Genomic DNA, 57671 nt, shown 5'->3' with positions numbered 1-57671 from the left:
CCTTGACACAGGGCGCTCCGAGTGACGCCTTCCCCCGCTGCTAACGAAATCCGGCTTTCTCCGTCTTCCCGAGGCAACCCGCAATAAACCGGCCTTCGGAAGGAAGTCCATGTCGCGGAGATCATTGTTCGTCGCGTTGACCACGGTCAGCGCCTTGCTCACCCCGGCCGCGGTGGCGGCCGCGGCGCCGCCCGGGGTCGATCCGGCCACCGTCGACCTCACGCTCTCCGCCGGGCAGAGCAGCACCGTCACCAAGCACGTCACCACCTCGGCCGTCCCCCCGAACCCCGACCTCGTCCTGCTCGCCGACACCACCGGCAGCATGAGCGGCGCCATCACCAACGTCCGCACGAACGCCGGTGCCATCACCGGGGACGTGCTCGCCGCGCAGCCGACCGCCCAGTTCGGCGTCGCGGAGTACAAGGACTTCACCGACTCCGTGCCGTTCAAGGTCAACCAGGGCATCACCGGCGACACCGCCGCGGTGCAGGCCGGGATCAACCAGTGGGCTGCCTCCGGCGGTGGCGACCTGCCGGAAGCCGACCTCAACGCGCTCTACGAGCTGGCCTCCGGCGCGGTCACCTTCCGCCCGGACGGCACCCGCATCATCGCCTGGTTCGGCGACGCGCCGTCGCACGACCCCAGCGGCGGGCACACCCTGGCCCAGACCATCGACGCGCTCAAGGCGGCGAACATCCGCGTGGTCGCGGTCAACGTCGGCGCGCTCGACGCCGACGGCCAGGCGAGCGCGATCGCCACGGCCACCGGCGGCGTGCTGCTGAACAACGTGCCGTCGAACCAGGTGTCGCAGGCCATCCTCGACGGCATCAAGTCCATCGAGGTCACGGTGACGCCGAAGGTCACCACCTGCGACCCGCAGCTGACGCTCACCAACACCCCGGCGAGCGTCAAGGTGCCCAGCGGGGACGTCGCGACGTTCACCGAGAAGGTCGCCGCCGCGGCCGACGCCGCACCCGGCACCTACCACTGCACGGTCGACTACCTGGTCGACGGCATGTCCCGCGGGTTCGTCGAGACGACGACCGTGCGCGTGCTCGGCCTGAGCATCAACGACGTCACGGTGAACGAGGGCTCCGGCGGCGCGCCGGTGCCGGCCACCTTCACCGTGTCGCTGCTCGGCGGCGCCAGCCCGAACCCGGTGTCGGTGCACTACGCCACCGCGAACGGCACGGCGACCGCACCGGCCGACTACCAGGCCGCCAGCGGTGACGTGACCTTCGCCCCCGGCGAAACGACCAAGCCGGTGACCGTCCTGGTCAACCCGGACACCGTCGACGAGCCGGACGAGACGTTCACCGTCACCCTGTCGGCGCCGTCCGGCGCCGGGCTGATCGACCCGACCGGCGTCGGCACGATCGTCGACGACGACCGCGACGGCGTCTTCTCCTGCACCGGCACCGCCGCGAACGTCATCGGCATCACCGCGGCCGTGGCGAACCCGGCGAACCTGCCCTGCGCCGACGACAGCCAGACCGTCCTCGACGCGACGCTCAACGCGGGCCTGATCAAGGTGCAGACCCACGCGCTGACGGCCTCGACCGACCTGGCCCCCGACAACCAGTCGGCGGCCCCGGCGGCCGGTGACCACGCGCAGGCGTCGGCCAAGATCGACAAGACCGTGATCAGCACGGTCGGGCTGACCATCGAGCTGGGCGTGATCCAGTCCCAGGCGGCGGCGACCTGCCAGCCGGCTCCGGGCGGCCTCGCCCCGGCGCTGACCGGCAGCTCGAGCGTGGCGTCGCTGAAGATCAACGGCGTCCCGGTCACCGTCGGCTCGGCCCCGGTGACCATCGCGCTGGTCATCGGCTCGCTGAAGCTGAACGGCCAGACCATCGCGAACGGCGTCGTGAAGCAGCAGGCCGTGGCGCTGGAAACCCCGCTGGCGAAGATCGTGCTGGCGGAGTCCCAGGCCGACGTGCACGGCACCGCCGCGCACCCGGCGGGCAACCCCTGCACGCGGTAGTCCGGTGAACCACCCGGGGCGGGCGGCTTCCGCCCGCCCCGGGCTCACAGCTCGTGGGCGGTCGTGTCGTCGGTGGTGACCAGCAGCGCGCTCCAGGCCGCGGCCGGGCTGATGTTGAGCAGCACCGCACGGCCGTCGAACTCCCCGGTTTCCCGGGCGCTCGAGAGGTTGAAGAACACGTCGTTGGGCCCGAGGTGGCCGTAGCGGGCCAGGTTGCCGAAGCACGCTTTCGCGATCGGGCGGCCGATCGCCTCCGACCAGTTCCGGAACGCCGCCGTGGACAGGTTCTGGGTGAGGCAGCACGGGACGTCGGCGGGGCTCAGGCCGTTGCGGCCGAGCAGGCGGGTCACCAGCGCCCGCAGCCGGTTGCGGGTCTCCACGGCCAGCCGGAACGAGTAGACCGCCGGGTCGGTGCACTCCTCCCGCCAGCGCGCGAACTCCTCGTCGCGGTATTCGACGCGGAACAGGTCCGCGTAGGCGCCGTTCGTCTCCAGCAGGATGTCCCGGATCCGGAGACTTCCCTGTCGGCGCAACAGAAGCGCGCCGCCGCTGTCGCCGTTGACGGTGACGGGGTGGCGGTAGCGCCCTGGCGTCGCGGGTTTGCTCCCGTGCAGCACGAGCACGTTCGCCAGGTCCGGGTCGGCGCGCAGCAACCCGCTCGCGGCGAGCAGCGCCGGGGTGAGGGACGCGCAGCCGAGGCCGCCGACCGAAAACGCCATCGCCCGCCCGGCGCCGAGCATCGCCTGCAGCCGGGTGGCTTCCGAGCTGACCAGCGTCCGCGGGGCCCGCGGCTCCACGGTCAGGACGACGTCGACGTCGCCGGCGTCGAGGCCCGCGGTGGCCAGCGCCCGCCGGCCGGCCCGGACGGCCAGGTCGGCCGCGGTGAGCGTGTCGGCGGCGGCCACGCGGTCGATGCCCAGTGCGGCGCAGGTCGCGCGCTCGGCGTCGGACAGCGTGCCCAGCTCCGGCAGGTCGGCGACGGCCAGGGACGTCTCCGGCAGGTACCAGGCCGAAGCGGCGAGCGCGATCACGCGAGTTCGGTGAAGGCGCCGAGGATCTCGTCGGCGAGCGCGTCCAGCCGCTCCTGGCCGACGCCACCGGCCACGGCCAGCCGCAGCGCGCCGTCGCGCACCGCACTCGTGACGACCAGCGGGAACCAGGACGCGACCGCGCGCTTGAGGTTCACCGACAGGTCCCAGCGGGTCCGCAGCAGGCGGACGCCGGAGTCGAAGGCCGACGTGTCGCTCGGGCCGTGCAGCACCAGGACCTCCGGTTCGGGCAGAGCGCGCAGCCGCGCGGTGCCCGGCGAGTCCGGCGAGAGGTGGCGCAGCATGCCGTAGCCGACGCCGTCGTTCGGCACCGACCGCGCGCGGTCGGTGATCTCCGGCAGGCAGTCCCGGGCCGCGGTGCCCGGCTCGACCGGCAGCACCAGCGGGTGCAGGGTGGTGAACCAGCCCACCGACGGGCCGCGCCCGGCCAGCCGGAACGGGTTGGGGGTGGCCTCCCCTTCGGTCATCACGAAGGCGCTCGGCGCGTCCTGCCACCGGGCCAGGCCGCAGGACACCGCGCACAGCGCCGCCTCGCGGCCCTGCGCGCCCCCGGCGGACAGCAGCGTCGCGACCGCGGGGTCGGCCAAGGTCCGGGCGGTGATGCCGTCGCCGGGCGAGCCGCCGATGGTCCCGGCGGCGGCGCCGGCCCGCAGCGTCGCCGTCCAGTAGGTCAGCTCCGCCGCGAGGTCGTCCGAAGCGGCCATCGCCCGCAGGTGCTCGGCCCATTCCCGCCACCGCGGCGGCCGCGGCGCCGGCACCGGCGTGCGACCCGCCGCGAGGTCGGCGAGCAGCACGTCCAGGTCGTCGAGAACGACCACTGTGGACATGTTGTCGAAGACGAAGTGGTTGACCAGCAACACGAGCAGGCCGCCGCGGGCGCGGCCGCGGTCGTAGTGGCGGACGCGGAACAGCGGCCCGCGCGCGGGGTCCATCTCGGCCTTCATCGCCAGGCAGTCGTCGGCGACGATCCCGAGTTCCTCGTCGGTGCTCAGCGGCGGGAGCACCATGGTGTCGAACACGTCCGCCGCGGTGACGTCGGCGACCTCGAGCCGGGCGCCCAGCGCGTTGCGCCGCACCCGGTAGCGCAGCGGTTCGTGCAGGGTCAGCAGGTGCCCGATCGCCGTCCGGATCGCGGCCGCGCCGATCCCGGGCGTGGTTTCCACCGTGTGCACGTCGACGAAGTCCCCGACGTCGTCCGGCATCCGGTGCAGGAAGCTGAGCATGATCGGGGTGGGCGGGATCGGGGTGGGCGGGATCACCTGGAGCGGCTCGGGCGCGGCGGCGGAGATCGGCGCTCCGGAGGGCACGGGGGCCGGGCCGTCGACGACGGCGGCGCGGGCCAGCTCGCCGAGCGTGCGGCACTGTAGCAGCTGCTGCGGGGTGAAGTGGACGCCGTCCTTCGCCGCCCGCGCGGCCACCCGGACCCCGAGGACCGAATCGCCGCCGAGGTCGAAGAAGTTGTCCTTCGGCGAGACCGGGCCGCCGGTCAGCAGGTCCGCGCAGATCGCGGCGAGGACCCGTTCGGCGTGGGTGACGGGGTCACTGTCCACGGGCGAAGGTGCGGTCATGGCGGGCTCCCGGTGGCGGGTGGCGGGGACCGGCTCGCCGTCGACGGCCGGCAATGCATCGAGCGGGCAGCCGGGTTCGCGCAGCACGGCGTCGAGCAGGCCGGGCAGCAGGCGGGCGAGCGCCGCCGCCGTTTCCCGGTCGAACAGGGCGGTCGCGTACTCGAAGTAGCCGTCCATCGGCCCGTCCTGCTGGTCGATGACGCCGACCGTCAGGTCGAACTTCGCGGTGCCCGGCGCGATCCCGGCGACCGTGCCGCCGTCGGAGAAGCGCGAGCAGCCGAGGCCGCCCAGCTCGGCGGTGTCCTGCGGGACGTTCTGGTAGGTGTAGGCGACGTCGAACAGCGGCTGGCGGCCGGGCTCGCGCGGCCCGCACACCGCCGAGACGATCTTCTCCAGCGGGATCTCCTCGTGGTCGAGGACCTGCGCGACGGTGTCCGCGCAGCGCCGGACCAGGTCGGTGAACGACAGCGATCCCTCGACCCGGGTGCGGAACGGCGGCAGGTTGTTGAAGTACCCCATGAGGTCGTGCGTCGCCGGGTGGGTCCGGCCTGAGGTGGCGACCCCGACGACGACGTCGGTGAACCCGGCCCAGCGGTGCAGCAGGGTGTCGACCAGGGCGAGCATCGTGACGAACGTCGTCACGCCGTGTTCGCGGCTGAACTTCCGGGCGGCTTCGGCCGCCGGTTCGGCCACGGTGAACTCCACGAGGTCGCCGTCGAAGGTCTGAGCCGCCGGGCGAGGCCGGTCCAGTGGCAGCTGCGCGGTGGGCGGCCCGGCCAGCGCGGCGCGCCAGAACCGCAGGCCGCGCTCGAGGGTCTCCCCCGTCAGCCGCTTCCGCTGCCAGGCCGCGAAATCGGCGAACTGGAAGGGCAGCTCCGGCAGGTCCGGCGCCCGGCCGGCCAGCCGCGCCTGGTACAGCTCGGTGAAGTCGCGGAAGAAGATCGTCGGCGACCAGCCGTCGAAGACGATGTGGTGGTAGGTCCACAACAGGACGTGGTCGTCTTCGGCCAGGCGCACCAGGGTGATCCGGACCAGCGGGCCGGTGGCCAGGTCGAACGGGCGGACGGCTTCCTCGTCGGCCAGCCGATGCGCCGCCGCGTTCCGCTCCGCTTCGGGCAGCGTGCTCAGGTCGTGCACGACGAGCCGGGGCCCGGGTTCGGCGAGCCGGGTGAAGGGAACGCCGTCCTCGTCGGGGATGCAGGTGCGCAGCACCTCGTGCCGGGCGAGCAGGTCGTGCACCGCGCCGGTGAGCGCGGCTTCGTCGAGGGGGCCGGACAGCCGCAGGTCGTGCGGGATGTTGTAGAGCGCGCTGCCGGGGTTCAGCCGGTCCAGGTACCACAGCTGTTCCTGGCCCGCCGAGAGCGGCAGCGGGCCGCCGCGCGGCAGCACCGTGATGGCGGGGATGTCCCCGGACGGCCCGCGCTCGGCCCGCACCGCCTCGATGCGGGCGGCGAAGGCCCGCACGGTCGTGTGGCCGTACAGGTCGGCGAAGGTCAGCTCGACACCGAAGTCGCGTTCCATCGTCCGCAGCGCGGTGATCGCCGCGATCGACGTCCCGCCGAGGGCGAAGTAGTCCGATGCCCCGGTGAGCTCGTCCTCGCCCAGCGCGCGGGCCCACACGTCGGCGACCCGGCGCTCGGTGTCCATATCGGACACGACGGCGGGTGGTGGTGCCGGGGCGGGGCTTTCGACGGCCTGTGCGCCCGGCGGGCGGCACCAGCAGCGGACGCTTTCGAGCGGGTAGGCCGGGGCTTCGATCCGCGGCACCGCCGCACCGGCGTAGTGGCGGTCCCAGTCGAGCCGGACCCCGAGCCGGTAGAGCGACGCCAGCTGCCGCAGCACCGCCCGACGGCCGGCTCCGGCGATCAGCTCGACGCAGCCGAGTTCGGGCGCCAAGCGGCGCATCGTGCGCGACAGCACGCCGCCGGTGCCCAGTTCGACCAGCACCGCGCCGTCGCGGACGAACCCGCGCACCGCCTCGGCCAGCCGTCCGGAGTCGAGGGTGGGCCCGACGGCCCGGCCCGCCGCGGCCGCCAACCCGTCCACGAGGGACAGTTCGCCGCGCGCGATCCGCACCGACAGGTTGCCCGCGCCCGAGCCGACGAGGTGGGTGTCGGGGATGCCCAGCGACCGGGCCAGCCGGTGCAGGGCGTGGTGGACGGCGACCAGCCGCGGGCCCGGCCCGTCGGGCAGCGGGTCGTCGCCGAGGACCGGCCACGCCGCGCACAGGTCCGCCCAGAGCTCGGGTTCGACGCCGCCGTCGCCGGAGAAGAGCAGGACGACCGGCGGGTCGTCCGCGGCCGGCGCGTCCGGGACGGCGGCCGACCGCAGTGCCGCCGCCAGGCCGGCGGGCTCATCGGCGACCACGGCGATCCGGAACGGGTGGTCGTCGCGGCCCCGGTTCATCGCGTGGCCGATGGCGAGCACGCCGTGCCCGCTCTCCTCGGCGAAGGCGGCGAGGCGGTCGCGATAGGTCGCGAGCGCGGAGGCCGACTTCGCCGACACCGTGACCAGGTGGCTCGTCTCCGCCGGTTCGGCGGGCTCCGCGGGCGGTGGAGGCTCCTCGACGACGGCGTGCACGTTGGTCCCGGTCAGCCCGAACGAGCTCAGGCCCGCGCGCCGCGGCCCTTCGCCGTCCCACGGGCCGAAGGCGGGGTTGACCCGCACCGGGCCGTCGAAGTCGATCAGCGGGTTGGGCGTCTCGAAGTGCGCGGTCGGGTACCGGACGCCGCGTCGCACGCTGAGCAGCACCTTGACCAGCCCGGCGACCCCGGCGGCGTTGTCCAGGTGCCCGATGTTGCCCTTGATGGAGCCGATCGCGCAGGACGGCGTCGTCACCCCCGCGTCGAGGAAGGCCTGGCGCAGGGCCTCGACCTCGACGACGTCGCCGAGCGGGGTGGCCGAGCCGTGGCACTCGACGTACCCGACGGTGGCCGGGTCGACGCCGGCGTCGGCCCAGGCCGCGGTGATCACCTCGGTCTGGGCCGCCCGGCTCGGCGCGCTCATGCTGGCCATCCGGTAGCCGTTGTGGTTGACCGCGATGCCCTTCAGCACGGCGTGCACGTGGTCGCCGTCGGCGAGCGCGGCGGGCAGCGGCTTGAGCACGACGATGCCGCCGCCTTCGCCGCCGACCGCGCCGGTGGCCTTCTCGTCGAACGGGCGGCACCGGCCCTCGGGCGATTCGACGCCGCGGACCGGGACGTGCCCGGCCGCCCGGATCGGCACCGGCCGCACGCTGACGCCGCCCGCCAGCGCCAGTTCCGCGGCCCCGCTGCGCAGCAGGGCGACGGCGTGGGCCACCGCGACCAGGCTGCCGCTGCACGCGGTGTCGAGGACGAGCGCGGGGCCGGTGAAGTCGTGCCGGTAGCTGATCCGCGCCGCGAGTGCCGCCCCGATGATGCCGAGGATCTGCTGCGGGTCCTCCTCGTCGAAGAGGTCTTCGTAGTCCGACCGCGAGCTGCCGAGGACGACCGCCGTGCGCGAGCCGCGCAGGGCCTGCGGGGCGTAGCACGCGTTCTCGAGGGCTTCGTGGGCCAGCTGCAGGATCAGCCGCTGGTGCGGGTCCATCCAGGCGGCCTCGGCCGGCGGCACGCCGAAGAACCGGTGGTCGAAGCGGTCGATCCGGTCGAGGTAGCCCATCGGCAGGTAGCCGGAGCCGGCCGCGAACCCGGTCTCCCGCAACCGGTCCGGATCCGGCTGGCCGACCACGTCCCGGCCGCCGGCGAGCAGGTCGTGCACGGCGTCCGGCCCGTGGGCGCCCGGGAGCAGGGCGGCCACCCCGATGATCGCCACGTCGTCGTTGCGCACCGGCTCCGACCTCCTAGAGCTCGTAGTCCTTCGGCGGGTTCAGGCCGCGGTCCACCGCCCGGCCCAGTTCGGCGAGCGTGGGGTGCTCCAGCATCAGGGCCAGCGCCCCGACCGTGGGGTTGTCGAACAGCGCCCGCGGCGGCAGCGCCGTGCCGAAGTCCACGCGCAGGCGGGCGGTGACCCGCAGGCACAGCAGCGAATCGCCGCCGAGGGCGAAGAAGTCGTCGTCGACGCCGACCTGCTCGACCGCGAGCACTTCGGCCCAGATCCGGCTCAGCGCCCGCTCGGTCGCGGTGCGCGGCGCGACGTAGACCGGGTCGCTCCGGACCGGCGCCGGCACCGGAGCGGGCGGGTGCTCGCGCGGGGCTGCGGTCTTCCCGGCCGGTTCGCACAGGAGGTCCACGAGTTCGCCGGCGAGGGCTTCGGCCGTGCCGCCGTCGAACAACGCCGGGTCGTACCCGAGCCGCAGGCTCAGGGGTTCGTCGTCGCGCGCGCTGCCGTGCGCGACGAGGACCAGGGGGTAGTTGGTGATCTCGACCGCGGTCAGCTCCGCCACGTGCAGCCCGCGTTCGGCCAAGGCGCCGGAGTCGAACGGGTAGTTCTCGAAGACGACGATGCTGTCGAAGAGGGCCGCCCGGGCGGGCAGCCCGCTCCAGCGGCGCAACGCGGCCAGGGAGACGTGCCCGAACCGGCGCGCCTCGGCCTGGTCGGCTTGCAGGCGCCGGAACCAGCCCGGCCGGTCTTCCGCCTCGGCGACGGTGACGCGGACCGGCACGGTGTTGACGAACATCCCGACGATGGTGTCCACACCGGGCAGCTCGGGCGGCCGGCCGGACACGACCGCGCCGAAGCAGACGTCCGGCTCGCCGCCGTGCCGGGCGAGCAGCCGGGCCCAGCAGCCCTGCACGACGGCGTTGACGGTGAGCCGGTGCCGCCGCGCGAAGGCGGCCACGCGTTCCGAGTCCACAGCGGACAGTGCCTGTTCCACTGTGGACGTCGAGCGGGTGCGGTGGGCCCGGCCGGGCGGCCGGTCGTGGGGCAACCGGGTGGGCGTGAGTCCGGAGAGGACCTTCCGCCAGTGGGTTTCGGCCGCCGTCGCGTCCTGCCGGGCCAGCCAGGCGAGGTGGTCGGCGAACGGGCGGCGCCGCTTGGCGGGCAGTCCGGAGAGGTGCGCGAGGACGTCGGTGAGCACCTCGAAGACGCTCCAGCCGTCGAGGAGGACGTGGTGGAAGGTCCAGAGCGTGCGGATCCGGGTGTCGTCCAGCCGGATCAGGGTGACCCGCATCAGCGGCGGCACGGCCGGGTCGAGCCCGGCTTCGCGGTCGGCGGCGAGCAGCTCGGCTTCGTCGGGCGCGCTCCCGTCGTGCACGGTCACCGGCAGCGTCACGGCCCGGTGCACCACCTGGACCGGTTCGCGGACGCCGGTCCAGCGGATGGCGGTACGCAGGGCGGGGATCTCGTCGACGGCCCGTCGCCAGGCGCGTTCCAAGGCGGCCGGGTCGCCGGCGCCGGTCAGGGTGAAGCAGATCTGTTCGAGGTAGGTGCCGGGTTCGGACAGGCTGTGGAACAGCATCCCGGCCTGCATCGGCGTGAGCGGGTAGACGTCCTCGACGTGACGGCCGTCGCCGAGGAGCCGATCGAGCTCGGGCTGGGTGGCCCCGGCGAGCGGGAAGTCGGAAGGGGTGCGCCCACCGGCCCCCGGCTTGGCGCAGTGGGCGGCGATTTCCCGGAGCGCGGCGAGCACCTCGGCGGCGAGGCGGGCGACGGTGTGCGGGTCGTGCACGCCTGGGGAGTAGGTCCACTCGAACTCGAGTTCGCCACTCGCGGTGACGGCCGCGGAGATGTCGAGCCGGGCGGTGCCGGTGACGTGCGGGGCGCGGCTCAGCCCGATGGCGGAAGGGGGACTGCGGAACAATTCGCCGGTCTCCGGCTCGGCGTCGAAGCGGCCGAGGTAGTTGAACGCCGCCACCGGGCGGGGCGCCGGCAGCTCGGCCTTCCCCAGGTACCGCAAGGCCCCGTGGCCCAGGCCGCGGTCCGGGGTGGCGCGCAGGCACTCCTTCACCGACTTCAGCACCGCGCCCCAGCCGCCCTCCCGCGGGATCTCCACCGGGCACGGGTACAACGTCGTGAACCACCCCACGGTCCGGGACAGGTCCACGTCGCCGAAGATCTCCTCGCGGCCGTGGCCCTCCAGTTCCAGCAGCACCCGGTCGTGTCCCGTCCAGGCACCCAGGACCCGGCCGAGCGCGCTCACCAGCACGTCGTCGATCCGGGTGCGGTACGCGGCCGGGGTGTCGCGCAGCAACGCCGCCGTCTCCTCCGCGTCGAGCCGGACCGTCACCGCGCGGGGCGGCCGCGGGTCGCCGTCGGGCGCGGCACCCGCCGCCGGGCGCCGCCAGTACGCGAGCTCGCCGTCGAACCCACCCGCCGCGACGTGCTCGGCCAGCCGTCGCGACCAGTCGCCGAACGAAGTCGTCCTCGGCGGCAGCTCCACCGGCCGCCCGGCGCGGGCCGCGCGGTAGGCCGTGCGCAGGTCGGAGAGGAGGATCCGCCACGAGACGCCGTCCACCACCAGGTGGTGGGCCGCCAGCAGCAGCCGCGAGCCGTCCAGCACCGCCGTGAACAACGCGCCGCCGTCGAGCTCGAAGAAGTCCATAGTGGACACCGAATCGACCCGGAACACCTTTTTAGGCACGGTTTCCGCGTACTCCTGCCGCCACGAATCCCCCACCCGCCGGAAGCGCAGCCGGAGGGCGTCGTGGTGGCCGACCAGCGCCGAAACCGCGGTGCGCAGCGCCGGGTGGTCGACGTCCGCGGCGAGTTCGGCCGACACCCACTGGGTGAAGTGGCCGCGGTGCTCGGTGACCGTCTCGAAGAACCAGTGCTGGATCGGCGACAGCGGCACCGCGCCGGACGGGCGGGGCGCCTCGCGCGCCGCCGGTGCCTCCCACACCCCCGCCGCGGCCAGCTCGGCCGGGGTCTGCCGGAGGAAGACGTCCTTGGCGCTCAGGCGCAGCCCGAACTGCCGGGCCCGGGCCACGACCTGGATGCCGAGGATCGAATCCCCGCCCAGCTCGAAGAAGTTGTCCTGCGATCCGACGTGCTCGACACCGAGCACCTCGGCCCACACGCGGGTCAGCAGCTCCTCGGCCGGGCCCTGGGGCGCCGTGCGGGCCCGCGCGGTCCGCGGCCGCGGCGCCGGCAGCGCCCGGCGGTCGAGCTTGCCCTGCGGCGTCAGCGGGAACCGGTCCAGCAGCACCAGCGCGCCGGGCACGAGGTGGCCCGGCAGGCTCTTCCCGAGGAACTCCCGCAACGCGGCCGGCTCGACCGCACGGCGCGGCACGACGTACCCGGCCAGCCGCTTGTGGCCGGGGGTGTCTTCCCGCGCCAGCACGACGGCCTCGGCGACGTCCGGGTGCCGCCGCAGCGCCGCCTCGACCTCGCCCACCTCGATCCGGAAGCCGCGGATCTTGACCTGGTCGTCGGACCGGCCGAGGAAGTCGAGCCCCCACTCCTCGCCGGGCCGCCAGCGCACGACGTCGCCGGTGCGGTACAGCCGGGCGCCGTCGCCGAACGGGTCGGCGACGAACCGGTCGGCGGTCAGCCCGGGCCGGTCCAGGTAGCCGCGGGCCAGGCCGCTCCCGCCGACGTACAGCTCGCCGGGTACCCCGGCCGGCACCGGGGCGAGGTGGCGGTCCAGCACCAGGCAGCGGGTGCCGGTGATCGGCCGACCGATCGGCACCGGCCGGTCGCCGTCGCCGGCCCGGACCCGGTGGCAGGCGGTGAACGTGGTGTTCTCCGTGGGCCCGTACCCGTTGACCAGCTCCAGGTCCGGCCACCGGCGCAGGACCGTCGCACACTGCCGCGGCGAAAGGACATCGCCGCCGGAAACCAGCCGCCGCAGCCCCGCGAACACGCCGGGGTCGGCCGCCGCCACCTCGTGGAACATCCCCGCGGTCAGCCACAGCGAGGTGACGCCCTCGGCGCGGACGAAGGCGCCGAGGGCGTCGATCGACGGCACGTCGTCGGGGTCGATCGCCAGCCGCGCCCCGGACAGCAGCGCGCCCCAGATTTCGAGCGTCGAGGCGTCGAACGACAGCGGCGCGTACTGCGTCGCGACGTCGTCCGGGGTGAGCCGGGCGTACGGGTCGGCGCACAGCCGGGTCACCGAACGGTGCTCGATCAGCACGCCCTTCGGCCGGCCCGACGAACCCGAGGTGTAGAGGACGCAGGCCACGTTCTCCGGCCGGGCCCGGCGCGGCGGGGCACTGCCGGGCTCTCCTCCGTCGCCGGCGATCAGCGCGCGGGCCCCGCGCGGTACCCGGTCGCGTACCGCGTGCGTCGTGACCACGGTCGTGGCCCCGGAATCGGCCAGCAACAACGCCAATCGCTCGTCCGGGTAGCGCGGGTCGAGCGGGACGTAGGCGCCGCCGGCCTTGAGGACGGCCAGCATGCCGACGACCGCGTCGATGCCCCGCGGCACGCACAGGCCGATCCGGACGTCCGGCCCGGCGCCGTGCGCGATCAGGCCGTGCGCGAGCCGGTTCGCGCAGGTGTTCAGCTCCCGGTAGGTCAACGCCGTGCCGGCGCAGGTCACCGCGAGGGCGTCCGGGCGCTCGCGGACGCGCTCGGCGAAGACGTCGAGCACGGTCAGCCCGGGCCCGTCCGCCGTCGAACGTCCCAGCGCGAGCAGCTCGCGTCGTTGCGCGGGCGCCGGGAACGGCAGCCGGGACAACCGGCGGGACGGGTCGTCGGCGATGCCCGCGAGCAGGACCAGGAGGTTTTCGGCCAGCCGGCGGATCGTGTCCGCGTCGAAGAGTTCGGTGCTGTACTCGGCGGTGGCCCGCAGGCCGCCGTCGCGCGGCTCGAACTCCAGGGTGAGGTCGAACTGCGCCGAGCGCCGGGGCAGGTCGAGCTCCGCCACCGCCAGGCCGCTGAGCTCGGGGACCGCGGACGGCGCGTTCTGCAGCACCACCATGGCGTTGATCAGCGGCGAGCGGCTCGCGTCGCGCTCCGGGGCGAGCAGCTCGACCAGGCGGCCGAACGGGACGTCGTCGTGGCCCATCGCGTCGAGCACCGTCGAGCGGACGCCGGTCAGGAAGTCCGCGAAGGAGGAATCTCCATCGAATCGGGAGCGGAGCACGACGGTGTTGACGAAGAAGCCGACGAGGCCCGCCAGTTCGTCCCAGGGGCGCCCGGCGGTCACCGTGCCGATCGCGATGTCGCGCTGACCGGTGTAGCGCGCGAAGAGGACCTGCGCCGCCGCGATCAGGGTCATGAAAAGCGTGGCGCCGCGCGCGCGGCCGAGCTCGGCCAACCGGGTCGTCACGGCCGGGGGCACGGTGAACCGGTGCGTCGCGCCCGCCGTCCCCCGCACGGCGGGCCGCGGCCGGTCGGTGGGCAGCTCGAGCGCGGGCACCCCGGCCAGCTGCCGTTCCCAGTAGGCGATCCGGTCGTCCAGTTCGGGACCGGCGAGCCGGTCGCGTTGCCAGGCGGCGAAGTCGGCGTAGCGCAACGGCAACGGGGGCAGTTCGGCCGCCGCGTCCGAGTACAGCCGGCCGAGCTCGACGGCGAGCACGCCCATCGACCAGCCGTCGGTGACGATGTGGTGCAGCACCAGCAGGAGCAGGTGGTCGCCCTCGCCCAGTTCGAACACCGTCGCCCGGAACAGCGGGCCGCGGGCGAGGTCGAACGGCCGTTGCACCTCGGCGAGCAGCTCACGCTCGACGTCTCCGGCGGCCCGGACCTCCGGCCGGACCGCCCGCGGCGGCCCGACGACCTGCACACCCCGCCCGCGCACGGTGGGGAACGTCGTGCGCAGCGATTCGTGGCGCTCGGTCAGCGCCGTGAGCGCGGCGGTGAGCGCGTCGAGGGAAAGCGGCCCGCGCAGCCGGAAACCCGCGCTGGTGTTGTATTCGGCGCCGCCGGGGGCGAGCTGGTCGAGGAACCAGAGCCGCTCCTGCCCGGACGACAGCGGCAGCGCGGTGCCCGGCGCCGTCCGCACCGGCGCGCGGCCGGTGTGCGCGGCCGGGAGGGCCGCCGCGAGCCCGGCGACCGTCCGGTGCTCGAAGACGGCCTGGGCGGGCAGTGCCGTGCCCAGGCGCCGGTTGAGCGTGCCGGCCACCCGCATGGCGAGGATCGAGTCCCCGCCCAGCTCGACGAAGTCGTCTTCCGCTCCGACGCGGTCCAGGCCGAGCGCCTCGCGCCAGACGTCGGCGACCAGTTCCTCCGCCGGGTTCCGGGGCGCGGAGACGTCACCGCCGGGGCGGCCGGGCTCGGGCAGGGCGCGGCGATCGACTTTGCCGCTGCCGGTCAGCGGCAGGGCGGCCAGCTCGACGAACCGGGCGGGCACCAGGTGCTCCGGGACGCGGCCGCGCAGGTAGGCCCGCAGCCCGGTCACGGACGCGGTCTTCGGCACGACGTAGGCGACGAGGTGGTCGGTGTCGCGGCCGTCCCGTCTCGCCACGACGGCCGCGGCGGCCAGCCCGGGGTGGCCCAGCAGGGCCGCTTCGGCGTCGGCGGGGTCGACCCGGATGCCGCGGATCTTGACCTGCCCGTCGGCGCGGCCGAGGAAGTCCAGCAAGCCGTCTTCCCGGCGGCGCACGCGGTCGCCGGTGCGGTACATCCGCGAGCCGGGCGGCCCGGCCGGATCGGCGACGAAGGAGGCGGCCGTCGCCCCGGGACGGCCGAGGTAGCCGCGCGTCAGGCCGGGGCCGGCCAGGTAGAGCTCGCCCTCCGCGGCCGGCCGCAGCCCGGCGTCCAGCACCTGGGCCCGGGTGCCCGCGACGGGCCGGCCGAGCACCGCGCGGCCTTCGGGAACGGTGTCGCCGACCAGACTGTCCACTGTGGTCTCGGTGGTGCCGTAGGCGGTCCGGACCACGACCCCGGCGCCCGTCAAGGCGGCACCGAGATCCGGGCCGACGGGCTCGCCCCCGGTGACGACCACCCGTGGCCTCGCGGGGCCGTCCAGCAGACCGGCGAGCAGGAGCATCCGGAGGTGGGAAGGGGTCGCGTCGAGCACGTCGGCCCGCGCGGCGGCCAGCGCGGCGACGGTCTCCCGCGGGTCGGCCCGGTCCAGTACGTGCAGTTCGTGCCCGGCGAGCATCCACAGGAGCGGATCCCAGGAGGCGTCGAAGGACAGGGCGGCGGTGTGGGCCACCCGCAGCCGCTCGCGCGCGGTTTCGAAGATTCCGGCGTGGTGGGCGGCGAAGAGGGCGAGGAGCCCGCGGTGGGTGCCGAGCACACCCCGGGGCTGCCCGGTCGAGCCGGAGGTGTAGAGGACGTAGGCGAGGTTGTCGGGCCGGATCCGCGGAAGGGCGACGGCCGGGCGGTCGCCGCCGCCCGAGACGAACACCGGGACGCACTCCGGTGGCAGGCTGCCGGCCAGGTCCGGCTCGGTCAGCACCAGCGTGACGCCCGCGTCGGCCAGCAGTGCGGCCCGATGCCGCGCCGGGTGCGCCGGATCCAGCGGGACGTACGCCGCGCCCGCCTTCAACACGCCGAACACCGCCACCACCATGTCCACGCCGCGCTCGACCAGAAGCCCGACCCGGGTCTCCGAGGCCGCCCCGTGCCCGGCCAGCCGCGCGGCCACTTCGTCGCTGCGGGCAGCCAGTTCCGCGTAGCTCACCCGGGCCCGGCCGCACACCACCGCGGTTTCCGCGGGGGTGCGGGCCACCCGGTGGGCCAGCAGATCGCCCACGCTGCTCAATGGTCCGGTCGTGGTAGTCATCCCCAGAATTCCCATGCACGGTGCCGGAATTCCGGCGGTGCCGAACTCCGGATACTTCCAGCGGCTTCGCGCCCCCGGCAAGCCGCCGATCGAGGGATCGGCCGTCACTGTCCATAATTGCCGCCGACCACAACGGAAATTGATCGTCCATTCTGGACACTCGAGATTTCGCGCAAGCGATTACGCCGTTCGGCGCCGCCGGTGCGCCGCGGACCGTGTTAGCTTCGAACGGGGGCATTGGTCGAGGGAGGGCGCGTGGCAGGCCATCAGCCGGTGAACGCCGACGTCACCGCCGAGGAGATCTTGGCCGGATTGACGGACTTCTTCGCCACCGCGACGGCCGGGAACACCCCCGGCCCCGATGAGGACTACTTCGCGCTGGGACTGGTGAATTCGCTGCTGGCGCTCGAGCTCGTGGCGCACGTCGAACGCCGGTTCGGCATCGAAGTCGCCGTCGAGGACCTCGACCTCGACAATTTCCGGACCATGCACCGCGTCACCGCCTTCGTGCTCCGGAAACGATCGGCCGGAATTCCGTGACCACAATGGACTCCGCCGCGTTCGCGGCCGGGCTGCGGCCGGAAGCCGCGGGCTGGGACGTCCGCGGCGCCCTGCCCGCCGAAGTCCTCAACGCGGTGGCGCACGCCGGTTTCCTGGCCGCCGACCTGCCCGCTTCCGCCGGCGGCGCCGGCCGCACGCAGCCCGAGCTCGGTGCGCTCTGCGCCGACTTCGGCGGGGTGTGCAGTGCCTTGCGCGCCCTGATCACGGTGCAGGGCATGGTCGCCGCGGCCGTCCTGCGCTGGGGCACCGCCGAACAGCGCGCCCGCTGGCTGCCGACCCTCGCGCGCGGCGACGTCCTCGCCGGGTTCGCGGCCACCGAAGCCGGCGCGGGAAGCGAGCTCTCCGCGGTGACGACGTCCGCCGAGCGTACGGGCCGGCAGATACGCCTGCGGGGGCGCAAGCGGTGGGTCACCTTCGGGCAGCTCGCCGACGTCTTCCTGGTGCTCGCCACCTGCGCGGGCCGTCTCGTCACCGTGCTCGTCGAAGCCGACCGGCCGGGGATCACGGCCGAGCCGGTGCGGGGCCAGCTGGGGATGCGCGCGGCGCAGCTGGCCCACGTGGGGTTCGACGACGTGCTCGTGCCCGCCGGAAACCTGCTCGCGCCACCGGGATTCGGCCTGTCCCACGTCACGGCGACGGCGCTGGACCACGGCCGGTTCACCGTCGCCTGGGGCTGCGTCGGCCTGGCGGACGCCTGCCTGCGCGCCGCCGCGGAACACGCCGCGGGCCGCGTGCAGGGCGGCGTCCGGCTGGCCGGGCACCAGACCGTGCGCGCCCTGCTCGGCCGCAGCCTGGCCGACACGAGTGCCGCGCGCGAGCTGTGCGCCCGCGCGGCAGTCCTGCGGGAGAACGGCGATCCGGACGCCGTCGCCGGGACCGTGCTGGCCAAGTACGCCGCCGCCCGGTCGGCCGCCGCGGTCGCCGACCGGGCCGGGCAGGTGCTCGGCGCGGCGGGCTGCGCGGAAGACAGCCTGGTGGGCCGGTTCTTCCGCGACGCCAAGGTCATGCGGATCATCGAAGGCCCCGACGAAGTCGCCGAACAGCAGCTCGGCGAGTACGCCTTGCGGTGGCGGCCGTGAGCACCGTCAAGTGCCTGGTCTGGGACCTCGACGACACGCTCTGGGACGGCGTGGTGCTCGAAGGCGACCGGCCGCGGCCGTTCCCCGCCGCGGTCGAGGCGCTGCACACGCTGGACCGGCGCGGCATCCTGCACGCCGTGGCGGGCCGCGGCGAGCTCGCCCGCGCCACCGGGCACCTGGCCGAACACGGCCTGGCGGAGCTGTTCTGCGCGGTCGAAGTCGGCTGGGGCGAGAAGTCCGCGGCGATCCGCCGCATCGCCGCGGAGCTGAACATCGGCCTGGACACCATCGCCTTCGCCGACAACGACCCGGCCGAGCGCGCCGAGGTCGCCGCCGCGCTGCCGATGGTCCGCTGCTACCCCGCCGAGCGCGTCGGCGAGCTCGCCGGCCTGTCGGAGTTCCGGCCGGAGCTGGTGACCGGTGAGTCGCGCCGGCGCCGCCACCGGTACCTCGCCGAACGCACGCGGGCCGCGGCCGAGCGCGCCTTCCCCGGTTCCCCGCCCGAATTCCTCGCCTCGCTCGGCCTCACGATGACCGTGCGCGCCGCCACCGAGGCGGACTTCGCCCGCGCGCACGAGCTCACCCTCCGGACCCACCAGCTCAACACCACCGGCCGCACCCTCGACACGGCCCAGCTGCGCGAACTGTGCGCGGCCGCGGACCACGAGGTGCTCGTCGCGGACGTGACCGACCGGTTCGGCGCGCACGGCACCGTCGGGCTCGCCGTGCTCCGCCACGACGGTGCCGACGTCGTCCTCGAGCTGCTCCTGACGTCGTGCCGGGTGCTCAACCGCGGGATCGGCACCGTCCTGCTCGGCCACCTCGTGCGGGACGTCCTCGCGCGCGGACGGCGTCCGGTCGCCCGCTTCGTCCCCACCGCGGCCAACCGGATCATGCTGGTGACGCTGCGGTTCGCCGGATTCGCGCCGGCCGGCTCCGACGTGCTGGTCTTCGACCCGCGGCGGCCGCCACCGCCGCCGCCCGGGCACGTCCGCATCCTCGACGGGAGGGACCGGTGAAGATCGGGATCGTGGGGGCCGGGGTGATGGGCACCGGCGTCGCGCAGTGCTTCGCCGCGGCCGGGCACGAAGTCGTCGTCGCCGACACCGACCCGCGGGCGCTGGACCGGGGCCCGGAGCGGATCCGGGCCGGCCTGCGGATGGCGGCGCTGCTCGGCGACCGCCCGCCGGCCACGGTCCCGGACCGGATCCGGTGGACCGGCCGGCTCGACGAGCTGGGCGGCAGCGAATTCGTCGTCGAGTGCGCGGCGGAACGCCTGGCCGTGAAGGAAACCCTGTTCGCCGAACTCGATCGGCTCTGTCCCGCCGCGACGGTCCTCGCCTCGTGCACGTCCGCGGTCCCGATCGGCCGCCTGGCCGCGGCGACCGCCCGCGCCGACCGTGTCATCGGCACCCACTTCATGAACCCGGCGCCGCTGAAGGACACCGTCGAGGTGGTCCGCGCGGCCGCCACCGGCGCGGAGACCCTGCGCGCCACCACGGATCTGCTGACCGGGCTCGGCAAACGCGCGATCGTGGTCGCCGACGGCCCCGGCTTCGTCGCCAACCGCGTGCTGATGGCCACGATCAACGAGGCGATCGCGACGGTCGGGGACGGCGTCGCCGACGCCGCAACGGTCGACCAGGTCTTCGAGAAGTGCTTCGGCCACGCCATGGGCCCGCTGCGCACGGCCGACCTCATCGGGCTCGACGTCATCCTGGACACCTTGGTGGTGCTGCTGGAGTGCACCGGGCAACCGATGTACCGCCCGTGCCCACTGCTGACCGAGCTCGTCGGAACGGGCAGGCTGGGCCGCAAGACCGGCCGGGGCCTGCACGCCTACCCGGGAGGCTGAGCCACGATCGGCAGCAGTTCGAGCGTCTCGTCCGCCAGCCGGTCCGCACCCTCGCGGAAGTCTTCGTCGAGCTTGCGGAACAGCGTCTCGGCCTGGATGGCGGGCCAGTCGCGGGGCAGGTGCCCGGCCGGCAGGTGCGGATCCCGGCGGACGACGTGCAGCCAGTCCGAGTGCAGCATCAGCCGGCGCGTGAGGTCGTCCGGGAACGCCGGCTTCCCGCCGTCCCACTTGTCCAGGAAGTCGTGGTAGCGCGCGGCGATCGTCGCCGTGTCGAAGGCTTTGCCGACGAGCTCGGCCGCTTCCGTCGGCTTCGCCGGGTGGGCCGTGAAGACGGTGACGTGCCCGTCGAGGCCGAGCTGCTCGACGATGGCCGTGACGTCCCGGACGCCGGGGGCGACCCACAAGCCGTTCTGCAGCAGGCCGAATCCGGCCCAGGTCAGTTGCCGGCGCAGGTCGTGCCGGTCGCCGCGGCGGGTGTCGGGCAGGGAAAAGCCGACCAGGGTCCAGGCGCCGTCCTCGGCCCGGTTGACCGCGCCGGTCTCCCAGATCCGCCGCCTGCCGTCCTCGAGGACCGCGGCGAGGCGCTCGCCGAGACCGAAGTAGACCTTCCGCCCGTGCCGGTGGCGGGTCAGCAACCCGGTGCCCGCCATGCGGGTCAGCGTCGAGCGGACCGCCTCCTCCGAGACGCCGACGCGGCCGAACACGTCGATCACGCTGCCGGAATAGATCGCGCTCGCCCGGCCGAGCAGGTGGATGCCCAGGAACGTGAGCATGACGGACTTCGGGCGGGGCCCGGAGCCGGTCTCGGCGGGATGCGTCACGACCGTCAGCCTAACCGGCCCGGTCACCACCTGATGTTGTGCAGAATATTGACGGCCGTCATCGTGCTGACTAACGTTGGGGCCCGCTCCCCCGAAGCACGGCCCCCCAGACCCGCCCCCAAAGACGAGGGTGAACCTCATGAGCACTCAGCTCCGCAGAGCGGTCGCGTCCAGCTTTCTCGGCAGTCTCATCGAGTACTACGACTTCCTGCTCTACGCCACGGCGAGCGCGGTGGTCTTCGGCAAGGTCTTCTTCGCCGACCTCGATCCGGCACTGGCGACCGTCGCCAGCTTCGGCACGTTCACCACCGGCTATCTCGCCCGCCCGCTCGGCGGCCTGATCTTCGGCCACTTCGGCGACCGCCTGGGCCGCAAGCGGATGCTCGTGCTGACGATGACCCTGATGGGCGTCGCGAGCTTCCTGATCGGCCTGCTCCCCGGCTACGACCAAATCGGCCCGGTCGCCCCGCTCGGCCTGGTCCTGCTCCGGGTCGTCCAGGGCATCGCGGTCGGCGGCGAGTGGGGCGGCGCCGTGCTGATGTCCGCCGAGCACGCACGCTCGCGCCGCGGGCTGTGGGCCGGCTTCACCAATGCCGGCGCGCCGAGCGGCATGGTCGTTTCGACGCTCGTCATGTCCGCCACCGCCGGGCTCACCTCCGAAGCGGACTTCCTCGCCTGGGGCTGGCGGATCCCGTTCCTGTTCAGCATCGTCCTGCTCGCCATCGGCCTGTTCGTGCGCTCCCGCGTCGACGAGACGCCCGCGTTCCTGGCCGCCCGCAAGGAAGAACGCCGCCGGCTCCCGGTCGTCGCCGTGCTGCGGGACCACCCGCGGGTGCTGCTGCTGAGCGTCGGTGTCGGGCTCGCCGCGTTCGTCGTCCAGGCCACGCTGACCACCTTCGTGCTCGCTTACGGCGTCCAGCACGGGCACCCGCGACAAGAGGTGCTCAACGCGCTCACCCTGTCGTCGGCCTGCGCGGTGGCCGGGATCCTGCTGTGGTCCGCGCTGTCCGACCGGATCGGCCGCCGCCCGGTCGTCCTGGCCGGCGTGGCCGCCATGGCGGTCTTCGGGTTCCTGCTGTTCCCGATGGTCCGCAGCGGCAGCGGCCTGCTGCTGGTCCTGGCGCTGGTGATCGGCCAAGGTGTGATCCACCCGATGATGTACGGCCCGCTGGCCGCGCTCTACTCCGAGCTCTTCGCCACCGAAAACCGGTACACCGGCGCGTCGCTGGGCTACCAGCTCGCCGGGCTCGGCGCCGGGTTCGCCCCGCTGATCTTCGCCGAGCTCCAGCGCGCCAACGGCGGCGGTTCGACCACGCCGGTGTCGTGGACCATCGCCGCGTTCTGCGTCCTGTCCGCCGGCTGCGTGCTGGCGCTGCGGGAGACCCACCACCGTGACCTCGCACCGGAGCCGGCCGTCCCCGCGGCCGCCCAGCGGGAAGGGAACCGAGCATGAGCAAGTGGCTCCGCCGGATCGGCGTCCTCGCCACGGCGACGCTGACCGCGTTCGGCCTCACCACGGGAAGCGCGGCGCAGGCCGCCACCCCCGTGCACTACACCGGCGTGCTGCCGGACGGCGCGAGCTGGGTGGCGGACGTGCCGGGCGCCTGGAACGGCACCGTCATCCTCTACAGCCACGGCTTCGGCCCCCTGGTAGCGCGCGACGCCCCGGACGAGCCGACCGGGCAGGCCCTGCTCGCGGCCGGCTACGCGCTGGTCGGCTCGTCCTACAGCGGGACGTCGCTGTGGGCGCTCGCCTCCGCGCCGCGCGACCAGTTCGCCTCGCTCGACGAGCTGGTGCGGAAGATCGGCGAACCCCGCCGGACCATCGCGTGGGGCACGTCGATGGGCGGGCTGGTCAGCGCGCTCGAAGCCGAGTCCGGCCACCGGCGGCTCGACGGCGCGTTGACCACGTGCGGCCTGGTCGCCGGCGCGCTGAACCTGAACAACTACCAGCTCGACGGCGAATACGCGCTGTCCCGCCTGCTCGCGCCGGCGCAGCCGGTGAAGCTCGTCCGCTACGCGAGCGCCGAGGAAGCGAGCGCGGCGGGCGCGGCGCTGACGAAGATCGTCACCGACGGACAGGGCACCGCGGCCGGCCGGGCGCGGATCGCCCTCGGTGCCGCGCTGATGAACACGCCGCCGTGGCTGACCGGTGAAGCGCCGCCCGGGCCCGCCGACTACGCGGGTCAGGAACAGCAGCAACAACAGGCCCTCGCGCAGTTCGTGCTCGGTTTCGTGGTGCCCGGGCGCTACCAGATCGAACAGGCGGCCGGCGGGAACAGCGCGTTCAACGCCGGAGTCGACTACCGCGCCCTGCTGTCCGGCAGCCCGCTCGCGCGGCAGGTCCGGGCGCTGTACCGCACCGCGGGCCTCGACCTCGACGCCGACCTGGCCGAGCTGACCCGCCACGCGGACGTCACGCCCGACCGGCAGGCCGTCGGCACCCTCGCGCGCACGTCGATGGCGACCGGACGGCTCCGCGTTCCGGAGCTGAACCTCCACACCACCGCCGACCACCTGGTCCCGGTCGAGCAGGAGAACTCCTACGCCCACCGCGTCCGCGCGGCCGGGCGGGAACCGTTGCTGCGCCAGGCTTACGTCGGCGCGGCCGGGCACTGCGCGTTCCGGCCGTCCGAGACCCTGGCGGCGTTGCACGCCCTGGAATCCCAGGTCGACACCGGCCACTGGCCCGACCTCCGGCCCGAGCGCCTCAACGCGGCCGCGGCCGCACTCGGCGCGCCGGGCCGCTACCTCCGCTACACGCCGGCCCCGCTCACCGGCTCGGACCGCCGCTGAAGACCGCCGCTGAGGCAAGGGCGCGGCCGGTTCGCGGCCGCCCCCTTGCGTCTCGGTAAATTTACCCTTTCCAAACTTGCATTTGATGTTAAGCTGCGGCTTCCCTAGCGTGGTCGGCATGAACCTCACCGTCCTCGCGGCGTCCGGCCGCACCGGACTCGCCCTCACCCGGGAAGCCCTGCGGCGCGGGCACACCGTCACCGCGATCGCCCGCGACCCGGGCCGCATCGCCGTTCCCGATCCGGCAGGTCTGCACCGGGTGGCGGGCGACGTCGAAGATCCCGCGAGCATCGCCGCCGTCGTCGACGCGGACTCGATCGTCCTTTCCGCGCTCGGCACCGACCGGGCGGGCACCCTGCTGGCCGGGGCCAAGGCGGTGGTCGCCGCCGGGCCGCGGCGGATCATCTGGCTCGGGGCCTACGGCACGGGCCGCTCCGCCGAGGCGGCCGGCGAGGCCGCCGGCATGCTCTCGAAGCTGCTGGGCGACCGGCTCGGCGACAAGGTCGAAGCCGACGGCACCGTGCTGGCGGCCGGCGGCACGGTGTTCCACGCCGGGCTGCTCGACGACGGACCGGAAAGCCCGCACCGGCGCACGGTCGGGCTCGAGGCCGCACCGCCGCTGGACCTGACGGCGACGATCAGCCGGGAGACCGTGGCCGCGGCGATGCTCGACGAGGCCGAAACCCCGCGGTTCGCGGGCGCCGTCGCACTGGTGCTGCCCGCCTAGCGCGGCCACGGCGGTCGCCGCGCTAGGCGGCGGTGATCTCCTCGAACGCGGCCCGCACCTGGTCGCGCAGCCACGTGTGGGCCGGGTCGGAGTCGTAGCGCTGGTGCCAGGTGCCGCAGATCTCCGCCGCCGGGGATTCGGCCGGCAGCGGACGGGTGATCAGCCCGAACGCGTCGATCAGCGGCCGGCCGAGGACGGCCGTACAGCTGACCAGCACGTTGCTGCGGACGGCCAGCTGCAGCGCGGTGGCGAGGGTCGCCACCGACGCGACGACCCGGCGGCGCAGGCCGTCCGCGGCCAGCACCTCGTCGATCGGCGCGGTGAGCCGGCCGCGGCGGGAGACCAGCACGTGCGGGTGCGCGGCGAACGCCGCCAGGTCGAGGCCGTCGGCACCCGGGTGTCCCGGGCGCATCGCCACGACGAGCGTGTCGGCCCCGAACACGGCCGACCGGAACTCGGGCAGGTGCGGCCGGCCACCGCCGATCTCCAGGTCGACGCGGCCGTGCCGCAGGTCGTCGGTGTCGGCGGAGTGTTCGGCCAGCACCCGCAGCTGGACGCCGGGAGCCTGCTCCTGGATCCGGCCGGCCAGCACCGGGACCACCGACGTGGCGAGGGCGTCGTGGCACTGGATCGTGAACGTGCGGTCCAGTTCGCCGAGGTTCAGCTCGCGGGCCGGCAGGAGCACCTCGCGAGCCTGCCGGACCAGCCGGTGCACGTCCTCGCGGATCGCCATGGCGTACGGCGTGGGCACCATCGCGTGGCCGGTGCGGACCAGGATGTCGTCGCCGGTCACCGCGCGCAGCCGGCCGAGGGTGCGGCTGACCGCGGGTGAGGACAGGTGCAGCCGCTCGGCCGCGCCCATCACGCTGCCCTCTTCGAGCAGCGCGTCGAGCACCGTGAGCAAGTTCAAGTCGAGTTGCACGAACCCAAGACAACCACAGGAGTTGAGCCGAACCATGAGCCAGGACCTGCTCACCGCCACCGCCGCTGCCGTCCGCGAGGCGGGGGCCCGGATGCTGGAGCGCTACTCCCCCACGTCCCGCCCGTCCGGGCTGACCGAACTGCCGGCGGCCCTGCACGCCAACGACGCCGCCGTCACCGACGTGCTGCGGCCGGCGTTGACCGCGATCCGGCCGGAGGCGCAGTGGCTCGACGACGAACACGGCTCCGGGCCGATGCCCGCGGGCGAGTGGTGGCTCATCGACCCCGTTGGCGGCAACATGAACGCCGTGCAGGGCATGCCCGACTGGAACATCGGCGTGAGCCTCGTCCGCGACGGGCGTCCCGTGCTGGCCGTGCTCTTCTTCCCGGTGCTCGACGAACTGTTCACCGCCCGCGAAGGCGGCGGGGCACACCTGAACGGCGAGCGGCTGCGGGTCTCCGCCAAGACGTCGCTGGACGGCGCGCTGACGGGCACCGGCCAGGCCCAGGCCGGCCAGGACGCCGAGCTGCTCGCCCGGATGGGCGCCTCGTTCGCCGCGATGTCCGAGGCCGCGCTCTACGTGCGGATCTCCGTCCCGGTGACCCACCAGCTCGCCCAGGTCGCCGCGGGCCGGATGGACCTGCACTGGCAGTTCGACAACGTCCGCTCCCACGCGGCCGGCGTGCTGCTGGTCCAGGAAGCCGGTGGCGTCGTCACCGACCTCGACGGCGGGCCGTGGGACCTGACGAGCCGGGCGTACCTGGCCGCCGCGCCCGGGGTGCACACCGCCGCGCTGAAGATCCTCACCGCCTGACGGCGCCGGGTCACGCGGTGATGAGGTCTCGCGCCTTCTTCACGACCGGTGAGGGCCCGCCGTCGTAGTCGTAGTTGCTGAGGATCACCGTCACCCACCCGGTGTCCGGGTACATCTGGAAGTCGGTCGACGTGCCGGGGGCACCGCCACCGTGGCCGGTCACCCACTGGCCGCCGACCAGCAGCGTCACCGGGCCGTAGCACTGGAAGACGGCGTGCGGCGCCCCGGGCGTGCCGCCGGGCGGCGGCGGGCCGGGCTGCGGCGGTGGGGGCACCTTGCCGTTCAGCGTGATGCCCGTGAAGGCGCGGTCGAGCAGCTTCGAGCCCTGCAGCGCGGCCGCGAAGTTCGCCATGTCGGCGCACGTCGCGAACGCGTCGCCGGCGGGAGTGCCGACGTACAGCCGTTGGTCGATGGTGTCGGTGCGTCCGCCGGACGGCTGTTTCGCGTAGGGGTGGGCGATGCGGGGGTCCGTGTGCCACTGCGGCCGGGTGTAGAAGTCCGTGGCGGTCATGCCGGCCGGCCGGAACACGTGCTCGCGCACGTAGTCGTAGTAGGACGTCCCGGACACCTGGGCCACGATCGCGCCGAGCAGGTGGTAGGCCGCGTTGCTGTAGCGGGACCCGGCTCCCGGCGCGAACTCCAGTGAAGTGCGCCGGATGTAGTCCGTCGTGCCGGTCATCACCTGATCGGCGTCGGTCCAGGTGAGCGCTTCCTCGAGGTACCCGGGCATCGTGAAGGTGTCACCGAGCCCGGACGTGTGGGTGAGGAGGTGGTGGACTTGCACCGTGTCGGCGATCTCGGCCGGGAAACCGCTGAGGAACGTGCCCAGCGTGCTGGTGTACGCGATCTTGCCGGCCTGCGCGAGCTGGGCGATGGCCACCGCCGTGAAGAGCTTCGTCACCGAGGCCATGGCGAACCGGGTGTCCGGGCCGTTGGGAGCGGCGTCGTTGGCCCGGCCGTAGGACCTGGCCAGCACGGGCCGTCCGCGGTGGACCAGCAGCAGACTGCCGGAGAACGCATCCGCGGCCGCCTGTTCCCGGACGAACCGGTCGAACGCGCGCACGTCGACGGAGGTGGAGCTGAGGGTGGTGCCGGAGGCCGCTCCGGCGACAGCGCCGGTGGCGAGCAGCGCGCCGGAGGCGCCGAGCAGGCCGAGGACGGATCGTCGTGTCGTGGTCATGGCCGAAAGGTCTACCGAGCCCGGCCGATCGAGGACCGATGGCCGGCCCATACGTGATCCATATGTCGCGCGCGGGACACTGGCCGGGTGCGGGTGCTGCTGGTCGAAGACGAGCAACCGTTGGCCAAGTACGTCGCGGCCGGGCTGCGCAAGCACGGGTTCGCCGTCGACGTCGCGTTCGACGGGCGCACCGCCCTGGACAAGTGCACGGTGACGCCCTACGACGTCGTCGTCCTGGACCGGGATCTGCCCGTGGTGCACGGGGACGCGGTGTGCCGCGAGCTCGCCGGGCACGGCACGGCGCGGGTCCTGATGCTCACCGCGTCCGGCACGGTCGAGGACCGGGTCGAGGGGCTCACGCTGGGCGCCGACGACTACCTCGGCAAGCCGTTCGCCTTCTCCGAGCTCGTCGCCAGGGTGCGCGCGCTGTCCCGCCGCAGCACACCCGCGATGCCACCGGTCCTGCGGGCCGGCGGCGTGGTGCTCGATCCCGCGCGGCGCACCGCGGAGCGGGCCGGCCGGCTCCTGCACCTGACGCCCAAGGAGTTCGGCGTGCTCGAGCACCTGCTCGCCGCGGACGGCGCGGTGGTGAGCGCGGAAACGTTGCTGGACAAGGTGTGGGACGAGCACGCCGACCCGTTCACCAACGCGGTCCGGATCACCGTCGGCACGTTGCGGCGCAAGCTCGGCGACCCGCCGCCCATCGAGACCGTGCCGAGCGCCGGCTACCGGATCGTCCCGTGACCGCCCGCGGCCGGCTCACGATCCTGTACGCCGCACTGGTCTTCGCCGCCGGCACCCTCTTGACCACGCTCACCTACCTGCTGCTGCGCGGGAACGGCGGCCATCGGATCTCGGTCGTCACGCTCGGCCCGTCGCCGGCGGGGCCGGACGCGATACCGCCGTTGCCGCCATCGGTCACGGCGGTCACCCTCACCGGCTTCATCACGCAGGCCGCGATCGCGCTCGCGGTGGTGACGGCGCTCGCCGCGGTCGCCGGGTGGCTGGTGGCCGGGCGGGTGCTGCGGCCCATCCGCACGATCTCCGCCACCGCACAACGGCTTTCGGCGGAGAACCTGTCCGAGCGGGTGCCGGTCACCACGCCCCTCGACGAGCTCGCCACCTTGGCCGGCACCGTCAACGGGATGCTGGACCGCATTTCCGACGGCGTCGCCGAACGCGACCGCGTGCTCGCGAGCCAACGCCTGTTCACCGCCAACGCCGCCCACGAACTGCGCACCCCGCTGACCACCATGCGCACCGCCATCGACGTCACCCTCGACAGCCGGCCCGGTACCGCGGAACTGCTGGCCATGGCCGCCGACGTCCGGACCGCCGTCGAGCAGAGCCGGCGCACCCTCGACGGGCTCTTGGCGCTGGCCCGCAGCCAGGCCGGCGCCGGTGTCCGGCACCGCGTCGACCTCGCCGAGGTTGTGGCCAACAGCCTCGACGGGGTTGACCTCACCGTGCGGGCCGACCTGCGGCCCGCGCCGGTCCGCGGTGACCCGGTCCTGCTGGACCGCCTGTGCGGCAACCTGGTCGACAACGCCGTTCGCCACAACCGGTCCGGAGGCCACGTCGAGGTCGCCACCGGCGGCACCGACGGGCGGGCGTTCCTGCGCATCGGGAACAGCGGCGTGCCGATCCCGCCGGAGGCCGTCGACCGGCTCCGGGAGCCGTTCGTCCGCGGCGACGGCACCCGGATCCACACCGGCCGCGGGACCGGCCTCGGACTGTCCATCGTGGACGCGATCGTCGCCGCGCACCGGGGGGAGCTCACCCTCGCCGCTCGTCCGGCCGGTGGGCTGGACGTCGTCGTCCACCTCCCGTCCGGCGAACACCTCGGCTGAGCCGGTCCGCGCCGGCGGGGGTGCGGGCCCCGCCGGCGCGCTTGCCGCAAAAGCGGTCAGCCGCTCAGCCCGAAGAAGGTGACGGCGGCCGCGGCCATCCCGGTCGCGGGCAGGCTGTGCCCGGCACCCTGGATGCTGTAGGCCTCCACCCGGACCGTGCCGGAGCCGTCGGCGTAGCGGCGGCGGTTCCAGCCGGCCTGCGGGGTGTCGGCGGACGTCGGCGTCTGGCTCAGCCCGAACACGTTGGTCCACTGCTCGATTTCCTCCTGCAGCAGCGCATACGGCACCAGCGGGTCGGCGGTGCCGTGCCACAGCTGGACGCGCGGGCGGGGACCGGTGTAGCCGGGGTAGGCCTGGCGGACCGCGTCACCCCACTGCTGGGGCGTGCGGTTCGCCCCGCCGCCACCGGTGCACTTGCTGCTCCACGGCGGGAAGTCGGCGGCGTTCGCGAAGCAGCCGAAGGGGACGCCCATGAACGCCGCGCCCGCCTTGAACACGTCCGGGTAGAGGGCGAGCATCTCGTTGGTCATCATGCCGCCGGAAGATGAACCGGTGGCGAAGACGCGGTTCGGGTCGCCGCCGTAGTGCTGTTCGGCGTAGGTCACCATCGAGACGATCGAAACCGGGTCGCTGCCGCCGCCCCGGCGCTTCGCCGCGTCGGACCAGGTGTCGAAGCAGTTCCCGAACCCGGCCTGCTGCTGGGCGCTGGGGTAGATGACGAGGAACCCGTAGCGGTTGGCCAGCGAGGCGAACTCGCTGCCGGAGTAGAAGCCGGGTCCCGAACCGCCGCAGCCGTGCATGGCGACCACGATCGCGGGGTTGGCCGGCCGCGTGTCGGGCACGTAGACGTGCATGCGCATCCCGCCCGGGTTGTTCCCGAAGCCGGTCACTTCCACCAGCGAAGCGGCCGACGCCGGGGCCGGGACCACGGCCGTGACGGCCATCAGCAGGGCACTGGCGATGGTCACGAACGCCGTTCTGAATCCACTCATCGGTGACCTCCGGTCGGCGATCCCCCTCGCGACTGAGGTTAGGCAGATTCACAACGACCGTCAACAATTCATCAACCATTTCTGGGAACCGAAACTTTCGAACTCGGTAATCGTCCTGAATTGCCGGACAAATCGATGATGATCGTCGGTAAAACAGCGAACAATCCGGCGCGGTAGGTTGGACCCCGGAGGTGGCGCATGCTCGAAGCGGCCGGCTGGGCGGAAGACGAGGGCGTGCCGGGCGTGCGGCCCGAGGCCCTGCTGCTCACGCTGTTCGGCGACCACGTGCTCGACCGCGGGATCGCCGTGTCGACCGGCGGGGTCATCGCCGCGCTCGACCGCCTCGGCGTCGGCGAACACGCCACGCGGGCCACGCTGAGCCGGATGAGCCGCCGCGAGCTGCTCCGCACCGTCCGCCGCGGGCGGCAGGCGTTCCTCGGCCTGACCGCGCAGCACCGCGGTGCTGCGCGACGGCCAGCGCAAGCTCGACGGCGACGTCGTCGACCGGCACTGGGACGGCCGGTGGACGCTGCTGACGTTCTCGGTGCCGGAAACCCGGCGCGCGGACCGGTACGCCCTGCGCACCCGGCTGGGCTGGTTCGGGTTCGGCCCGCTGCGCAGCGGGCTGTGGGTCTCGGCCTCGGCCGCCGACATCGCACCGGCACTGGCCGAACTCGACCTCCTCGACCACGCCGAGGTGTTCCGCGCCGAGCCGTTCATGTGGACCGACCCGGCGCGCATCGCCCGCGAAGCCTGGGACCTGCCCCGGATCGCGGCCGGCTACGAGCAGTTCCTCCGCCGCTGGACCGGCAGCGCACCCGGCGAGCCCGGCGACGAGCTGTCCCGCCGCATCCGGCTGGGCGCGGAATGGCTCCTGCTGATCCGCCGTGACCCGGTCCTGCCGCCGGCACTGCTGCCACCGGACTGGCCGGGCACGCGCGCCGCGGCGCTGTTCCGGACCCTGCGTCACGAATGGACGCGCCCGGCCGAGGAGCTGGCGGGCGGCCTCCTCGAGTCCCTCGTCGACGACTGAGGCGTGACGGCGGTTGCCACGTTGCATGCCACGTTGCAAACTGGGAGCTCCGCCGTCCCCTTCCCGGAGGTCAAAGGTGACCGACTTCGATCGACGCGACGTGCTGCGAGCCCTCACCGCGCTGGGGGTGACCGGGGTGACCGCGAGCCTGTTCGGCGGCACCGCCGAGGCGGCTGTGTCGCTCGGGGCTCCGCCCCGGGCCGGGGGCTTCGCCACCCGGACCCCCGAAAAGATGGCCACCAGCCCGCTGGACCTGAAGTTCGCCGTCACCGAGCAGTTCCGGCCGTTCGACCTGATCGCGCCGAACTTCGTCCAGCTCGACTCCCCCGCCCGGCCCGGCGCGCTCGTCAAGACCGGCATCCGGCCGAAGGCGCCGTACGGGACGGTGACCGTGCAGGTGCTCGACGACCGCGCGCCGGTCGTCGCCGGGCTGGCCGGAGCCGGGATTTCGGTGCTCGGCACCTACGACGCCGCCGCGGGCCAAGCGGCCATCGAGATCACCACGGCCGGCGGCACCACCGTGGTCAAGACCGCGCCGGCGGACCTGCGGGCGCCGTTCGGCTTCGCCGTGGTGGTCAACGAAAACGCGGTCACGGTCCTGGCCGACCGAGGTACCGGCTGGCGGCCGCTGCTGACCGAGCGCGACCAGGTCCGCGCGCGCATCGACCTGCGCGACCCGGCCGTCCTGGGCCGGCTGGGGTACGCCTACGGCACCCGCGGGCCGGCGCGGCTGGGCCGGGTGCGGGCCGGGTACTACGGCCAGGCCGGCGTCCGCGACCCCCACGTCGTGCAGTACGCCGACGGCCGCCCCTACATCCGCGACGGCAAGCTCTACCTGACGATGACCAACGCCGGCCTCGGGTTCTTCCAGCAGGCGCACTGGGCGGTGTGGACGCTCGACCTGGCCGATCCCCGGAAACTCGAGCAGGTGGCGACCCTGTTCTTCGCGCGCGACGGCGTCGTGCTCGGCGACCACGCGGGCCAGATCATCCGCGACGACGACCGCTTCATCCTGCTGATGAGCTCCTGGGGCGATTTCTCGTTCAACGGCGTCCACGTGCGCCACGCGGTCACCCGCGCCGACGTGCTTTCCGGGGTGCACGTCCTGCCCACCGAGCAGCTGCCGCTGCCCACGACGGTCAGTTCGTGGGACCCGGCGCTGACGAAGATCGACGGCCGCTGGCACATCGCGTTCGTCGAAAGCCCCGCCCAGCAACCGGCTTTCGTGTTCCACCCGGCCCTCGCGGCGGCCCCGCGCGGCGCGGACTACGACCACGGGCTGACGCTGCTGGGCGCCGACGTGTCCGTCAGCCAGACCGAAGGCACGATCCTGCAGCGGGTGGGCGGCCGCTGGTACCTGTTCGCCAGCGACGGCGACGCCCGCGAATACCCGGTGTACGACCTGAGCCTGCGCAAGCTCGGCACGCTGAACGCGCCGTACGGCACCAACATCCCGCACCCGATGCTGGTCCGGATCGGCCACCGCTGGTGGCTGCCCACCTTCGACGGCACCCAGTACGCCGAAGACGTCCTCGGCTACGGCGGCCACGGGAACTTCATCCTGATGCAGTCGAGCTAGACCGCGAACTCGGCGACCGTGCGCCACGATCCCGGGCTCGAGGAGCCGGCGATCAAGCGCACCCGATCGATCCCGGCGGCGATCGGGAGCATCGCCCCGACCTCGGCGGCCGCCCGTTCCAGCGCGGCGGTGCCGGCCCGGCGGGTGCTCCCGATCGTCAGGTGCGGCACCACCTCGGGCTGGGCGCCACCGTACGGCGGGCACTCGGGGAACCTGCGCCACACCCGCTCGGTCAGCGCCCGGAACGGCCCCGCCGGGTCGGGAGCCAGCCAGACCACGTCGCGCCCGAACCACGCGACCCGGGAGAACACGCACTCGAACGAACCGGTCCGCGCCAGCACCTCGTCCAGCTCGTCAATAACGGCGGCGGTGATCCGCTCGGGCGCGAGGAACGGGTAGAGGACCGTGACGTGGGCCGGGACGCCCCACACCGCCGAGTGGTCCGACGCCTGCCGGTAGGGCCCCACCACGGCGTCCGCGGCCGGGACCGGCACGATCACCGCCGTTTCGGTGGTGCCCGCCAGGTTGTCCACCACCGCATGCTCCCCCAACGGCGCGCCTCCGCGTGGATCTTTCCGGGCCGCCGCCCGCGCCCGGCCGTGAACCGGGCACGGGCGGTGGATTCACCGGTTGGACGCGATGAAATACACCACGACCCCGATCAACGCGAGCACTTCGCTCAGCACGAAGGTCGAGTACCCCATCGTCTGCAGTTTCCCGCGCGCTTCCGGCTGCCGTGCGGTACCATTGATGACGGCGGCGAAGATCAGGCCGACACCGATTCCCGGGCCGATCGCCCCCAATCCGTATCCGATGGCGGCGAGGCCGGGGTTGATGTTGGCGACCTGGGCCAGAACTGTGTCACTCATGGGCATTCCCCTTCACATCGGTCCACGCGCACGCTCGCGTGGAACAGCGGGCTCGTGCGTCACACCGGACAGGATCAGGGCCGGAGCAAAGGCCGGAAATCGGAGACGGTCGTCGAATCAAGGCAGATCTCGCCCAGCCGGGCGGGATTGTCGGTAATCGAGTGGTCCGATCACAAACAGGATATCACGGGAAATCGGAACCCGCCGCCGGGAAAGCGGCCCACCGATCCGCAGTGTCCATTGTGGCCGGTCCCGCGCAAGGCGGCCGGAGCCGACCGAGCTCCCTTGGCGGCCACGCCACCGGCAGCGACGTGCTCACCCAGCGTGACCGAGGCGTCGCGCCCCTGCGTGACCGACCCCGCCTCCACCACCCTCGACAAGTCGCCGACGCGGTGACACACATCTGTCATACTTCCGCGGGCGCAAGCCCGCACACTCGCGTCGACAAGCCGTCACGTTCGAATCCCGTCGGCCGATCGACGAGGCCGTCGGCCACCCTCCCACGCAGTTAGCGAAGCCGATGCCACGGCCGTTGCCGAGGCAGCCCGCGCGGCACTTCCGGACCGGGCTTTGTTCCAAAACTCGGTGTACACCGTTAACTTGCGCCGCAAAAGCCGCCGGACAAAGCCAGATACCACGAACCGGCGCCAAATTTTATTAGCCGGGCGAGCCCCGAATGGTGTTTGCGCTCCCATTGCGGCCGCCCCCGCCACCCGCCTGCCAGGCGGCCCCGCCACACCCCCGCGGCCGGCGCCCCGGCGGTCCCGGGCGACCGGCGATCCGGGCGACGACCGCACGGTCAACGCGGGTTTCGCGGTGTAATGACCCCCTTGCCCTTCGTGCAAGGAGGCGGGTGGCCAGCACCGCCCGAGAGGACCCTACCAGCGAAGATCAGCAGCGGCGTCCGGAGTGCTGCCACCACCATTATTGGTGGTGCTAACACCACCATCCCGTGGCGTGTCCGAATACATCCCGAGCCAAACTGTCCACCAGGTGATACTACTGACGAGTTGGGCGTTTCACTCGTCCGAACGGAGGTACCTAAGCCATCAGCCCTCTGCCACTATCTTGCGCAAAATACATCTTCGGATGGTCCGGCCGATGAGTATCGGACTGCCCGAATCTGGGGGTCAGCGAAGTGGAAATCGAACTACTAGGCGCCATGGAAATAAGATCGAATGGGAGAATTTACTCGATACGCGCGAAGAAAGTGCGGACCTTGCTGGCCATGATGGCTCTGTCGCCGGGCCGGCCGGTGTCCTACGAGCAGCTGGCCGACGAGCTCTGGGGCCCGCGGTCACTCGCCAACTCCCGCAACGCACTGCAAGCAAATATCGCACGACTGCGACGGCTTTTCAAGCCGATCACCGACGCGAGCGGGGAGGAGATCGTCCGGACCACCTACAGCGGCTACCAGCTGGAGGTTTCCCCCGAATCGATCGACTCGCACCGGTTCCTCGAACTCGCGCGGCGCGGCACATCCCTGGTCGCCTCCGCGCCGCAGGAGGCCACCGGGATCCTGCGGGAAGCCCTGGTGCAGTGGCGGGGGCCGGCACTGATGGACGTGCAGGAGGGCGTGCGCTGCCGGGCGGCGGCCACGCACCTGAACGAGCGGCGGCTGGCCGTGCAGGAGGACCTGATCGCCGCCCGGCTCGCGGTGGGACAACACCACGACACCGTGCACGAACTGCGGCAGCTGGCCACCGAGAACCCGGGCCGGGAACGGCTCAGCGAACTGCTGATGCTCGCCCTCTACCGCACCGGCCAGCAAAGCGAGGCGCTGTCGGTGTTCCACCACACCAGCAAGTGGCTCGGCAGTGAACTCGGTCTCTCACCCGGCCGGGCACTGCGGCAGCTGTACCAGGCGATCCTGGTGCAGGACTGCATGCTCGACTGAACACCACGGCACCACCGGCAGCAGGGACGGCGCGATCGACGGCCGTCCCTGCTGCCGTTTCCGAAGGACTTTCACGAATACCGTCCGGACTCATTCACTCTCCTTCCGTGATCACGGACGCAGATCGTGGCGTACCCGGATGACCGACGGCTGACGGCTTGCCGACGGCCACCTTCGTCAGCATTCGGTCAGAGGGCGGTCATCTGCGCTGGCTAGTTTCCGGCGAGGCCGAAGTTCGTCCGAAACCGGTACAGGAGTCGTCATGACAGCGGCAGTGTCCGAGCGCAGGGAACAGATCCGCGCGATCGTCCGCGAGCACCTCGAACTCGAGGACAGCGAGCTCTCCCCGACGAGCAACTTCATCGAGGACCACGAAGCCGACTCGCTCACGCTGATGGACGTCCTCGCGGCGCTGGAGAAGGAGTTCGGCGTCACGATCGACCAGGCGCAGTTCCGGCGGATGGTCGATCTCGACAGCGCCTACGAGGTCGTCGCGGAATCCGCCGGCTGGTAAGGGAAATCCGATGAGCGACCAGTTTCGGGGGTTCCGGGTGGCGAAGCCCCCGGCCCGGGGCGGAGCCCCGGTGTCAACGCAGTCCACCACACCCGGCAGACGGGTGGTGATCACCGGATGCGGGGTGGTTTCCAGCCTCGGCACGGGCATCGAGGAGTTCACAGCCGCGCTCCGCGCCGGGCGCAGCAACGTCCGGCCGATCACCGTCTTCGACACGACCGGCTTCGAGCACAACAACGGCTGCGAGGTGATCGGCTTCGAGCCGGAACGCTGGATCCACAACGTCGACGTCGACTCGCTCGGCCGCGCCAGCCGGTTCTCCACCGCCGCCGCCCGGCTGGCCGTGGCGGACTCCGGCATCGACCTCGACGTGCTCCGCGAGGCGCGCTGCCTGCTGTCGGTCGGCACGACCGACGGCGAGTCGCACGAGCTCGACAGCATGGTGTCGCTGGAGATCGCGGGTGGACCGGAGGCGATGAGCCCGCGGCTGGCCCGGCGCACGTCGGCCGGCCGGCTCGCCACCTCGATCGCCCACGAACTGAGGCTGTCCAATGTGGAGGTCGGCAGCATCGCGACGGCCTGCTCGGCGGGCAACTACGCGATCGGCCACTCGTTCGACGCGATCCGGCTCGGGGAAGCCGACTTCGCGTTGTGCGGCGGCGCGGACGCCGTCTGCCGCAAGACGTTCACCTCCTTCTACCGGCTGCGCAGCATCGCGCCGGACTTCTGCCGCCCGTTCGACAAGAACCGGCTGGGCATCCTGACCGGCGAGGGCGCCGGCATCCTGATGCTGGAGAGCCTGGAATCGGCGACCGCCCGCGGTGCCCGGATCTACGGCGAAGTGCTCGGCTACGGCCTGTCCTGCGACGCCCACCACCCGGTGGCCCCGCACCAGGGCGGCATCGCCCGCTGCATGGAACTGGCGCTGGCGAACGCCGGCGTCAAGCCCGCCGAGGTCGACCTGATCTCCGCGCACGGCACCGGGACCCACGCCAACGACAAGACCGAAGCCGCGGCGATCCGCGAGCTGTTCGGCGAGGACACGCCCCGCGTGGTGTCGATGAAGTCGATGCTCGGCCATTCGATGGGCGCGGCGAGCGCGCTGGCCGCGATCGGCTGCTCGGTCGCCATCACCGAGGGGTTCATCCCCCCGACGATCAACCACGTCGAGACCGATCCCGAGTGCGCCGTCGACTGCGTGCCCAACGTGGCGGTCGAGGCGGACCTGCGGATCGTGCAGAACAACGGCTGGGCCTTCGGCGGCAACAACTCGGTCGTGCTGATCGGCCGCTACGACGGTCCGCGCGAGGTGGTGGCATGAGTACCGGAACCCCGACCGCCCCGGTCATCTCGGCCTGGACGGCGATCTCGCCGTTCGGCCACGACCGCGCCTCCTTCGCCGACGGCGTCCGCACCCGGACCTCACCGGTGTCCACAATAGACACGCAACGCTGGGCACGGGGACCCGCCGAGACAGCGGCCACCGTCCCGGGCTTCGAGCCGCGGGAGTTCCTCGGCACGAAGGGCACCCGGGCGATGAACCGGGTCAGCGGGCTCGCCGTCGCCGCGGCGAAGCACCTGCTCGCCGACATCGGCGTCGAGCCGGGCGACGAGCGCGACGACATCGGGTTCGTGCTGGGCACCACGACCGGCAGCGTGCAGAGCATGATGGACCTGACCCGCGCCTCGCTCACCGGCGACAAGCCCGACCACGTCGAACCGGCCGCGGTGCCCGGCTGCGTGATGAACTGCGCCGCCGGCCAGGCGGCGATCTGGCACGGGCTCAAGGGCCCGAACGCGACGATCGCCGCGGGCCGGACCACGGGCCCGCACGCGCTGAACTACGCGCGGCGGCTGCTGCGGACCGGCCGGGCGACCCGGGTGCTCTGCGGCGCCGCCGAGGAGTACTCGCCCGCCCGCGCCTGGGTCGAGCACCACCGCCGCGGCGGCCCCGACCCGGTGGTCATCGGCGAGGGCTGCGCCATGTTCCTGCTCGAGCCCGCGGACCTGCGGCCGCCCGGCCGCCGGGTGCTGGGCACCCTGGAGGGGTTCGAATCCCGGGTCTGCCTCGACGGCGATCTCGCCGGGACGGTGGCCGTCGCGGTGCGGGTGCTGCTCACCTCCGCCGGGGTCGCTCCCGAGCAGGTGTGGGCCGCCACCGGCAGCGGCTTCACCGACTCACGCGGCGAACCGGTCGAGACGGTGGCGCTGCGGAAGCTGTTCGGGGACGCACCCGTCGACCGGGTGCCGTCCGCGGACCTCCTCGGCGACACGGCTTCGGCGAGCGCGATGTTCCAGCTCGCCGCCGTCCTCAGCGTCGCCGAATCCGCCGAGCGGGCCGGCGCCGACCACACGGTCGTCACCACCTGCGACGACGACGGTTCGGTGGCGTGCACGCTGCTGCGGCTCGGGGAGCCCGCCGCATGAGTGAGCTTGCGAACGAATCATTCAACACAGCGCTCGCCGCTCAGGCCGCACTGAGCGTCAGCGAGGTCGGCGCATGAGTGCGCCGAAGGTCGCGCTGGTCAGTGGCGGTTCGCGCGGCATCGGCCGCGCGGTGGTGGCGAGCCTCGCCCAAAGCGGCCACGACATCGCGTTCTGCTACCGCTCGGACGAACAGTCCGCCGAGGTGCTCACCAAGGAGGTGCACGACCTCGGTCGGCGGGCGGTCGCGACGAAGGTCGACGTCACCGACCGGGAAGCGGCCGGTGACTGGGTGGCGAAGACGGCCGCCGACCTCGGCGTCCCGGACGCCGTGGTGACCTCGGCGGGCATCACCCGCGACGGTGCGTTCGTGACGATGACCGAAGACCGCTGGACCGACGTGCTGCGGACCAACCTCGACGGCGTCTACAACGTCTGCCAGCCGGCCGTGTTCCTGATGCTGAAGCAACGCCGGGGCAGCGTCGTCACGCTGTCCTCGGTGTCCGGGGTGCACGGCAACCCGACCCAGGTCAACTACTCGGCGTCCAAGAGCGGGGTCATCGGCTTCGCCAAGGCGCTCGCCAAGGAGGTCGGCCGGTTCGGCATCCGGGTCAACGCGGTTGCGCCGGGCCTGATCGAGACCGACATGACCGCCCAGATGACCGGCAAGGCTCGCGAAAAGCTGCGCGCGGCCATCCCGCTGGGCCGGTTCGGCACTGCCGAGGAGGTCGCCGACCTGGTGGCCTACCTGGTGTCCGACCGCGCCGCCTACATCACCGGAAGCGTATTCGAGATCGACGGCGGCCTGGTCGTCTGAGGGGGAGGTCCGCCATGGACACCGATTCCACGAGCCCGAACTTCATCGCGCGGCTGAAGACGGCCGCGCTCGGCTCGGCCGAGCACCCGTTCGTCTTCCTCGGCAACTTCGAGGTCGAGGAACTGTGGGCCGCCGACGAGCTCGGCCTGCCGCGGGTGTCCGCCGCGGGCAGCACGGCGGTGGTCAACAGCATGGACGAGTTCGCGCTGCTGCTGGGCGGCAAGGGCGACCACGTCGTGCTGAAGCACGCGCCCGATCCCGACTACCACCGCTACCTGCTCGACCTCGGCTTCGAGCTGCCGGAGGTCCACGTCGTGGCGGCGCCGGACCCGGCCCGCAACGTCAGCCAGGACGCGCTCGCCGACCCCGCGCTCGTCGCCACGCTCGCCGAACTGGCGACCGACGGCGCGCACCTGCTCCCCCACGGCGCCTCGGCCGTCGAGGAGGAGCTCTCGGCCCGCACGGGCGTGCCGCTGGCCACCCCGCCCGCCGCGCTCTGCAAATCCGTCAACAGCAAGGTCTACAGCAGGCAGCTGGCCGACGAGCTCGGGCTGCGGCAGCCGACCGGCTGGGTCTGCGACACGCCCGCCCAGCTGGCCGACGCCGTCCCGGAGGCAGCCAAGGTGCTCGCCGAGGGCGGCACGGTAGTGGTGAAGGAGGCGTACGGCGTGTCGGGGAAGGGCATCGCCGTCGTCACGAGCGAGCAGCGGCTGCTGCGCCTGCAGCGGATGATCGAACGCACCGCGCAGAAGGCCGGCCGCGATCGGATCGCGCTGGTCACCGAGACCTGGGTCGACAAGCTCGCCGACCTGAACTACCAGTTCACGGTGGGCCGGGACGGTTCGGTGCGGTTCGACTTCGTCAAGGAGGCGATCACCGAAAACGGCGTCCACAAGGGACACCGGATGCCGCCGCGCCTCGACGACGCCCAGCACGCGGTGATCCGGCACGCGGCGGACGTCCTCGGGGCTCGCTTGGCCGAGGACGGTTACTACGGCGTCGTCGGCGTCGACGCGCTGGTCGAGCCGGACGGCGGGATCTTCCCGGTGCTGGAGATCAACGCCCGCAACAACATGTCGACCTACCAGGTGCCGCTGCAGGAGCGGTTCGTGCCCGCCGGCGCCGTCGCGATGGCCCGGCACTACCCGGTGCGGCTCGCCGCTCCCCTGTCCTTCGCCCGGCTGCGCGAGACACTCGGCGAGCTGCTGTTCGCCGGGTCCGGGAGCGGGCTGCTCGTCAACAACTTCGCCACGGTCAACGCCGGGGCCGGCCTCGCCGCCGCGGGCGAAGCGTTCGCCGGCCGCCTGTACGGCGTGCTCATCGGGCCCTCGGCCGAGACGCTCGACGAGCTGGACCGCCGGATCACCGAGCGCCTTGCCACCCTCGCCGCGGCATGACCGCGCACCGACCGCCTCAGGAGACTGCCAGCATGAGCACCAGCACGTCCGTCCCGGAGTTCGCCGTGATCTCCGGGGCGCAGGTCCACGAAGTCCTGCACGGCCAGGAGAAACTCGTCATCGACCTGATCGAGTCGGCCTACCGCCTGCACGGCGACGGCGACACGGTCAACCCGCCGTCCTACTTCCTGCGCTTCCCCGACCGGCCGTCCTCGCGGATCATCGCCCTGCCGGCGTCGGTCGGCGGGGACATCGCGGTCGACGGGCTGAAGTGGATCTCGAGCTTCCCGGAGAACGTCGCGAGCGGGCTGCCGCGAGCGTCGGCGATCCTCGTCCTCAACGACCGGCAGACCGGCTACCCGCTGGCCTGCCTGGAAAGCTCCATCATCAGCGCCACCCGCACCGCCGCCTCGGCCGCGCTCGCCGCCGACTGGCTGACCCGCGACCGGGCCCGGCCGGCCCGCCTCGGCATCGTCGGCACCGGCCTGATCGCGCGGTACGTCCACGCGTACCTGGCCGCCGCCGGCTGGAGCTTCGACGACGTCGGCGTGTTCGACCTGAACCCGGCGCACGCCGACGGGTTCAGCGGCTACCTGCGCGCGGCGGGGCAGCCGTCGGTCACCGTGCACGAGAGCGCCGAAGACCTGATCCGCGGGAGCGACCTGGTCGTGTTCGCGACGGTCGCCGGCGAGCCGCACGTCCACGACCCGGCGTGGTTCGGGCACAACCCGCTGGTCCTGCACGTCTCGCTGCGCGACCTTTCGCCAGAGGTGATCCTGGCCTCGACCAACGTCGTCGACGACGTCGAGCACTGCCTCAAGGCGAACACGTCGGTGCACCTGGCCGAGCAGCGGACCGGGGACCGGGACTTCCTGTCCGGGACGCTGCACGACGTGATGACCGGAAAGGCGTCCCTGCCGAAGGACCGGCCGCTGGTCTTCTCGCCGTTCGGGCTCGGGGTCTTGGACCTCGCGGTCGGCAAGCACGTCTACGACCAGCTGCGCGTTTCCGGCGACCTGCGGACCGTGCCCGAGTTCTTCTTCGAACTCGACCGCTACGGCAAGCGGTGAGCGGGAGCTTCGCGTGCCGATCATCAGCGCCCCGCAGGACTTCAACACCGACGACCTGTTCGTCGACCTCCGCCGGTTCGCCGGCCACCCGCTCTACCTCAAGTGCGAAGGCTTCAACTTCGCCGGGTCGATCAAGATCAAGGCCGCCCGGTCGATGGTCGCCGCGGCCGAGCGCCGCGGCGACCTGCGGCCCGGTTCCACGCTCGTGGAGAGCTCGTCCGGCAACCTCGGCGTGGCGCTGAGCCTCGTCGCGGCCAGCTCCGGCTACCGGTTCGTCTGCGTCACCGACTCGCGGTGCACGCTCGGGGCCCGGCAGCTGATGGAGACGCTGGGGGCGGAGGTCCGCATCGTCACCGAGCCGCACCCGGAGCACGGCCTGCTGGGCGCGCGCATCGAGCTGGTGAGGCGGCTGTGCGCCGAACGCGGATTCGTCTGGCTCAACCAGTACGAAAACGCCGGGAACTGGCGCGCCCACTACGAAACGACCGGGCCGCGGATCGCCGAGGCCTTCCCCGACGCCGAGGTCGTCTTCATCGGGGCGGGCACCACCGGGACGCTCATGGGGTGCGCGCGGTACCTGCGCGAGCACCGGCCCGGCACCCGGGTGGTCGCCATCGACACGGTCGGCTCGGTCACCTTCGGCACCCCGCCGGCCCGCCGGATGATTCCCGGGCTGGGCACCGGGATCCGGCCGCCGATGCTCGACACGAGCTACGTGGACGACGTCGTGCACGTGGCCGAAGCGGACACCGTGCGCACCTGCCGGGCGCTCACCCGGGAAGGGTTCTGCTTCGGCGGTTCCACCGGGACCGTCGTGAGCGGCGCCCTGAGCTGGCTGGCTGGGCACGCGCACGAAGAGATCGGCACGGCGGTCGCGATCGCGCCCGATCTCGGCGGCCGCTACCTCGACACCGTCTACCACGACCAGTGGGTGGCGGACCTCTACGGCGAGGACCTGCTCGAGGGCGACCCGGCGAGCCGGGCCGCCGGGCTCACCCGGTGACCGGGAACTGTGATCCACCACACACGGCCTAGCACCACCGCGAATCCGGGTCTCACACCCCGTGAACGACCGATCACGATCCCCTAGACTCGAACACACGCGCGGACGCCGGATCGCACCGCGAACGCCGCCTTGCCCATCGGGTCGAACGGGGACGATCGTGAAGGCTTCGCTCGCCGTCCGCACCTCCTGCTGGTGTGCCGAGCACCCCAGTGCGGTGATCGCGCTGTGGCTGGTCTTCGTCGCCGCGGCCGAGCTGCCGGGCTTCGCCGGCGGGACCCGGCTGGGTGACGGCTCCCTGTCCGACCCGGACGTGGCAGCGAACTGGTGGCCGGTGGTCGCCGCGCCGATCGCGGTCGTCGTGAGCGCCCCCTTCTCCCGGCTGCTGCTGCTCGTGTCCGCGTTGTTCATCAGCATCGTCACGGCCACCTCGGCGGCCATGCTGGACGCGGTGTCCGAGTCCGCCGCGATGTCCCCGCTCGCCGGCAATGCGGCCCTGCTCGTCGTCATCACGGTGGCGGTCCAGCACATGCTGTTCGCCCTCTGCCGGAGCCGGGAAGCGGTGGCGAGCGGGAACGACGCGTCGCGGGCCGCCCGGATCGTCGCCAGCACGGCCGGCAACGCCGCCCTCGTCTCGGGCGGCACCCTCGCCGTTTCGCTGACCGCGGTGGCCCTCGTCGCCGCCCCGGCGCTGGCGCCGCTGGCCACGGCGTTGCTCGTGGTGGTGCTGGTCGCGACCGTGGCCTCGCTCAGCCTGCTGCCGGCCCTGAACGACCGGGTACTCGCTTCGGCGAAGCCGTTGCCTCCGCTGCCCTCGGCCCTGAAGGTCGGTCACCTGCCCCGGTTCGTGCGGCCGACGGCCATCGCGGCCGGCGTGCTGACCCTGGGCACCGCCGCGGTCTACGGGTCGGTGCGGGTGTTCGCCCCCGCCTGCGCGGGCTGCCGGCCGCTGGCCACCGACCTGGACGTCTGCGGGGTGACGACGCTGCTGGTGGTGCTCGGCCTGGCCACGCTCGCCGCCTACCGGCGTCCGGTGGTGGCCGTGGCGACGTTCCTGCTGAACGGCGTCGCCGTGCTCGCCGGGCTGGGGATGCTGGCCCTGCTCGTCGATCCGCTGCCCGGCTGGGCGCCCATGGTGCTGGTGGTCGCGCTGCTCGTGCCGGCGAACCACCTGCAGATCCACTTGCTGCACCGGCTGCGGAGCGAAACCCTGGCCGGGATGTCCCGGCGCAACACCGTGGCGCACACGTGCCGCCGGGCCTGGTCGGCATCCGGCGGCGCGCTGCTGGTGACGGTGGTGATGTGGCTGGTCTGGGGACTGACCGAGCGTGGGGACGTCCGGGAGTTCGCCCTGGCCACCACGCTGGTCCTCGTCGTCGACACGACGATCGTCCGGCTCCTGCTGCTGCCCCGGCTCGCCGTCCTGGGTGGACGGACGAGCTGGTGGCGGCCGGTCAGGTGACCGAAGGACGTCCCGTGAGGTCGAGGAACACCTCGTCGAGCGTCGGGCGGCGCAGGGCGAAGTCGGTGTACTCGACGCCGGCGTCGCGCAGGGCGGCCGCGGCGGCCGCGATGCCCCCGGGGGTGTCGGGCAGTTCCACCGCGATGCTCCGCTTGCGTTCGTCGACGGTCACCGCCGAGGCCGAAACGGCGGACAGCGCCGAAACCGCGGGCTGGAGCCACTTCGCGTCGGCGACGGCGACCTCGAGCCGCTCCGCGCCGATCTTGCGCTTCAGCTCGTCGGCGGTGCCCTCGGCGATCACGCGGCCGTGGTCGATCACGACGATGTGGTCGGCGAGGTAGTCCGCCTCTTCGAGGTACTGCGTGGTGAGCAGGACCGTGACGCCCTCGTCGACCAGGCCCCGCACGATGCCCCACAGCGTGCTGCGGCTCGCCGGGTCGAGGCCGGTGGTCGGCTCGTCGAGGAACAGCACCGACGGGCGGCCGATGAGGCAGGTCGCCAGGTCGAGCCGCCGCCGCATGCCACCGGAGTACGTGCCGACCGCGCGGTCGGCGGCGGCGGTCAGGTCGAAGCGCTCGAGCAGCTCGGTGGCCCGGTCCCGGGCGCCGCAGCGGCCGAGGTGCAGCAGCGTGCCGAGCAGCTGGAGGTTCTGCCGCCCGGTGAGCAGCTCGTCGACCGCGGCGTACTGGCCGACGAGGCCGATCCGGCGCTGCACCTCCTTCGCCTGCGTGGCCACGTCGAAGCCGGCCACCCGGACGGCGCCGCCGTCCGGGCGCAGCAGGGTCGCGAGCACCCGGACGGTCGTGGTCTTCCCGGCGCCGTTGGGGCCGAGCAGGCCCAGCACCGAGCCCGCGGACACCCGCAGGTCGATGCCGGCCAGTGCCTGGTGGTCCCCGAATCCCTTGCGCAGCCCGGTGACTTCGATGGCCGCTTCGCGGTCGAGCGCATCGCTCGCCATCAGCCGGCGTCCCGCAGGCTCTTCGGGCGCAGGTCCGTCCAGGTGGCCTCGACGTGGGCGACCGCGTCCGCACGGGAACTCTCCCCCAGCGAGACCTCCCACCCCGGCGGCACCGCGGCGAACACCGGCCAGATGCTGCGCTCTTCCTCGGCGTTGACCAGGACGAGGAACCGGCCGTTCTCGTCGTCGAAAGGACTCGTCACTTCACATCTCCGTCTGTGTCGGGCCTGGTGGCTTGCTGTCATGGTGTTCGGACCGGCTGACGGCGCGCTGACCGCCACCTGACCCGCTGGCCGCGGCGATGCAGTGAATGACTCATTCATGTCGTCGGACGCCAGGAATGAGTCATTCACTGCATCGGACCAGCCGCTGCCAGGAGACTGTCAACGAACCTCGGACGCGCGACGCTAGGCGATCGTGCGGTACTTGCGGAAGCTCAGTCCCCCGGCCAGTACCAGGGTGACGACGAGGGTGATCGCCACGACCACGCCCGGGTGCTGGGCGGGGAACCCGGTCTCGTCGACGGGCGTGCCCCACAGGCGGCGGACCGCGGTGGTCACCGAGCTGACCGGGTTCCACTCCGCGACCGGCCGCAGCCACGACGGCAGGCGGTCGGTCGACATGAAAGCGTTGGAGAGGAAGGAAAGGCCGAGCGTGGCCACCGCGCCGATGCCGTCGATCGCCTCGGGGTTGCGCAGCGACAGGCCGAGCAGGATGCCGACCCAGATCATCGCGTAGAGGAACACGACGAGCAGGGCGAGGCCGCCGAGCAGCGGCAGCACGCCGGTGTGCACCCGGCCGCCGACGAGCAGGCCGGACGCCACGGTGATCCCCAGCGCGATCAGGCCCACCAGGAAATCGCCGAGCGAGTGCCCGATCAGCACGGCGGGCCGGACGATCGGCAGCGAGCGGAACCGGTCGGTCAGGCCGCCGTTGAGGTCGGTGGCGACGGCGATGGCGGTGGGCGCGATGCCGGCCAGGCCGACCTGCATCAGCGCGGCCGGGAACAAGAACTCCGGGTAGCTGCCGCTGCCCGGCACGATCACCGCGTCCTTGAACACGTACCCGATCGCCAGCATGGTGATCAGCGGGTTCAGGGTGACCGCCAGCAGGCGGCCCGGAACGTTGCGCAGGTGGGTGAGGCGGCGCCCGGCGAGTGCCAGCACCTCCACCACGGCGTCGGAAAACCGCCGCGCCGGCGCCGGGGCAATCACAGTCATTCGTCCTCCTCGGAAGAGCCGTCCAGTGCGGCGGCGACGATCCGGCCGATGGCGGCCTGGGCTTGCGGGTGCATCATGAATTCGTGCCCGCAGTCGATGCGGTGCGGTTCGATCGCCCCGTCGACGAACGGCGCCCAGCGGCCCGGCCGCTCGGCGAGGTCGTCCTCGGTGAGGCCCTCGGCCGCCAGGAACAGCAGCAGGCGGCCGGAGAAGCGGGCGGGTTCGTACCGGAGCGCGAGTTCGCCGTTGTTGCTCATCACGTCGAGCACCCGGGTCATCCGGTCTTCGCCGATCCCGGCCAGCCGCGACCCGCCGCGCCGCAGAACGTCGATGACGGCCGCCGGGGACAGCTCGGCGCCCTCGTCCGCGTCGTGACCAAGGTGCTCCAGGAAGCTGGCGAGCAGCTCGTGGCGGGTCGGCGGGGTCTGGCCCGCCGCCTCGACCGGGAAGCTGTCCAGCACGCACAGGGTCTCGACGCGCTCGCCGGCCTCCTGCAGCTGCACGGCGATTTCGTGCGCCAGCAGCCCGCCGAACGACCAGCCGAGCAGGTGGTACGGGCCGGCCGGCTGGATCGCGCGGATCCGGGCGGCGTACTCCTCGGCGACGTCCTCGACGCTGACCGGCAGCTCGCCGTCCCCGCCGATGTTCGGCGACTGCAGCCCGTACATCGGGCGGCCGGGGTCGAGGTGCTGGACGAGCCCGAGGTAGGGCAGGCTCAGCCCGAGGCCGGCGTGCACGCAGAACAGCGGTGCGCGGTCGCCGTCCGGCCGGATCGGCAGCACCGGCGCGAACGGGTCGAGCACGTCCCCGCCGCCGTCACCGCCGGTGCCGGCCAGCGCGGCCAGGCGCTCGACGGTCCCGTGCGTCAGGACGTCCGCCACGGTGAACCGCACCCCGGCGTTGCGGGCCAGCGCGACCAGCCGCACCGAGAGCAGGCTGTTGCCGCCCAGTGCGAAGAAGTCCGCGTCGGCGTCGACCTCGGGCAGGCCGAGCGTCTCGGCGAAGGCGAGCCGCAGGACCTCTTCGGCCGGGGTGCTCCCTGCCACGCGGGCGGTCGTCTCCGGTGCGGGCAGCCGCGTGTGGTCGAGTTCGCCGGCCGCGGTGAGCGGGAGGGCGGCGAGCTCGATGATCGCCGACGGGACCGCGAAGTCCGGCAGTTCCCGCGCCAGGTGCTCGCGCAGGCCGTCTCCGCCGCCGATGACGTAGGCGACGAGCTGGTCGCCGCGGACCACGACTTCGGCGCCCGCGACGCCGGGGTGGCGCAGCAGCCCGGCCTCGACCTCGACCGGCCGGATGGCGAACCCGCGCGCCCGGATCGGCTCGGCCACCAGTTCCAGGGTGCCGTCGAGCCGGCGGCGGACCAGGTCGCCGGTGCGGTACATCCGTTCCCCGGTTTCGAAGGGGTCGGCGACGAACCGCGTGGCGGTGCGGCCGGGTTCTCCCGCGTAGCCGCGGGCGAGGGCCGGGCCGGCGAGCCAGAGTTCGCCGTGTGCGCCCGGCGGGACAGGTTGGAGCGTTTCGTCCAGGACGTAGGCGCGGGCCGGGTGGGGCAAGGTGCCGGGTTCGGCTTGGCCGGTGAAGGTGCGGTAGTGCGTGTGCACCTCGGCACCGGCACGGTCGAGCCGGTCGATGAGCGGCGCGGCCAGGGGTTCGCCGGCGACGATCAGCCGGACGCCGGCGAGGGCCGGTTCGTGGTGGGCCGCCAGCGCCCGGACCTGGTGGGGAGTGGCGAACAAGACCGCCGGCAATTCGCCTTCGAGGAGCCGTGCGAGTGCGGTGGCGTCGGCGGTTTCGGCCTCGGCGAGGTGGACGGAGCCGCCGGCCGCCAGCGCGGCCAGCGTGGCGGGGATGGCATCGGGGAGCTCGGGGACGATCACCCGGCTGTGGGCCGGGATGGACTCCTGCAGGGCGGCGATGGACTCCGCCAGCGCGCGGCGGGACAGGATGGTGCCGTCCGGCAAGAGGGCGGCGCTGTGCGTGGGAGAAGCAGCCTCGCCGGAAGCCGCCGGGCCGCCCTGGGAGCGACTGACCTCGGCCGGTGCCGCCGGGCCGCCACCCGGGCGGCCGACCTCGATCACCGTGCCGAGCGCGTCGCCCGGCTCGGCCAGCCGGTAGGCCGCCCCTGCTTCGAGCGCGGCCAGCACCTGGACCACGCGCTCCGCCGCCGAGTCCGCGGCGATCGTCACTGTCCACTCCGGACCCGCCCCGCGGGCCTTCAGCTTTCGGGCCTCCGCCGTCACGCGGCGGCGCAGCTGGGCGTGGCTGAGCCGGCCGCCGTCCCAGATCAGTGCCGGGCCTCGGCTGTTGCGCAGCACCGGCAGCTCCGCCGGTTCCCCGGACCCGGCCACGGAAAGCACGTCCGGCTCGGCCGGCGTCACCAGCTCGATCCGGCTCAACGGCAGCTCCGGATCCTCCGCCACCGCCGACAGCAGCCGGTTCAAGCGGGTGGCGAGCAAGGCCGCCGTCTCCGGGGTGAACAAGTCCGCGCAGTACTCGATGCTGCCTTCCATGCCCGCCTCGCCCGGGCGCTCGCCGAGCTGGAACGTCAGGTCGAACTTGAACTTGGCCCCCGTCGCCGGGAGGATCTCCGGCCGCACCGCAAGCCCGCCGATCGTGAACCGCGGGTCCGGGACCTCGTAGTACGACAGCATCACCTGGAACAACGGCTGGCGCGACAGCGACCGCGCGGGCCGGGCCATCTCGAGCAGGAGCTCGAACGGCAGGTCCTGGTGCGCGTACGCCTCGAGGTCGGTGTCCCGCACCCGGGCGACCAGCTCGGCGAACGTCGGGTTGCGGCCGGTGTCGGTGCGCAGGACCAGGGTGTTCACGAAGAACCCGACCAGGTCGTTCGTCACCTCGTCCGAGCGCCCCGCGACGAGGCTGCCCAGCGGGATGTCCGTGCCCGCGCCGTGCTTGGTGAGCAGCGCGGCCACCGCCGCCTGAACCACCATGAAGACGCTGGCGCCGGACCGGCGGGCCACCGCGATCAGTGCCTTGTGGACGGTCGGCGGCACTTCGAAGCCGACCGAGCCACCGCGGAAGGCGGTGGCCGCCCGGCGCGGGAGGTCCGCGGGCAGCCGCAGCTCGTCGGGCAGGCCGTCGAGCGCGGTGCGCCAATACTCCCACTGCCGGTCGGCCGCCTGCCGGTCGTCGAGCAGCTCGCGCTGCCAGACCGCGTAATCGGCGTACTGCGCGGGCAGGTCCGCCCAGCCCGGCTCGGTCCCGCGCACTCGAGCGTCGTACGCGGTCGCCAGGTCGCGCGCCAGGACGTCGACCGACCAGCCGTCACCGGCGATGTGGTGCAGGACGAGCAGCAGGACGTGCTCATCGGTGTCCGCCACGCGGTACAGGGCGGCGCGCAGCGGGCGGTCGGTGGCGAGGTCGAACGCGCGGCTCGCGGCCGCCGAAAGCGTCGCGGTGAGCTCGTCCTCGGCGACCGTCGCCGTGGCGAGCGGCGAGTCCGGGGCGGGCGGCAGAATCCGCTGGTACGGGACGCCGTCGACGTCGGGGAAGACCGTGCGCAGGACCTCGTGCCGCTCGACGACGTCGCCGAGCGCGGCCGCCAGGGCCGCCGGGTCGAGGTCGCCGCCGAGCCGGACGGCCAGCGGGATGTTGTACCCGGCGCTTTCGAGCCGGTTGAGGAACCACATCCGCGTCTGCGCGTGGGACAGCGGGACCTTCTCCGGCCGCGCGAGCTTCCGGAACCCGGCGCCGGCCTGGCCCGCGGCGACGAGCCGACCGGCGAGCCGGCTCACGGTCCGCGCCTCGAACAGGTCCCGGATGGACAGTTCCGCGGCCAGCGCGGACCGGACCCTGCTGACCACCGAGTTGGCCAGCAGGGAATGCCCGCCGATGGCGAAGAAGTCGTCGTCGATCCCGACGTCGGCGACGCCGAGCACGTCGGCCCAGATCTCGCACAGCGTGGCCTCGACCGGGGTGCGCGGATGGCTGACGCCTGCGCCGGTGTGCTGTTCCGGCGCGGGCAGCGCCTTGCGGTCGATCTTGCCGTGCGCCGTCAGCGGGAAGCGGTCGAGGACGACGTACGCGCCCGGGACCATGTACGCCGGCAGCTGCGCGGTCACGTGCTCGCGCAGTTCCCCGGCGGTGACGGCACCGGAGACGTACGCGACGAGCCGCCGGTCGTTGCCCGTGCCGTGCACCGTGACCACCGCTTCGCCGACGCCCGCGTGCGCGGCGAGGCAGGCTTCGATCTCGCCGAGCTCGATGCGGTGCCCGCGGATCTTGACCTGGAAGTCGCGGCGCTCCACGAACTCCAGCTGGCCGTCTTCCCGCAGCCGGACGCGGTCGCCGGTGCGGTACATCCGGGTGCCCGGCTCGCCGAAGGGGTCCGCGACGAACACCGCCGCCGTCCGGACCGGGTCGCCCACGTAACCGCGGCCCACGACCAGGCCGCCGACGAACAGCTCGCCCACCGCACCCTCGGGCGCCGGGCGCAGCTCGTCACCCAGCACATACAGCCGGGAATTCCGCACCGCGTGGCCGATCGGCACCACCTCGACGCCGGACCGGATCACCGCGTGCGTCACGTCGTCCGAACACTCCGTCGGGCCGTACGCGTTGACCAGCGGCACGTCCGGGAACCGGGCGAACCACCGCGCGCACAGGTCCGGCGGCAGCGCCTCCCCCGTCACCACGAGCCAGCGCAGCCCGGAGACATCCGGTTGCCCGGCCAGGTCCCAGGAGTCCAGGGCCGCCCGCAGCAGCGACGGCACGACCTCGAGCACCGAGACGCCCTCGGCCCGGATCAACCCGAACAACGCGTCCGGGTCCGCCGCGATCGCCCGCGACACCACGCGTACCCGGCCACCGACCAGCAGCGGCGCCAGCATCTGCCACACCGAAACGTCGAACGTCACCGGAGCGTTCTGCACGACCACGTCCGACGGCTCCAGGCCGAGGTCCTCGACCTTGGCCAGCAGGTGGTTGACCATCCCGCGGCGGTGCACCATCGCGCCCTTGGGGCGGCCCGTCGAACCGGACGTGAAGATCACGTACGCCAGGTCCAGACCGGCGTCGTCACGGGAAACCGGCGCCCACTCCTCGTCTTCAGCCTCGTCCAGGACCACGATCCCGGTGTCACCGCCGGCGATCTCGGCCGCCAGGTCCTCGAAGCCCGCACCGACCACGACGGCGGTGGCGCCGGAATCCACCAGCAGCCCGGCCAGCCGGGCCACCGGCAACGTCGGGTCCAGGGGCAGGTAGGCCGCCCCGGACCACAACACGCCCAGCACGGTCGTCACGAACCCGACCCCCGGGTCGGCCAGGACGCCGACCACCCCACGGGACGGAAGCCGGCGCGACAACGCGCTCGCGCGGCCGGCCAGCGACCCGTAGGAAACCCAGGCGCCACCGTCGGCCACCGCGGGGGCTTCCGGCGTCGCCAGTGCGAAATCGCGCACGCGCGACACGACATCGGCACCCACGGGTCCGGTCGCGCCGGCGCCCCGCTGCAGTTCCTCCGCCGGCACCACGTCGATCGCCCCGAGCGCCACCGAAGGATCGGCGATGGCGGTGTCGAGCAGGTGCCGGAACATGCCGGTGATCCGGCCGACGCGCTCGGCGTCGAACGCCTCGGGCGCGTAGTCGAAGCGGAAGGCCAGTTCGCCGCCCGGGTTCACGACCAGGCTCAGCGGGTAGTGGCGGGAGTCCTCGGTGACGGCGTCGAGCACGCGCACGTCGTCGCCCAGGACCACGTCGGTCTGTGCACCGTCGGCGGGCACGTTCTCGAAGACGATGGCGGTGTCGAACAGCTCGCCGGTGCCGGCCAGGCCGGGCACGTCGTTCTGCACCTCGGCCAGCCCGACGTGCTGGTAGGCCGACATCCGGGCCTGCTGGTCGCGCAGGAAGACCAGGAGCTCGTCCAGCGTGCCCGCCGGGTCGAGGTCGGCGCGGACCGGCACCGTGTTGATGAACATGCCGACCATGGTCTCCACGCCCGGCAGCTCCGCCGGGCGCCCGGAGGTGACCGACCCGAACACGACGTCCCGCCGTCCGGTGAGCCGGCCGACCAGGATCGCCCAGCAGGCCTGCACGACGGTGTTCAGGGTGAGCTCGTGCCGCCGGGCCCACGCCACCAGCTCGGCGGTCTCGTCCCGGGACAGCACCACTTCGGCCGACTCCGGCACCGCCTTCAGGTGGCCGTCGAGCTCCGGCGCCACCTTCGTCGGCTCGGTGAGGCCGTCCAGGACCTCGCGCCACGCCTGCCGGGCTTCCCGCTCGTCCTGGCGGCCGAGCCAGGCGAGGTAGTTCCGGAACGGGGTCACTTCCGGCAGCGCGGCCGCGGGGCCGTGCGTGTACAGCGTGGCCAGCTCGCGGATGAGGATCGGCACCGACCAGCCGTCGGTGGCGATGTGGTGGGCGGTCCAGAGGAACCGGTAGCGGCCGGCCGCGGCCTTGATCAGGGTGAACCGGACCAGCGGCGGGTGCGCGAGGTCGAACCGGCGCTCCCGGTCCTCGGCCGCCAGCCGGCCCAGCCGCTCCTCGCGCTCGACTTCGGGCAGCGTGGAGAGATCGATTTCGGTCCAGGGCAGGCCGACCTCGGCGGCGATCAGCTGCACGGCGTCGCCGCCGCGGCGGTGCCGGAAGTACGCGCGCAGGGTGGCGTACCGGCGCAGCAGCGCGGCACACGCGTCGCGCAGCGCCTCGACGTCGAGCGGGCCGGCGAGGTCCGCGGTGGCCTGGACGGTGTAGACGTCGACGCCGTCGGGGTCGAACTCCGAGTGGAACAGCAGGCCCTGCTGCAACGCCGACAGCGGTAGGACATCCTCGATGCGGCCGCCTTCCGGCGCCAGCTCCCGCAGTTCGTCGTCGGTCAGCTCGACCAGCGGCCCGTCGGTCACCGCGATCGCCTCGGCGTCGGCGCCCGGCTCGCGGAGGCCGACCTGCTCGGCGATGGCGGCCGGCGTCCGGCGTTCGAGGATGTCGCGCGGGGTGAGCTCGATGCCCGCCGTGCGGGCCCGGCCGGCCACCTGGATCGCGCTGATGCTGTCGCCGCCGAGGGCGAAGAAGTTGTCGTCGATGTACACGCGCGGCACGGACAGCACTTCGGCGAGGATGTCGCAGACGACGGTCTCGACCGTGTTGCGGGGGCGGCGCCCGACGACCTCGGCCCGGAAGTCCGGGGCGGGCAGCGCTTCGCGGTCGACCTTGCCGTGCTCGGTGAGCGGCAGCTCGTCGAGCACCACCAGCGCCGAGGGCACCATGTAGTCCGGGAGCAGCTGCTGGGCGGTGCTGCGCACGGCACCGGCGTCGATCGGGCCTTCGCCGTCGACACCGATGAGGTAGCCGGCGAGGCGCTTGCCGCCATCGGCGTCGGTGAGCACGCGCACGACGGCGTCCAGGACACCGGGCACGGCCCGCAGGACGCTTTCGATCTCGCCGAGTTCGATGCGGTGCCCGCGGATCTTCACCTGGAAGTCCCGGCGCTCCACGAACTCCAGCTGACCGTCCGGGCGCATCCGGACGCGGTCGCCGGTGCGGTACATCCGCGCGCCGGGACCACTGAACGGATCCGCGACGAACACCGCCGCCGTCCGCGCCGGGTCACCCACGTAACCGCGGCCCACGACCAGGCCGCCGACGAACAGCTCGCCCACCGCACCCGCCGGCACCGGGCGCAGCTCGTCACCCAGCACGTACAGCCGGGAATTCCGCACCGCGTGGCCGATCGGCACCACCTCGACGCCGGACCGGATCACCGCGTGCGTCACGTCGTCCGAACACTCCGTCGGACCGTACGCGTTGACCAATGGCACGTCCGGGAACCGCTCGAACCACCGCACGCACAGGTCCGGCGGCAGCGCCTCCCCCGTCACCACGAGCCAGCGCAGCCCGGAAACATCGGCGGACCGCCCGGCCAGGTCCCAGGAGTCGAGCGCCGCCCGCAGCAGCGACGGCACGACCTCCAGCACCGAAACGCCCTCGTCCCGGATCAACCCGAACAACGCGTCCGGGTCCGCCGCGATCGCCCGCGACACCACCCGGACCCGGCCACCGACCAGCAGCGGCGCCAGCATCTGCCACACCGAAACGTCGAACGTCACGGGAGCGTTCTGCACCACCACGTCCGCGGGCTCCAGGTCGAGGTCTTCCACCTTCGCCAGCAGGTGGTTGACCATCCCGCGGCGGTGCACCATCGCCCCCTTGGGACGGCCCGTCGAACCGGACGTGAAGATCACGTAGGCCAGCTCCGCACCGGCGTCCTCACCCGCGCCGAACACCGGGGCCAGGGCACCCGGGCCGTCTTCGGCGGCGTCCAGGGCCACGATCCCGGCCCCACCGCCGGCCGCGGCCACCACCTCCGCCGCCCGCTCCTCGTGCCCGGGGCCCACGACCACGCATGAGGCACCCGAGTCGACCAGCAGCCCGGCCAGCCGGGCCACCGGCATCCCCGCATCCAGCGGCACGAACGCCGACCCCGACCACAGCACCCCCAGCACGGCCGAGACGAACCCGACACCGGGGTCGGCCAGCACGCCCACCACCCCACGGGCCGGAAGCCGGCGGGACAGCGCACTCGCCCGGCCGGTCAGGGACCCGTACGAGACCCAGTCGCCGCCGTCGGCCACCGCGGCCGCTCCCGGCGACGCTTGTGCGATGGCGCAGACGCGCGACACCAGGTCGGCCCCCACCGGCCCGGCGGCACCGACGCAGGAGGCCAGCAGCTCGCCGAGCTCGTCCGCCGACACGACGTCGACTCCGCCCAGCACCGCCGACGGGCCGGCCTCGGCGAGGCGGCCGACGAACCCGGCCAGCCGCTCCAGGTGCGCGGCGACGCCCTCTGCGTCGTAGAGGTCGGGGTTGCCGTTCAGGTGGATTTCGATGATGTCTTCGGTGACGTCGAGCACGGTCAGCGAGAGGTCGTTGGTGATCCCGGTCGACAGGTTCATCACACGCGTGTGGCAGTCGCCGAGGAGCAGGCCCGGCTCGGGCGGGAGCACGTTGACGAACGGGCCGCCGAACGGGCGGCGCTCGTCGCTGCGCACGCCGATGTCCCGGCGGATCTGGTTGACGTGGTAGCGCTGGTGCTTGAGGGTCGCGGCGAGCTCGCTCGAGGCCTGCCCCAGCAGGGCGGCGATCGTCATCTGCGGCTCGACGACCATCCGCAGCGGCAGGTAGTTCGCGACCATGCCCGGGGTCGCCCGCGAGCGCACGCCCGCACGCGCCGCGACCGGGACGGTCAGCAGCAGGTCCTTGATGCCCGAAAGCCGTTGCGTGTAGGCCGCCATCGCGGCGATGAAGAACGTCGGCAGCGTCACCTTCGCGCCCGCGGCCGCCTCGCGCACGGCCTTCGCCGTCTCCGGGGGCAGCACCATGGTGCGCCGCAGGAAGCCGCGCGCCGGCGCCGGCTCCTTGCCGGACAGGCTGACCAGGTCGGGCGTGGTGTCGAAGTGCCGCCCCCAGAACGCCTTGTCCCGCAACCGGTGCGGGGAGTCCTGGTAGGCGAGGTCGGCGTCGAGCAGCAGCCGGAACGGCGGCAGCGCGGTGGGCCCGGGGTCCTCCCCGGCCAGCAGCGCGTTGTAGAGCTCGCCCAGCCGGCGGTGGCAGATCGCCGCGCTGAAGCCGTCGCCGATGAGGTGGTGGGTGGTGAGGTACCAGAAGTGCCGCTGTGCGCCGAGCTTGATCAGGGCGCCGCGGAAGAGCGGGAAGTCCTCGAGCGAGAAGGGGTGCCGCAGGTCTTCCTGCATCCAGTCGAGCGCGGCGCTCTCCGGGTCGGCTTCCCCGGTCACGTCCGGGTACCGGATCGGCAGCTCGGTCAGCGGCTCGATGAGCTGCCGCGGTTCGCCCTCGACCTCGACGAACCGGGCCCGGAAGCACTCGGCTTCGTCGGCCAGCGCGCGCAGGGCCGACTGGAACACCTCGACGTCCAGCGGGCCGGTGATGTCCAGGTAGTCCGCCATCGCGTAGGCGAGGCCGCCACCGGAGAGCTGTTCGTCGTACCAGACGTCGGTCTGTGCGGTGGACAGGGGCAGGAATGCGTCGACCGCGGTCATCAGGGCACCTCGAAGAGTGTTTTGGCGTAACGGGAATCGGGTTCGGCACCGTCGAGCAGCGCTTCGGGGCCGTAGTTGTCCTTGACCCACTGGTCCTGGTAGATCGTGTCCAGGTAGCGGTCACCGAGGTCGGGCGAGATCACCACCGCCGTGGGCTCGGCGCCGCCCGCGTCGTTCTCCTCCAGCCAGCCGAGCGCACCCGCGAGCACCATGCCGGAGCCGCCGCCGAGCAGGAAGCCGCGCAGCGCGAGCCGGCGGCACTCGCGGATCGCGGCCGCTTCGTCGACCCGCACCAGATCGTCCACAAGGGACATGTCGATGACCGGGAACCGCACGCTCGTGCGCAGGGCTGTGCTGCGCCGGGCGGCCCGCGGCCCGGGGCCGACGCACTCGACGGCGACGATCCGCACCTGCGGCCGGACCTGGCGCAGGTAGCGGGCGCACCCGGTGAGGGTCCCGGCCGAGCCGACCCCGACGAAGAGCACGTCCAGATCCGGCACCGTGCGCAGGATGTCCGGGCCGGTCGAGCGGAAGTGGGCCATCCAGTTGCCCGCGTTGACGTACTGGTCCAGCCAGGTGTAGCCGTCGTTCTCCGCGCACAGCCGTCGGACGAGCCGCAGGCCCGCGGCCGGGTCCGGGGCGACCAGCACCTCGGTGCCGAGGTTCTGCATCAGCTGCCGGGTGAGCAGCGTGCTGCGCGGGTCGGTCACGCAGACGAACCGGTACCCGCGGCTGGCCGCGACCAGGCTCAGCGCCACGCCGAGGTTGCCCGACGACGTTTCGACGATGGTCGAGCCGGGGCGCAGCACGCCCGCGCGCTCGGCCAGCGCCACCATTTCGAGGGCGGGCTTGAGCTTGCTCGAGCGCGCGAAGTTGAAGCCCTCGCACTTCATCAGGACCCGCCGGTCCACGATGTGGCGGAGGTCGACGTACAGGTCGGTGACGTCGAACTCCTCCGGCCTCGTGATCACCTGCACGACGAACCTCCGGTCGACGAGTTCCCGGCGTGCGCGGGAAAGGGGTCGCCCCGGCCGACCTTGCCGGCGACCAGGCCCTGGAAGACGGTGAGCTTCTGGATGTTTCCGGCGCCCTCCATGAACTCGACGCCGCGCGCGTCCCGGACCAGCTTGTCCAGCGCCGGGTGCTCCCAGCGGGCCCGCGGCCCGAAGAAGCCGCACGCTTCGAGCGTGGCCTCCTCGGCCAGCCGGCACGCTTCGGCCTTGGCCGCCGAAGCCAGGTGGCCGCGGGAACCGTCGGCGTCGACCTCGATCGCGGACAGCTGCACGAGGTGGCGCACGCCCTCGATGCGGCGGCCCAGCCGGTCGAGCCGGTCGGCCTCGCCGCGGCCGAGCGGGCCGCGTTCGGCCCGCACGTAGTCGTGGGCGGCCGCGGCGATGCCGACCGCGATCGCGGCGACGCCCGGCCGCAGCCGGTTGAAGGTCTGCACGCACGCCCACATGCCCCGCCGGGCGGGCGAGCGGTCCCGGCCGAGCACGCGCTCGGCGGGCACGGCGACGCCGTCCAGCGTCAGCTCGCAGATCCGCGCGGCACGCAGCCCCAGCGACTCGATCGGCTCGGCGCGGAACCCCGGGTCCGCCGTGTCCACCAGGACCGCGGTGACGCCCAGCGGGCCGGGCCCGGTGCGGGCGAACACGACCCCCAGCGCGGCCCGGGCGGC

37 protein-coding genes and 1 pseudogene (1 of these 38 running past the window's edge) are annotated in these 57671 nt (G+C 73.1%); 23 read left to right on the top strand and 15 right to left on the bottom strand.

What is annotated here, in order from left to right:
- Positions 1-109 precede the first annotated feature (109 nt).
- Positions 110-1984 carry a Calx-beta domain-containing protein gene (locus ISP_RS21845; RefSeq protein ID WP_034285338.1) on the top strand — a complete coding sequence of 625 codons (1875 nt, stop codon included), beginning with the start codon at positions 110-112 and terminating at the stop codon, positions 1982-1984.
- A gap of 44 nt (positions 1985-2028) precedes the next feature.
- Here the strand turns inward: ISP_RS21845 and ISP_RS21840 are convergent, their stop codons facing one another.
- From ISP_RS21840 to ISP_RS21830, 3 genes are read right to left on the bottom strand one after another with little or no spacing between them, the layout of a single operon-like run.
- On the bottom strand, positions 2029-3015 hold the full coding sequence (locus ISP_RS21840) for a 3-oxoacyl-ACP synthase (RefSeq protein ID WP_013225916.1): 987 nt from the start codon (positions 3013-3015) through the stop codon (positions 2029-2031).
- Positions 3012-8408, bottom strand: coding sequence for a condensation domain-containing protein (locus ISP_RS21835; RefSeq protein WP_013225915.1), 5397 nt, complete (start codon positions 8406-8408; stop codon positions 3012-3014). The genes ISP_RS21840 and ISP_RS21835 overlap by 4 nt, the downstream gene beginning before the upstream one ends.
- 13 nt (positions 8409-8421) lie before the next feature.
- Complete coding sequence (locus tag ISP_RS21830) at positions 8422-16110, bottom strand: non-ribosomal peptide synthetase (RefSeq protein ID WP_230468885.1); 7689 nt, start codon at positions 16108-16110, stop codon at positions 8422-8424.
- A 285-nt stretch (positions 16111-16395) separates the two neighbouring features.
- Here ISP_RS21830 and ISP_RS21825 point away from each other — a divergent pair, with 285 nt between their 5' ends.
- The 4 genes from ISP_RS21825 to ISP_RS21810 are packed head-to-tail and all read left to right on the top strand — an operon-like array spanning position 16396 to position 19635.
- A complete protein-coding gene (locus ISP_RS21825) occupies positions 16396-16680 on the top strand; it encodes a phosphopantetheine-binding protein (RefSeq protein ID WP_013225913.1) in 285 nt (94 codons plus the stop codon).
- 5 nt (positions 16681-16685) lie between these two features.
- Positions 16686-17780, top strand: coding sequence for an acyl-CoA dehydrogenase family protein (locus tag ISP_RS21820; RefSeq protein WP_013225912.1), 1095 nt, complete (start codon positions 16686-16688; stop codon positions 17778-17780).
- Positions 17777-18799, top strand: a complete 1023-nt coding sequence (locus ISP_RS21815; RefSeq protein ID WP_230468884.1) for an HAD-IIIC family phosphatase — start codon at positions 17777-17779, stop codon at positions 18797-18799. Before ISP_RS21820 ends, ISP_RS21815 begins: the two co-directional genes overlap by 4 nt.
- The gene (locus ISP_RS21810) at positions 18796-19635 is read left to right on the top strand and encodes a 3-hydroxyacyl-CoA dehydrogenase family protein (protein ID WP_013225910.1); all 840 of its coding nucleotides are present in this window, start codon (positions 18796-18798) and stop codon (positions 19633-19635) included. Before ISP_RS21815 ends, ISP_RS21810 begins: the two co-directional genes overlap by 4 nt.
- Here the strand turns inward: ISP_RS21810 and ISP_RS21805 are convergent.
- Complete coding sequence (locus ISP_RS21805) at positions 19620-20456, bottom strand: PaaX family transcriptional regulator (protein WP_013225909.1); 837 nt, start codon at positions 20454-20456, stop codon at positions 19620-19622. The two genes, ISP_RS21810 and ISP_RS21805, sit on opposite strands and share 16 nt — an antisense overlap.
- Positions 20457-20595: 139 nt before the next feature.
- Here ISP_RS21805 and ISP_RS21800 point away from each other — a divergent pair, with 139 nt between their 5' ends.
- The 3 genes from ISP_RS21800 (at position 20596) to ISP_RS21790 (ending at position 23979) form a co-directional block, all read left to right on the top strand.
- Positions 20596-21909, top strand: a complete 1314-nt coding sequence (locus tag ISP_RS21800; protein WP_014467055.1) for an MFS transporter — start codon at positions 20596-20598, stop codon at positions 21907-21909.
- Positions 21906-23252, top strand: coding sequence for an alpha/beta hydrolase (locus tag ISP_RS21795; protein WP_013225907.1), 1347 nt, complete (start codon positions 21906-21908; stop codon positions 23250-23252). Before ISP_RS21800 ends, ISP_RS21795 begins: the two co-directional genes overlap by 4 nt.
- Positions 23253-23370: 118 nt before the next feature.
- Positions 23371-23979, top strand: coding sequence for an NAD(P)-dependent oxidoreductase (locus tag ISP_RS21790; RefSeq protein WP_034285367.1), 609 nt, complete (start codon positions 23371-23373; stop codon positions 23977-23979).
- Between the two features lie 22 nt (positions 23980-24001).
- Here the strand turns inward: ISP_RS21790 and ISP_RS21785 are convergent, their stop codons facing one another.
- On the bottom strand, positions 24002-24901 hold the full coding sequence (locus ISP_RS21785) for a LysR family transcriptional regulator (RefSeq protein ID WP_013225905.1): 900 nt from the start codon (positions 24899-24901) through the stop codon (positions 24002-24004).
- A gap of 34 nt (positions 24902-24935) precedes the next feature.
- Here ISP_RS21785 and ISP_RS21780 point away from each other — a divergent pair, with 34 nt between their 5' ends.
- Positions 24936-25715 (top strand): inositol monophosphatase family protein, encoded by a 780-nt coding sequence (locus ISP_RS21780; RefSeq protein ID WP_013225904.1) that lies wholly within the window; start codon positions 24936-24938, stop codon positions 25713-25715.
- Between the two features lie 10 nt (positions 25716-25725).
- Here the strand turns inward: ISP_RS21780 and ISP_RS21775 are convergent, their stop codons facing one another.
- The gene (locus ISP_RS21775) at positions 25726-26895 is read right to left on the bottom strand and encodes a serine hydrolase domain-containing protein (RefSeq protein WP_013225903.1); all 1170 of its coding nucleotides are present in this window, start codon (positions 26893-26895) and stop codon (positions 25726-25728) included.
- Between the two features lie 87 nt (positions 26896-26982).
- Between ISP_RS21775 and ISP_RS21770 the strand changes: the two genes are divergently transcribed.
- On the top strand, positions 26983-27639 hold the full coding sequence (locus ISP_RS21770) for a response regulator transcription factor (RefSeq protein ID WP_013225902.1): 657 nt from the start codon (positions 26983-26985) through the stop codon (positions 27637-27639).
- A complete protein-coding gene (locus ISP_RS21765; RefSeq protein ID WP_013225901.1) occupies positions 27636-28745 on the top strand; it encodes a sensor histidine kinase in 1110 nt (369 codons plus the stop codon). Before ISP_RS21770 ends, ISP_RS21765 begins: the two co-directional genes overlap by 4 nt.
- A 56-nt stretch (positions 28746-28801) precedes the next feature.
- On the opposite strand, the gene ISP_RS21760 is transcribed toward ISP_RS21765, so the two are convergent.
- Entirely contained in the window at positions 28802-29737 is a 936-nt protein-coding gene (locus ISP_RS21760) for an extracellular catalytic domain type 1 short-chain-length polyhydroxyalkanoate depolymerase (RefSeq protein WP_014467054.1), read from the bottom strand.
- A gap of 198 nt (positions 29738-29935) precedes the next feature.
- On the opposite strand from ISP_RS21760, the pseudogene ISP_RS48290 reads away from it, so the two are divergent.
- The 3 genes and pseudogenes from ISP_RS48290 to ISP_RS21745 form a co-directional block, all read left to right on the top strand.
- Positions 29936-30130: pseudogene (locus tag ISP_RS48290) on the top strand (PaaX family transcriptional regulator C-terminal domain-containing protein); the annotation flags it as partial.
- Positions 30131-30197: 67 nt separating this feature from the next.
- Complete coding sequence (locus tag ISP_RS21750) at positions 30198-30770, top strand: PaaX family transcriptional regulator C-terminal domain-containing protein (protein ID WP_013225899.1); 573 nt, start codon at positions 30198-30200, stop codon at positions 30768-30770.
- Between the two features lie 76 nt (positions 30771-30846).
- Positions 30847-32349 carry a hypothetical protein gene (locus ISP_RS21745; RefSeq protein ID WP_013225898.1) on the top strand — a complete coding sequence of 501 codons (1503 nt, stop codon included), beginning with the start codon at positions 30847-30849 and terminating at the stop codon, positions 32347-32349.
- On the opposite strand, the gene ISP_RS21740 is transcribed toward ISP_RS21745, so the two are convergent.
- Positions 32346-32885 carry a 2'-5' RNA ligase family protein gene (locus ISP_RS21740; RefSeq protein ID WP_013225897.1) on the bottom strand — a complete coding sequence of 180 codons (540 nt, stop codon included), beginning with the start codon at positions 32883-32885 and terminating at the stop codon, positions 32346-32348. The two genes, ISP_RS21745 and ISP_RS21740, sit on opposite strands and share 4 nt — an antisense overlap.
- Positions 32886-32972: 87 nt before the next feature.
- A complete protein-coding gene (locus tag ISP_RS21735) occupies positions 32973-33218 on the bottom strand; it encodes an F-type H+-transporting ATPase subunit c (protein ID WP_013225896.1) in 246 nt (81 codons plus the stop codon).
- Between the two features lie 1162 nt (positions 33219-34380).
- Here ISP_RS21735 and ISP_RS21730 point away from each other — a divergent pair.
- The 9 genes from ISP_RS21730 to ISP_RS21690 all read left to right on the top strand — a co-directional run bounded on the left by ISP_RS21730 (position 34381) and on the right by ISP_RS21690 (position 43802).
- Positions 34381-35115 (top strand): AfsR/SARP family transcriptional regulator, encoded by a 735-nt coding sequence (locus tag ISP_RS21730; protein WP_265049919.1) that lies wholly within the window; start codon positions 34381-34383, stop codon positions 35113-35115.
- A 262-nt stretch (positions 35116-35377) separates the two neighbouring features.
- Positions 35378-35629, top strand: coding sequence for an acyl carrier protein (locus ISP_RS21725; RefSeq protein WP_034285335.1), 252 nt, complete (start codon positions 35378-35380; stop codon positions 35627-35629).
- Positions 35630-35735: 106 nt separating this feature from the next.
- Positions 35736-36950 carry a beta-ketoacyl-[acyl-carrier-protein] synthase family protein gene (locus tag ISP_RS21720; protein WP_013225893.1) on the top strand — a complete coding sequence of 405 codons (1215 nt, stop codon included), beginning with the start codon at positions 35736-35738 and terminating at the stop codon, positions 36948-36950.
- Positions 36947-38056 carry a beta-ketoacyl synthase N-terminal-like domain-containing protein gene (locus tag ISP_RS21715; protein ID WP_013225892.1) on the top strand — a complete coding sequence of 370 codons (1110 nt, stop codon included), beginning with the start codon at positions 36947-36949 and terminating at the stop codon, positions 38054-38056. The genes ISP_RS21720 and ISP_RS21715 overlap by 4 nt, the downstream gene beginning before the upstream one ends.
- Before the next feature lie 73 nt (positions 38057-38129).
- On the top strand, positions 38130-38870 hold the full coding sequence (fabG, locus tag ISP_RS21710) for a 3-oxoacyl-[acyl-carrier-protein] reductase (RefSeq protein WP_037374532.1): 741 nt from the start codon (positions 38130-38132) through the stop codon (positions 38868-38870).
- A gap of 14 nt (positions 38871-38884) precedes the next feature.
- Positions 38885-40267 carry a preATP grasp domain-containing protein gene (locus tag ISP_RS21705; RefSeq protein WP_013225890.1) on the top strand — a complete coding sequence of 461 codons (1383 nt, stop codon included), beginning with the start codon at positions 38885-38887 and terminating at the stop codon, positions 40265-40267.
- A 32-nt stretch (positions 40268-40299) separates the two neighbouring features.
- The gene (gene sbnB, locus ISP_RS21700; RefSeq protein ID WP_013225889.1) at positions 40300-41337 is read left to right on the top strand and encodes a 2,3-diaminopropionate biosynthesis protein SbnB; all 1038 of its coding nucleotides are present in this window, start codon (positions 40300-40302) and stop codon (positions 41335-41337) included.
- A gap of 13 nt (positions 41338-41350) precedes the next feature.
- Complete coding sequence (gene sbnA, locus ISP_RS21695) at positions 41351-42340, top strand: 2,3-diaminopropionate biosynthesis protein SbnA (protein ID WP_013225888.1); 990 nt, start codon at positions 41351-41353, stop codon at positions 42338-42340.
- Between the two features lie 160 nt (positions 42341-42500).
- Positions 42501-43802: an MMPL family transporter gene (locus tag ISP_RS21690; RefSeq protein ID WP_013225887.1), complete on the top strand. Its 1302-nt coding sequence runs from the start codon at positions 42501-42503 to the stop codon at positions 43800-43802.
- Here the strand turns inward: ISP_RS21690 and ISP_RS21685 are convergent.
- The 6 genes from ISP_RS21685 to ISP_RS21660 form a co-directional block, all read right to left on the bottom strand.
- A complete protein-coding gene (locus ISP_RS21685) occupies positions 43795-44760 on the bottom strand; it encodes a daunorubicin resistance protein DrrA family ABC transporter ATP-binding protein (RefSeq protein ID WP_013225886.1) in 966 nt (321 codons plus the stop codon). The two genes, ISP_RS21690 and ISP_RS21685, sit on opposite strands and share 8 nt — an antisense overlap.
- Positions 44760-44963: an MbtH family protein gene (locus tag ISP_RS21680; protein ID WP_013225885.1), complete on the bottom strand. Its 204-nt coding sequence runs from the start codon at positions 44961-44963 to the stop codon at positions 44760-44762. The genes ISP_RS21685 and ISP_RS21680 overlap by 1 nt, the downstream gene beginning before the upstream one ends.
- Before the next feature lie 204 nt (positions 44964-45167).
- Complete coding sequence (locus ISP_RS21675; RefSeq protein WP_230468881.1) at positions 45168-45980, bottom strand: ABC transporter permease; 813 nt, start codon at positions 45978-45980, stop codon at positions 45168-45170.
- Positions 45977-55993 carry a non-ribosomal peptide synthetase gene (locus ISP_RS21670; protein ID WP_014467050.1) on the bottom strand — a complete coding sequence of 3339 codons (10017 nt, stop codon included), beginning with the start codon at positions 55991-55993 and terminating at the stop codon, positions 45977-45979. The genes ISP_RS21675 and ISP_RS21670 overlap by 4 nt, the downstream gene beginning before the upstream one ends.
- Positions 55993-56970 carry a pyridoxal-phosphate dependent enzyme gene (locus tag ISP_RS21665; RefSeq protein ID WP_013225882.1) on the bottom strand — a complete coding sequence of 326 codons (978 nt, stop codon included), beginning with the start codon at positions 56968-56970 and terminating at the stop codon, positions 55993-55995. Before ISP_RS21665 ends, ISP_RS21670 begins: the two co-directional genes overlap by 1 nt.
- A protein-coding gene (locus ISP_RS21660) for an acyl-CoA dehydrogenase family protein (RefSeq protein ID WP_013225881.1) crosses the window boundary here: on the bottom strand, positions 56961-57671 show its 3' portion. The gene runs 513 nt beyond the window's last position; only the last 711 of its 1224 coding nucleotides appear in the window; its start codon lies beyond the right edge, outside the window — the gene reads right to left on this strand; it ends in the stop codon at positions 56961-56963. Before ISP_RS21660 ends, ISP_RS21665 begins: the two co-directional genes overlap by 10 nt.

The organism is Amycolatopsis mediterranei, from assembly GCF_026017845.1.
In the GTDB taxonomy this organism is placed as follows: domain Bacteria; phylum Actinomycetota; class Actinomycetes; order Mycobacteriales; family Pseudonocardiaceae; genus Amycolatopsis; species Amycolatopsis mediterranei.
This window is presented reverse-complemented; position numbering and strand designations above follow the sequence as displayed.

Excerpts from the sequence above, each read along its gene's own strand:
- ISP_RS21725 (WP_034285335.1), top strand. The coding sequence starts at position 35,378 with ATGACAGCGGCAGTGTCCGAGCGCAGGGAACAGATCCGCGCGATCGTC.
- ISP_RS21675 (WP_230468881.1), bottom strand. The coding sequence starts at position 45,980 with ATGACTGTGATTGCCCCGGCGCCGGCGCGGCGGTTTTCCGACGCCGTG.
- ISP_RS21715 (WP_013225892.1), top strand. The coding sequence starts at position 36,947 with ATGAGTACCGGAACCCCGACCGCCCCGGTCATCTCGGCCTGGACGGCG.
- sbnB (WP_013225889.1), top strand. The coding sequence starts at position 40,300 with ATGAGCACCAGCACGTCCGTCCCGGAGTTCGCCGTGATCTCCGGGGCG.
- ISP_RS21800 (WP_014467055.1), top strand. The coding sequence starts at position 20,596 with ATGAGCACTCAGCTCCGCAGAGCGGTCGCGTCCAGCTTTCTCGGCAGT.
- ISP_RS21775 (WP_013225903.1), bottom strand. The coding sequence starts at position 26,895 with ATGACCACGACACGACGATCCGTCCTCGGCCTGCTCGGCGCCTCCGGC.
- ISP_RS21795 (WP_013225907.1), top strand. The coding sequence starts at position 21,906 with ATGAGCAAGTGGCTCCGCCGGATCGGCGTCCTCGCCACGGCGACGCTG.
- fabG (WP_037374532.1), top strand. The coding sequence starts at position 38,130 with ATGAGTGCGCCGAAGGTCGCGCTGGTCAGTGGCGGTTCGCGCGGCATC.
- ISP_RS21735 (WP_013225896.1), bottom strand. The coding sequence starts at position 33,218 with ATGAGTGACACAGTTCTGGCCCAGGTCGCCAACATCAACCCCGGCCTC.
- ISP_RS21790 (WP_034285367.1), top strand. The coding sequence starts at position 23,371 with ATGAACCTCACCGTCCTCGCGGCGTCCGGCCGCACCGGACTCGCCCTC.
- ISP_RS21705 (WP_013225890.1), top strand. The coding sequence starts at position 38,885 with ATGGACACCGATTCCACGAGCCCGAACTTCATCGCGCGGCTGAAGACG.
- ISP_RS21760 (WP_014467054.1), bottom strand. The coding sequence starts at position 29,737 with ATGAGTGGATTCAGAACGGCGTTCGTGACCATCGCCAGTGCCCTGCTG.
- ISP_RS21730 (WP_265049919.1), top strand. The coding sequence starts at position 34,381 with ATGGAAATAAGATCGAATGGGAGAATTTACTCGATACGCGCGAAGAAA.
- ISP_RS21780 (WP_013225904.1), top strand. The coding sequence starts at position 24,936 with ATGAGCCAGGACCTGCTCACCGCCACCGCCGCTGCCGTCCGCGAGGCG.
- ISP_RS21845 (WP_034285338.1), top strand. The coding sequence starts at position 110 with ATGTCGCGGAGATCATTGTTCGTCGCGTTGACCACGGTCAGCGCCTTG.
- ISP_RS21670 (WP_014467050.1), bottom strand. The coding sequence starts at position 55,993 with ATGACCGCGGTCGACGCATTCCTGCCCCTGTCCACCGCACAGACCGAC.
- ISP_RS21685 (WP_013225886.1), bottom strand. The coding sequence starts at position 44,760 with ATGGCGAGCGATGCGCTCGACCGCGAAGCGGCCATCGAAGTCACCGGG.
- ISP_RS21820 (WP_013225912.1), top strand. The coding sequence starts at position 16,686 with ATGGACTCCGCCGCGTTCGCGGCCGGGCTGCGGCCGGAAGCCGCGGGC.